At 57.8% G+C, this 57,671-nt stretch carries 53 protein-coding genes, 1 tRNA gene and 1 pseudogene (1 of these 55 running past the window's edge); 27 read left to right on the forward strand and 28 right to left on the reverse strand.

Going from position 1 to position 57,671, the window contains the following annotated elements; translation table 11 throughout:
- The 7 genes from C8029_RS18380 to C8029_RS18410 form a co-directional block, all read left to right on the forward strand.
- The coding region (locus C8029_RS18380) for a PDR/VanB family oxidoreductase (protein WP_152003463.1) at positions 1-617 on the forward strand (617 nt) is incomplete at its 5' end.
- 12 nt (positions 618-629) lie between these two features.
- Positions 630-1,673, forward strand: coding sequence for a heme-dependent oxidative N-demethylase family protein (locus C8029_RS18385; protein WP_009570450.1), 1,044 nt, complete (start codon positions 630-632; stop codon positions 1,671-1,673).
- A gap of 156 nt (positions 1,674-1,829) precedes the next feature.
- Complete coding sequence (locus C8029_RS18390; protein ID WP_009570451.1) at positions 1,830-2,681, forward strand: flagellar motor protein MotB; 852 nt, start codon at positions 1,830-1,832, stop codon at positions 2,679-2,681.
- 90 nt (positions 2,682-2,771) lie between these two features.
- Positions 2,772-4,067, forward strand: coding sequence for a flagellar hook protein FlgE (locus C8029_RS18395; RefSeq protein WP_009570452.1), 1,296 nt, complete (start codon positions 2,772-2,774; stop codon positions 4,065-4,067).
- Between the two features lie 34 nt (positions 4,068-4,101).
- Entirely contained in the window at positions 4,102-5,559 is a 1,458-nt protein-coding gene (flgK, locus tag C8029_RS18400; protein ID WP_040401739.1) for a flagellar hook-associated protein FlgK, read from the forward strand.
- 1 nt (position 5,560) lies between these two features.
- A complete protein-coding gene (locus C8029_RS18405; protein WP_009570454.1) occupies positions 5,561-6,568 on the forward strand; it encodes a flagellin in 1,008 nt (335 codons plus the stop codon).
- On the forward strand, positions 6,568-7,671 hold the full coding sequence (locus tag C8029_RS18410; protein WP_009570455.1) for a flagellar basal body P-ring protein FlgI: 1,104 nt from the start codon (positions 6,568-6,570) through the stop codon (positions 7,669-7,671). Before C8029_RS18405 ends, C8029_RS18410 begins: the two co-directional genes overlap by 1 nt.
- A gap of 99 nt (positions 7,672-7,770) precedes the next feature.
- On the opposite strand, the gene rpsT is transcribed toward C8029_RS18410, so the two are convergent.
- The 3 genes from rpsT to mutM all read right to left on the reverse strand — a co-directional run bounded on the left by rpsT (position 7,771) and on the right by mutM (position 9,879).
- On the reverse strand, positions 7,771-8,034 hold the full coding sequence (rpsT, locus tag C8029_RS18415) for a 30S ribosomal protein S20 (RefSeq protein ID WP_009570456.1): 264 nt from the start codon (positions 8,032-8,034) through the stop codon (positions 7,771-7,773).
- Between the two features lie 154 nt (positions 8,035-8,188).
- Positions 8,189-8,965 carry an enoyl-CoA hydratase gene (locus C8029_RS18420; protein WP_152003464.1) on the reverse strand — a complete coding sequence of 259 codons (777 nt, stop codon included), beginning with the start codon at positions 8,963-8,965 and terminating at the stop codon, positions 8,189-8,191.
- Positions 8,966-9,027: 62 nt separating this feature from the next.
- Positions 9,028-9,879 carry a bifunctional DNA-formamidopyrimidine glycosylase/DNA-(apurinic or apyrimidinic site) lyase gene (gene mutM, locus C8029_RS18425; protein WP_152003465.1) on the reverse strand — a complete coding sequence of 284 codons (852 nt, stop codon included), beginning with the start codon at positions 9,877-9,879 and terminating at the stop codon, positions 9,028-9,030.
- Positions 9,880-9,965: 86 nt separating this feature from the next.
- Between mutM and ubiE the strand changes: the two genes are divergently transcribed.
- Both ubiE and ubiB read left to right on the forward strand, forming a co-directional pair.
- Entirely contained in the window at positions 9,966-10,718 is a 753-nt protein-coding gene (ubiE, locus tag C8029_RS18430) for a bifunctional demethylmenaquinone methyltransferase/2-methoxy-6-polyprenyl-1,4-benzoquinol methylase UbiE (RefSeq protein WP_152003466.1), read from the forward strand.
- On the forward strand, positions 10,718-12,253 hold the full coding sequence (gene ubiB / locus C8029_RS18435; protein ID WP_009570460.1) for a 2-polyprenylphenol 6-hydroxylase: 1,536 nt from the start codon (positions 10,718-10,720) through the stop codon (positions 12,251-12,253). The genes ubiE and ubiB overlap by 1 nt, the downstream gene beginning before the upstream one ends.
- On the opposite strand, the gene C8029_RS18440 is transcribed toward ubiB, so the two are convergent.
- The 3 genes from C8029_RS18440 to C8029_RS18450 all read right to left on the reverse strand — a co-directional run bounded on the left by C8029_RS18440 (position 12,231) and on the right by C8029_RS18450 (position 15,948).
- The gene (locus C8029_RS18440; protein WP_009570461.1) at positions 12,231-13,106 is read right to left on the reverse strand and encodes a phosphotransferase; all 876 of its coding nucleotides are present in this window, start codon (positions 13,104-13,106) and stop codon (positions 12,231-12,233) included. The genes ubiB and C8029_RS18440 overlap by 23 nt on opposite strands.
- A gap of 71 nt (positions 13,107-13,177) precedes the next feature.
- A complete protein-coding gene (locus C8029_RS18445) occupies positions 13,178-13,855 on the reverse strand; it encodes a flagellar hook capping FlgD N-terminal domain-containing protein (RefSeq protein ID WP_009570462.1) in 678 nt (225 codons plus the stop codon).
- 11 nt (positions 13,856-13,866) lie between these two features.
- Positions 13,867-15,948 carry a flagellar hook-length control protein FliK gene (locus tag C8029_RS18450; RefSeq protein ID WP_009570463.1) on the reverse strand — a complete coding sequence of 694 codons (2,082 nt, stop codon included), beginning with the start codon at positions 15,946-15,948 and terminating at the stop codon, positions 13,867-13,869.
- A gap of 108 nt (positions 15,949-16,056) precedes the next feature.
- Here C8029_RS18450 and C8029_RS18455 point away from each other — a divergent pair, with 108 nt between their 5' ends.
- The 6 genes from C8029_RS18455 (at position 16,057) to C8029_RS18480 (ending at position 20,093) form a co-directional block, all read left to right on the forward strand.
- Positions 16,057-16,347: a rod-binding protein gene (locus C8029_RS18455; protein ID WP_009570464.1), complete on the forward strand. Its 291-nt coding sequence runs from the start codon at positions 16,057-16,059 to the stop codon at positions 16,345-16,347.
- A complete protein-coding gene (locus C8029_RS18460; RefSeq protein WP_009570465.1) occupies positions 16,334-16,687 on the forward strand; it encodes a flagellar protein FlgN in 354 nt (117 codons plus the stop codon). The genes C8029_RS18455 and C8029_RS18460 overlap by 14 nt, the downstream gene beginning before the upstream one ends.
- A gap of 228 nt (positions 16,688-16,915) precedes the next feature.
- Complete coding sequence (locus C8029_RS18465) at positions 16,916-18,430, forward strand: flagellin (protein ID WP_009570466.1); 1,515 nt, start codon at positions 16,916-16,918, stop codon at positions 18,428-18,430.
- Between the two features lie 89 nt (positions 18,431-18,519).
- The gene (gene flaF / locus C8029_RS18470) at positions 18,520-18,891 is read left to right on the forward strand and encodes a flagellar biosynthesis regulator FlaF (RefSeq protein WP_100220028.1); all 372 of its coding nucleotides are present in this window, start codon (positions 18,520-18,522) and stop codon (positions 18,889-18,891) included.
- A complete protein-coding gene (gene flbT, locus C8029_RS18475) occupies positions 18,892-19,299 on the forward strand; it encodes a flagellar biosynthesis repressor FlbT (protein WP_009570469.1) in 408 nt (135 codons plus the stop codon). It abuts the gene before it with no gap.
- Positions 19,296-20,093 (forward strand): DUF1217 domain-containing protein, encoded by a 798-nt coding sequence (locus C8029_RS18480; RefSeq protein WP_009570471.1) that lies wholly within the window; start codon positions 19,296-19,298, stop codon positions 20,091-20,093. The genes flbT and C8029_RS18480 overlap by 4 nt, the downstream gene beginning before the upstream one ends.
- 406 nt (positions 20,094-20,499) lie before the next feature.
- Here the strand turns inward: C8029_RS18480 and C8029_RS18485 are convergent, their stop codons facing one another.
- The gene (locus C8029_RS18485; protein WP_152003467.1) at positions 20,500-20,829 is read right to left on the reverse strand and encodes a hypothetical protein; all 330 of its coding nucleotides are present in this window, start codon (positions 20,827-20,829) and stop codon (positions 20,500-20,502) included.
- Between the two features lie 279 nt (positions 20,830-21,108).
- On the opposite strand from C8029_RS18485, the gene tnpB reads away from it, so the two are divergent.
- Together tnpB and C8029_RS18495 are read left to right on the forward strand one after the other, a co-directional pair.
- Complete coding sequence (tnpB, locus tag C8029_RS18490) at positions 21,109-21,282, forward strand: IS66 family insertion sequence element accessory protein TnpB (protein ID WP_009570474.1); 174 nt, start codon at positions 21,109-21,111, stop codon at positions 21,280-21,282.
- 54 nt (positions 21,283-21,336) lie between these two features.
- Positions 21,337-21,525, forward strand: a pseudogene (locus C8029_RS18495) (IS66 family transposase); the annotation flags it as partial.
- 66 nt (positions 21,526-21,591) lie between these two features.
- Here the strand turns inward: C8029_RS18495 and C8029_RS18500 are convergent.
- The 8 genes from C8029_RS18500 to C8029_RS18540 all read right to left on the reverse strand — a co-directional run bounded on the left by C8029_RS18500 (position 21,592) and on the right by C8029_RS18540 (position 32,759).
- Positions 21,592-22,362: an SDR family oxidoreductase gene (locus C8029_RS18500; RefSeq protein WP_009570475.1), complete on the reverse strand. Its 771-nt coding sequence runs from the start codon at positions 22,360-22,362 to the stop codon at positions 21,592-21,594.
- Between the two features lie 193 nt (positions 22,363-22,555).
- Positions 22,556-24,952 (reverse strand): phosphoenolpyruvate synthase, encoded by a 2,397-nt coding sequence (gene ppsA, locus C8029_RS18505; RefSeq protein WP_009570476.1) that lies wholly within the window; start codon positions 24,950-24,952, stop codon positions 22,556-22,558.
- Positions 24,953-25,799: 847 nt separating this feature from the next.
- Complete coding sequence (locus C8029_RS18515; protein ID WP_152003469.1) at positions 25,800-26,783, reverse strand: zinc-dependent alcohol dehydrogenase family protein; 984 nt, start codon at positions 26,781-26,783, stop codon at positions 25,800-25,802.
- A gap of 223 nt (positions 26,784-27,006) precedes the next feature.
- On the reverse strand, positions 27,007-27,252 hold the full coding sequence (locus tag C8029_RS18520; protein ID WP_009570479.1) for an acyl carrier protein: 246 nt from the start codon (positions 27,250-27,252) through the stop codon (positions 27,007-27,009).
- Complete coding sequence (locus C8029_RS18525; RefSeq protein WP_152003470.1) at positions 27,249-28,436, reverse strand: dihydrolipoamide acetyltransferase family protein; 1,188 nt, start codon at positions 28,434-28,436, stop codon at positions 27,249-27,251. The genes C8029_RS18520 and C8029_RS18525 overlap by 4 nt, the downstream gene beginning before the upstream one ends.
- Entirely contained in the window at positions 28,436-30,433 is a 1,998-nt protein-coding gene (gene pdhA / locus C8029_RS18530) for a pyruvate dehydrogenase (acetyl-transferring) E1 component subunit alpha (RefSeq protein WP_152003471.1), read from the reverse strand. The genes C8029_RS18525 and pdhA overlap by 1 nt, the downstream gene beginning before the upstream one ends.
- The gene (gene acsA / locus C8029_RS18535; RefSeq protein WP_152003472.1) at positions 30,430-32,130 is read right to left on the reverse strand and encodes an acetate--CoA ligase; all 1,701 of its coding nucleotides are present in this window, start codon (positions 32,128-32,130) and stop codon (positions 30,430-30,432) included. Before acsA ends, pdhA begins: the two co-directional genes overlap by 4 nt.
- 80 nt (positions 32,131-32,210) lie before the next feature.
- Positions 32,211-32,759 (reverse strand): flavodoxin domain-containing protein, encoded by a 549-nt coding sequence (locus tag C8029_RS18540; protein WP_009570483.1) that lies wholly within the window; start codon positions 32,757-32,759, stop codon positions 32,211-32,213.
- Between the two features lie 346 nt (positions 32,760-33,105).
- On the opposite strand from C8029_RS18540, the gene C8029_RS18545 reads away from it, so the two are divergent.
- From C8029_RS18545 to C8029_RS18560, 4 genes are all read left to right on the forward strand, one after another.
- A complete protein-coding gene (locus tag C8029_RS18545) occupies positions 33,106-35,763 on the forward strand; it encodes a cation-translocating P-type ATPase (protein WP_152003473.1) in 2,658 nt (885 codons plus the stop codon).
- A gap of 803 nt (positions 35,764-36,566) precedes the next feature.
- On the forward strand, positions 36,567-37,811 hold the full coding sequence (locus C8029_RS18550) for an efflux RND transporter periplasmic adaptor subunit (RefSeq protein WP_009570486.1): 1,245 nt from the start codon (positions 36,567-36,569) through the stop codon (positions 37,809-37,811).
- Positions 37,804-38,508 (forward strand): ABC transporter ATP-binding protein, encoded by a 705-nt coding sequence (locus C8029_RS18555; RefSeq protein ID WP_009570487.1) that lies wholly within the window; start codon positions 37,804-37,806, stop codon positions 38,506-38,508. Before C8029_RS18550 ends, C8029_RS18555 begins: the two co-directional genes overlap by 8 nt.
- On the forward strand, positions 38,465-39,721 hold the full coding sequence (locus C8029_RS18560; protein WP_226946392.1) for an ABC transporter permease: 1,257 nt from the start codon (positions 38,465-38,467) through the stop codon (positions 39,719-39,721). The genes C8029_RS18555 and C8029_RS18560 overlap by 44 nt, the downstream gene beginning before the upstream one ends.
- A gap of 868 nt (positions 39,722-40,589) precedes the next feature.
- Here the strand turns inward: C8029_RS18560 and C8029_RS18570 are convergent.
- The 3 genes from C8029_RS18570 to C8029_RS18580 all read right to left on the reverse strand — a co-directional run bounded on the left by C8029_RS18570 (position 40,590) and on the right by C8029_RS18580 (position 45,881).
- Positions 40,590-42,638, reverse strand: coding sequence for a DEAD/DEAH box helicase (locus C8029_RS18570; protein WP_193217689.1), 2,049 nt, complete (start codon positions 42,636-42,638; stop codon positions 40,590-40,592).
- 234 nt (positions 42,639-42,872) lie between these two features.
- Positions 42,873-44,708, reverse strand: a complete 1,836-nt coding sequence (gene ilvD / locus C8029_RS18575) for a dihydroxy-acid dehydratase (RefSeq protein ID WP_152003475.1) — start codon at positions 44,706-44,708, stop codon at positions 42,873-42,875.
- A 114-nt stretch (positions 44,709-44,822) separates the two neighbouring features.
- A complete protein-coding gene (locus C8029_RS18580) occupies positions 44,823-45,881 on the reverse strand; it encodes a LacI family DNA-binding transcriptional regulator (RefSeq protein ID WP_009570491.1) in 1,059 nt (352 codons plus the stop codon).
- Positions 45,882-46,244: 363 nt separating this feature from the next.
- Here C8029_RS18580 and C8029_RS18585 point away from each other — a divergent pair.
- The 4 genes from C8029_RS18585 to C8029_RS18600 all read left to right on the forward strand — a co-directional run bounded on the left by C8029_RS18585 (position 46,245) and on the right by C8029_RS18600 (position 49,994).
- Positions 46,245-46,321, forward strand: a tRNA-Arg gene (locus C8029_RS18585).
- A 278-nt stretch (positions 46,322-46,599) separates the two neighbouring features.
- Positions 46,600-47,700: a helix-turn-helix domain-containing protein gene (locus tag C8029_RS18590; protein WP_152003476.1), complete on the forward strand. Its 1,101-nt coding sequence runs from the start codon at positions 46,600-46,602 to the stop codon at positions 47,698-47,700.
- Between the two features lie 237 nt (positions 47,701-47,937).
- Positions 47,938-49,344, forward strand: a complete 1,407-nt coding sequence (locus C8029_RS18595; protein ID WP_152003477.1) for a hypothetical protein — start codon at positions 47,938-47,940, stop codon at positions 49,342-49,344.
- Positions 49,341-49,994 (forward strand): hypothetical protein, encoded by a 654-nt coding sequence (locus C8029_RS18600; RefSeq protein WP_152003478.1) that lies wholly within the window; start codon positions 49,341-49,343, stop codon positions 49,992-49,994. The genes C8029_RS18595 and C8029_RS18600 overlap by 4 nt, the downstream gene beginning before the upstream one ends.
- A 122-nt stretch (positions 49,995-50,116) precedes the next feature.
- Here C8029_RS18600 and C8029_RS18605 read toward each other — a convergent pair whose 3' ends face one another.
- The gene (locus C8029_RS18605; RefSeq protein ID WP_152003479.1) at positions 50,117-50,899 is read right to left on the reverse strand and encodes a hypothetical protein; all 783 of its coding nucleotides are present in this window, start codon (positions 50,897-50,899) and stop codon (positions 50,117-50,119) included.
- Positions 50,900-50,929: 30 nt separating this feature from the next.
- Here C8029_RS18605 and C8029_RS18610 point away from each other — a divergent pair.
- A protein-coding gene (locus tag C8029_RS18610; RefSeq protein ID WP_152003480.1) for an IS5 family transposase occupies positions 50,930-51,687 on the forward strand; the annotation gives its coding sequence in 2 pieces (ribosomal slippage) (positions 50,930-51,254 and positions 51,254-51,687; 759 coding nt in all).
- Here the strand turns inward: C8029_RS18610 and C8029_RS23045 are convergent.
- The 9 genes from C8029_RS23045 to C8029_RS18645 all read right to left on the reverse strand — a co-directional run bounded on the left by C8029_RS23045 (position 51,671) and on the right by C8029_RS18645 (position 57,588).
- Positions 51,671-52,270, reverse strand: a complete 600-nt coding sequence (locus tag C8029_RS23045; protein WP_226946399.1) for a S8 family serine peptidase — start codon at positions 52,268-52,270, stop codon at positions 51,671-51,673. The two genes, C8029_RS18610 and C8029_RS23045, sit on opposite strands and share 17 nt — an antisense overlap.
- A complete protein-coding gene (locus tag C8029_RS22555) occupies positions 52,165-53,391 on the reverse strand; it encodes a S8/S53 family peptidase (RefSeq protein ID WP_226946393.1) in 1,227 nt (408 codons plus the stop codon). Before C8029_RS22555 ends, C8029_RS23045 begins: the two co-directional genes overlap by 106 nt.
- A 142-nt stretch (positions 53,392-53,533) precedes the next feature.
- A complete protein-coding gene (locus C8029_RS18620) occupies positions 53,534-54,544 on the reverse strand; it encodes an AAA family ATPase (protein ID WP_152003481.1) in 1,011 nt (336 codons plus the stop codon).
- A gap of 649 nt (positions 54,545-55,193) precedes the next feature.
- Positions 55,194-55,433, reverse strand: a complete 240-nt coding sequence (locus tag C8029_RS18625; RefSeq protein WP_152003482.1) for a hypothetical protein — start codon at positions 55,431-55,433, stop codon at positions 55,194-55,196.
- The gene (locus tag C8029_RS18630) at positions 55,430-55,657 is read right to left on the reverse strand and encodes a hypothetical protein (protein ID WP_152003483.1); all 228 of its coding nucleotides are present in this window, start codon (positions 55,655-55,657) and stop codon (positions 55,430-55,432) included. The genes C8029_RS18625 and C8029_RS18630 overlap by 4 nt, the downstream gene beginning before the upstream one ends.
- 5 nt (positions 55,658-55,662) lie before the next feature.
- Entirely contained in the window at positions 55,663-56,229 is a 567-nt protein-coding gene (locus C8029_RS18635; RefSeq protein WP_152003484.1) for a metallophosphoesterase, read from the reverse strand.
- 28 nt (positions 56,230-56,257) lie between these two features.
- Positions 56,258-56,431 (reverse strand): hypothetical protein, encoded by a 174-nt coding sequence (locus tag C8029_RS22125; protein WP_193217690.1) that lies wholly within the window; start codon positions 56,429-56,431, stop codon positions 56,258-56,260.
- 10 nt (positions 56,432-56,441) lie between these two features.
- The gene (locus C8029_RS18640; protein ID WP_152003485.1) at positions 56,442-56,738 is read right to left on the reverse strand and encodes a hypothetical protein; all 297 of its coding nucleotides are present in this window, start codon (positions 56,736-56,738) and stop codon (positions 56,442-56,444) included.
- A gap of 4 nt (positions 56,739-56,742) precedes the next feature.
- A complete protein-coding gene (locus C8029_RS18645; RefSeq protein ID WP_152003486.1) occupies positions 56,743-57,588 on the reverse strand; it encodes a hypothetical protein in 846 nt (281 codons plus the stop codon).
- 60 nt (positions 57,589-57,648) lie between these two features.
- On the opposite strand from C8029_RS18645, the gene C8029_RS18650 reads away from it, so the two are divergent.
- Positions 57,649-57,671, forward strand: the start of a protein-coding gene (locus C8029_RS18650; RefSeq protein WP_226946394.1) for a helix-turn-helix domain-containing protein. Its footprint extends 211 nt past the window's final position; 23 of the gene's 234 nt are visible here — the first part of the coding sequence; its start codon is at positions 57,649-57,651; its stop codon lies off the right edge, out of view.

The raw sequence follows: 57,671 nt of genomic DNA on the forward strand, positions 1-57,671 counted from the left end.
AACATGTGTTGATCGCGGGCGGTATCGGCATCACGCCGTTCCTGCCGCATCTGCGTCAACTCGATTTGCTGCAACAGCCCTTTGAGCTGCACTATGCCGCGCGGTCGCGTGACGAGGCCGCTGGGCTGAAACTTCTGCCAAAATCCGCGCGCATTCATGTGCAGATTTCGGACGAGGGCAATCGCATGGATTTGGGTGAAATCCTGACGGGTCAACCGATTGGCACCCATGTTTATGTCTGTGGCCCCGAGGGGCTGATTTCTGCGGTGTTGGACGCTGCAGCGCGCCATGGGTGGCCCAAAGGCGCGCTGCATTCAGAAGCCTTTGCCTCGCCGCCGCCAGGTAAGCCTTTTACCGTTACCCTCGCGAAATCTGGCCGCACGATTGAGGTCAGCGCCAGCCAAAGCCTGCTCGAAGCCCTTGAGGCCGCCAAGGTCGAGATTGATTGGAGTTGCCGGGGTGGGGCCTGTGGCCGTTGTGAGACCAAGGTGGCCGCCTGTGATGGCCAGATTGAACATAATGACCATTGGCTGTCGCGCGATGAGCGCGCCGAACAGAAAAAAATTATGCCCTGCATGTCGCGCTTTACCGGCGCTGCGCTGGTCCTCGACCTGTAACGGAGAGAGAGTATGACCCTTCAATTCAATGACGAAACCTTCCGTGGTGATTACAGCTATTTCAACACGGAACACGCGATCAAACGTTTGCCCTTTCCGTTTGATCGCGATGAATACGTGTACTCGGTCAACATCGAGGCTCATCCGGGCGGCCCCAAAGGTTCGCCGTTTGAGTTCCGCTTTGATGTCGACGAGCACTATGTCTCTGAGATGAAAGACCGGGCGATCACCCTGGATGACGATCCTTTGCGCTGTCAGTCCTTGCCGCATATGGAGCTGGCCGGATGGGACCTTTTGGAGATCATCATGGTGTCCAAGGCCGAAGATTATACCGACCTCTTTACGCTGCACCGCGATGGCAACCGCTGGCATTGGATCAACCGTCCTTTGGGGATCGAACAACGGTTTACATTTCTTGACCCAACGACTTTGCCTTGCGGTCCGATGGAATATATCACCCGCCAGACCCAGGGCGACTTCGCGCTCTTGCACGAGCGCGATGGCAACCTGTGGATGGACGCCGGAATGGTCACGTCTCAGGCGGATTGGTCTCTTGATTTCGACATTGGCATGAATTTTTTCGAATGGCACGCGCCTGTGCCAAAAGCCAAGCAAATGGGCGTGTTTGATAAGGCGCTGAAATTCCTTTTGGCGATGCAACAGGGGCAAAGTTATCGTCGTCTGAATTGGACGATGACGGTCAATCCCCGCCTCGACACCAGCCCCGAGAATTACCACAAATGGGGCCCGGAAAAGCGCACCATCACGCCGGAGAATGTGGGTCGAAAGCAGCATCTTCGGATCGAATTGCAGAGCTTTTGGCGCTTGCCACGCTCTAATGCGATCGCCTTTCCGATCCGTTGTTACCTCGCCTGTCTCGAAGATATTTGTACGCAACCGAAATGGGGGCGGCGTCTGCACCGGGTTTTGCGCGATATTGATCCGACCTTGGCCGAGTACAAAGGTTTTGCAGTCAATCAGGATATGATCGTCAATTACCTCTCGCAATTTGATGATGGCGCACCAACCTCTCCGGGGATTTTCCCGGACGCGTGAAGATATGACCCTTTCTGCCAATGATGTAAGAGTCGCGCCGATGAGAGGTACGGCTCTTACGGTTCTGCTCTTCAAAATTCATACAATTTTAGGAGTTAAGCTGCTTTTCATTCCTCTTTGCTAGACCTGTTCTCGGGTGAAGAATGAGGTGGTGTGATGAGCGCTAAAGGCAATGCGCCAATTATCATCAAGAGAAAAAAGGTTATCGCCGGTGGCGGTCATCATGGCGGTGCCTGGAAGGTGGCCTATGCTGACTTCGTGACCGCGATGATGGCATTTTTTCTTTTGATGTGGCTGTTGAATGCGACAACGGAAAAGCAACGCAAAGGGCTTGCGGATTATTTCAATCCGACCATTCCCGTAAACCGGATTTCCGGCGGTGGGGACGGGGCTTTTGGTGGAGACTCGGTGTTTACCGAAGAAACCCTGTCGCAAAACGGGACGGGTGCTTCAAGCTCGCATACCGCAAGTAAAGATGGCTCCTCCAAATCGTCCACCTCAACCGAGGATGCAAATGCCGAAGCCATAGAGGCCAAAGCTTTTGCCGAAGTGCAGGAACTGCTCACGGCATTCAGTGGCGAAAGCATGGCCGCCGATGAGGCGATGCGCCATATCGTGACGCGCGTGACGGATGAGGGTTTGATCATTGAGCTGCATGATCTGGATGACGAACCACTGTTCAAAACGCGCTCGGCTGAGCCGGAGGAGATCATGACGCTTCTGGTCGACATGCTGACCGATGTGTTCAAGATTGTCCGCAATGACATCGCGGTCACAGGATATGTTCAATCGCAGCCACTGGTTGTCGCTGACAATCCGGTCTGGGATCTTTCGACCAAACGTGCAGATCAGGTGCGCCTGCTGCTTGAGGGTAATGGCACGCCGACCAATCGCATTCAGCGCGTGACGGGCTATGCGGACCGCAAACCTGCCGTGGGAAACCCCATGTCGGCGCGCAACAACCGTGTGGAGATCATCCTTTTGCGCAACAATGCGAAAAAGAAATAGATTGGATTTTACGCGTTAGGGGGCCGTTAAGCTAGGTGTGCATTCTGTGACTCGATCTTCGGATCTTAGCAGCAGAAAGGCGCTACCTATATGTCTATTTCCTCCTCGCTCAACGCTGGCGTGGCGGGCCTTGCGGCCAATGCCACCCGCCTTGCGACCATTTCAGATAACATCGCGAACTCTGGCACCTATGGCTACAAGCGAGCCGAGGCTGATTTTCAGTCTTTCGTGATCACCAATAGCAACAATTCCGGCACCTATTCTGCCGGGGGTGTGCGAGCCTCCACAAACCGTCTGATCGGCGAACAAGGCTCGCTTGTCTCAACCTCAAATGCCACCGATATCGCGATTTCTGGAAATGGGTTTATCCCCGTGACCACCGAAGTTTCGATTGATGGGTCGATGGGGGATCAGCCCCTGATGATGACAACCACCGGGTCATTTTATACCGATGCCGACGGGATTTTGAAAACCGACTCCGGCCTTGTTTTGCTGGGTTGGCCCGCCGACGCTGACGGAACAATCGCCACATATGCTCGGGATACAATGACCGGGCTCGAACCTGTTGTGATCAATTCAAACCAAACCGCCGGTGACCCGACAACGAAAATCAATTTGGGTGTGAACCTCCCGGCCGAGGATGCCACGGAGGTTCTTCCGCTTTCTGTTGAGTATTTTGGCAACCTTGGGACGTCTGAGTCACTCAACGTGACCTTCACGCCGGATGCAGTCGCCCCCAACACGTGGGTGATGTCGATCACAGATTCGGCCTCCGCCGGAGCGATCATTGGCGAATACACCATCGTTTTTGATGACTCTCGCGGTTCTGGCGGCACGCTTTCGACGGTCACGCCAACCGTCAATAACCCGGCAACAGCGACCTATAACGCAACGGATGGAACCTTGGCGCTGACCGTTGATGGTGGCCCGCTTGAAATGACGATCGGCAAGCCTGGCGATACAAATGGGTTAACCCAACTGTCTGACACGTTCGCTCCAACGTCGATCACCAAAGACGGTTCACCCGTTGGTAACCTCACCTCGGTAGAAATTGCGGACAACGGATATGTCACCGCCACCTATGACACCGGCTTCACGCGGACGATCTACCAAATTCCCTTGGTGGATGTGCCAAATGCCAACGGTCTGACATCGCTGGGCAATCAGACCTATCAGGTCTCACCAGACTCGGGCTCCTTCTTCCTTTGGGATGCGGGAGATGGTCCGACGGGTACGATCGAAGGCTTTGCGCGTGAAGGCTCCACCACGGATGTCGCGGCGGAATTGACCGATCTGATTCAGACGCAAAGGGCCTATTCGTCGAATGCGAAGGTCATCCAAACGGTCGATGAAATGCTTCAGGAGACCACGAACATCAAACGGTAACAGTGAACAGGCCCGGGGCAAAGGAGGATAAGAGATGAGTATCTCTAACGCTATGGCGAATGCCTTGACGGGTCTGAACGCTGTCTCACGCGCGGCCGATGTTGTGTCGTCCAACGTCGCAAATGCCATGACCGAAGGCTATGGCCGACGCGATATTGAACTGTCATCGCACCAAGTTGGCAGAACCGGCTCCGGCGTCGCCGTGGACGGCGTGTCGCGATATTATGACCCTGTCACCACAGGCGAGCGGCGCATCGCAGATGGCGATGTCGCCCTCGAAGATGTGCGTGCAGAGTTCTATGACACATTCACCAAGGCCATGGGACAGCCGGACGAAGCAGACTCGGTGGCTGGCCGCATCACCGGATTGGAGACCGCGCTAATTGAGGCGGCGAGCCGTCCCGATTCAGAGGCGCGATTGACCACGGTCTTGGATGCGGCGACGGAATTGACGAGCCAAATCAAGACTGCGGCCGATAGCCTCAAAGACATCCGTATGGATGCGGATAAGCAAATCGGCAAAGCCGTCGATTTTCTGCAATCTTCTCTTCAGCAAGTGGTTGATCTGAATGTTGCGATCCAAAAACAGGTTTCCCAAGGCTATGATCCCAACGCATTGATGGATCAAAGACAAACCCTTGTAGATCAAATTTCTGAGATCATTCCGGTCAAGGAAATCCAAAAAAACAATGGCATGATCTCGCTTTATACCTCGGGCGGCGCTGTTTTGGTCGACTCCAAAGCTGCAACGATCGAGTTCACAGCCACCCCGACCATTTCGCCCGACATGACCGTCGAAAACGGTGCCTTGTCGGGCCTGACCATCAACGGTCAATTGGTTTCGACCGACACGGAAAAAGGGGCGATTGCTGGCGGAAAGTTGGCGGGCCTCTTTGAGGTGCGCGACAAACTCGTGCCTGACGCGCAGGTCCAATTGGATGCCCTTGCCCGTGATCTGATTGAGCGTTTTGAAACCACAGATGCGGACCCGACGCTTGGCATAGGGGCCGCCGGCCTTTTCACCGATGGCGGAAGTGCCCTTGACCCTCTTGTCGAAGAGGGGCTGTCCAGTCGGATTTCGGTCAATGCCCTCGTAAATCCCGATCAAGGCGGCGATCTATGGAAAATCAGAGATGGTCTTGGGGCCATTTCTGAAGGGGATCAAGGCGATGCGACCATCCTGAATTCTTTGGCCGATGCTCTTCAAAAGACCCGCATTGCATCTTCGGGTAGCCTGACCTCAATCGAACGCTCTGCTCTGGGCTTTGCATCTGACATTTACTCACTCGGGAAAACCAATCAACTCAAAGCCGAGGCGGACCTGACGTTCGCAACCGCACGGCAAGAGTCCCTTCATTCGATCGAATTGGAGAATGGTGTGGATACAGACAATGAGATGCAAAAACTGCTCGTGATTGAACAAGCTTACGGGGCAAACGCAAAAGTTATTCAAACGATCCAAGCCCTTATGGATCAGTTGATGGGGATTTAAGATGACAGCAATTTCCTACGGCGATATGGGCGCATCCTTGCGCAACATGCGCTTGATCACCCAAGTGAAACAGGATCTCGACAAATATAGCTACGAGGTCTCGAGCGGCCAGAAACAGGACCTTGGCGCGGCGGTGTCGGGGGATTTTACGCCGCTTGCCTCGATCGAACGGTCTTTGCGCACACTCGAATCCTATGATGTCGCAATCCAGGAGGCGAACCTCTTTGCCACGAGTATGCAAACGACGTTTGGCGCGATTTCATCCCATGTTGCGGACTTGTCCTCCACGCTTTTGACCTCTTCAACCAACGGCGACGCGACCAGCATTTCGGTTGCAGCGCAGGATGCCCGGACGCGGTTTGACGCGGTGGTCTCGGGGCTCAACACGCGCATTGGGGATAGGTCTTTGTTCTCGGGCACAGCCACCAGCAAGACGGCGTTGATCCCAGCCGAGGACATGTTGACGGACCTCCAAACCGCGGTGGCTGGCGCGACAACGGCGGCGGATGTTGAGGCCATCGTGGATGACTGGTTCATGTCGGCGGGCGGCGGCTATGAAACCCTTGCCTATCAAGGGTCCGACAACGCTCTGTCTCCATTCTCACTTGGGGAGAATGAATCCGTTCGACTGGGGATCACCGCGAAAGATGATGCAATTCGCCAAACCCTTAAGGGGCTTGCTTTGGCGTCTTTGGTGGAAGAGGGCGTGTTCGCCTCAGATTTGAGCGAACAGGCCAGTTTGATGCGCTCTGCTGGCGAAACCCTCATGGGATCTCAGGCCGGTATGGCCGACCTTCAGGCCCGCGTGGGGACTGTCGAGGCCCGTATAGAGGACGCAAACCTGTCCAATTCCAGCATGACCTATGCGTTTGAGACTGCAAAATCCGAGATCATTTCATCGGACCCTTACAAAGCCGCATCGCTTTTGACGCAAACCGAGACACAACTCGAATTGGTCTACACCCTCACTGCGCATATGTCGCGCCTCAGCCTGTCGGACTATATCTAATGCTCAAAGCTATACTCGCGGCCGTTTTTTCCGTCCTTCTTGTCGCAACGGCGCAAGCGAATCCGATCCGAATAAAAGATCTCGTCGAATTCGATGGCGTGCGTGGCAACGATCTTGTCGGCTACGGTCTTGTTGTTGGTCTCAATGGCACAGGTGACGGTATTCGAAATGCGCCATTCACCGAAGAGATCATGTCGAACATTCTGGAGCGCTTGGGTGTCAACGTTACAGGCGAACAGTTCAGACCGAAAAACGTCGCAGCCGTCTTTGTGACCGCGACACTTCCGCCCTTTTCGCGGGCGGGTGGACAGATTGATGTGACCGTGTCAGCGATTGGCGATGCCAAAAGCCTTTTGGGCGGCACGTTGATCATGACGCCACTCAATGCTCCCGATGGACAGATTTACGCAGTCGCACAGGGCACAGTGATCGCGGGCGGTGCATCGGCGCAGGGCGACGGCGCCTCTGTAACTCAGGGCGTTCCGACATCTGGGAGCATCCCCGCCGGCGCGCGGGTTGAGCGCGAAATTGATTTTGATTTTACCCAAATGAAGTCCGTCCGGCTGGCCCTGCGTGATCCCGATTTCACCACCGCAGAACGCATCGAAAATGCGATCAACAAAGATTTTGGTCGTGTGGTGTCGCGTATGCTGGATGCGGGCACTGTCCTTTTGGACATCAAAGCGACCCGTGAACTTTCGCCGGCACATGCGTTGGGGCGGGTGGAAAACATCTCGGTTCAGCCCGAGCGCAAGGCGCGTGTGGTTGTGGATCAGCGCTCTGGGACCATTGTGATGGGCGAGGATGTGCGCATCTCCCGCGTGGCTGTGAGTCAGGGAAATCTGACGCTTCGGATCGAAGAGGAACCTCTTGTCATCCAGCCCAATCCCTTTTCCGAGGGGGGCACTGTCATCGTGCCGCGCACACGCGCAACCCTTGAAGAGGAGCCAGGCATCGGCCTTGCGGAGATCGACGAAGGTACGTCTTTGTCAGAAGTTATCGCGGGCCTCAATGCGCTGGGGGTCTCTCCGAGGGATATGATCGACATTCTTAAAAGCATCAAAGCGGCAGGGGCGCTTCATGCCGAATTCCTCGTGCGGTGATCTTTAAACGAATGCTTAAAAGGGGGCCTATGCGCGCTTAAACAGGCAAAGAAAAACGCGCCCAAAAGCGCGTTTTTTTTTTAATCAATGTCGAACGACTTAGCTGATGGCTTTGACGCGTGCCGCAAGGCGGGACATTTTGCGGGCTGCAGTGTTTTTGTGAATAACGCCTTTGGAGACGCCACGCATCATTTCCGGCTGCGCGGCGCGCAGAGCAGCCAAAGCGACGGCTTGATCACCGGTCAGGATGGCTTCTTCGACTTTACGGATAAAGGTACGGATGCGCGAACGACGTGCTTTGTTGACGTCTGTACGGGCGACGGCCTGACGGGCGCGTTTTTTGGACTGGGGCGAATTTGCCATGATCGTTTCCCTCTTTCGGGGTTGGTTGCATATATGTTGCACACGGCCCCCAACACCCGGTTAAGGGCAGGACAATCATAGCCTAAGCGGGCTCCACGCGCATGTGAGGCCTCCCATAGAGCAGAATCGCCCATAAGGGAAGCCAGAAATAGCTTTATTTGTCGCGGAACTGTGGCGCGCGTTTTTCCAAAAAGGCGGCCATACCTTCCTTTTGGTCCTCTGTCGCAAAGAGCGCATAGAAAGCCCGGCGCTCAAACAACACACCCTCAGTCAAGGTGGTTTCATATGACCGATTGACCGCCTCTTTCGCCGAGGCGACAGAAATCGCGCTTTTCTCCGCAATTTTGGCGGCAGTTGCCATCACATCCTCAAGCAGGTTTTTGGCCGGAACCACGCGCGACACAAGACCCGAGCGCTCCGCCTCGGTGGCATCCATGAAACGGCCCGTCAGATGCATTTCCATCGCTTTGGATTTTCCCACAAAGCGCGTCAATCGCTGTGTGCCGCCAAGGCCTGCGATGATGCCAAGATTGATTTCAGGCTGGCCAAATTTCGCTGTGTCAGAGGCAATGATGAAATCGCACATCATTGCCAATTCACACCCGCCGCCCAGTGCATAGCCAGACACCGCGGCGATGATCGGCTTGCGCGCGGCCAAAATGGCATTGGAATCGTTGGTAAAAAAATTCTCCGTCACCATATCGGCGTAGGTTTTTTCCGACATTTCCTTAATGTCAGCGCCCGCTGCAAAGGCCTTTTCGGATCCGGTGATGACAATCACCCGGACCTTCGGATCGCGGTCGGCTTTGGTGACGGCATCGGCCAATTCGCACAAAAGCTGTGAATTCAAAGCATTTAGAGCATCAGGGCGGTTCAGCCGGATCAGTTCCACGTCATCTTTGATTTCTGTAATAAGCGTTTTGTAGGCCATATCACCCTCCATGAGTGGATCGCAGTTTGGGGAGTCCTAACACTTGGCCCAGAGGGATCAAGTCATCTCTGACAGATTGGACAAAAGAAGGTCGAGCGCCCGGACTGAACGATCCTTTTAATCTCGGATGTGCACTCGGGTGAGACACAAGGCGCGCCTTCGCGACCATAGACGCGAAAGTTGTGTTGGAAATAGCCAAGCTCACCATCCGCCTGACGGAAATCTTTCAAGGACGATCCACCCGCTTCGATCGCCTCCGACAACACGTCGCGTATGATTGGCACAAGTGAAGCGACACGCGCTTTGGCAATCTGACCCGCCTTGCGCGTCGGATGGATGCCCGCGCGAAACAACACCTCGCACACATAGATATTGCCAAGCCCAGCGACAATATGCTGATCCAAAAGCGCGGTTTTAATCGGGCTGTTTTTGCCTGTAAACGCAGCGATCAAATGCGCCTCATCAAACTGATTGCCCAAAGGTTCGGGCCCGAGCCTGGCCAAAAGCGGATGCGCCGCCTCCGTGCCCGTTGCCATCAAATCCATAGCCCCAAACCGACGCGGGTCGTTAAACGTCACGCGCGCGCCATTTTCCATGTGAAAGACCACATGATCGTGCTTTTCCAACTGCGGATGCTCATGGGTGAATTGGCCTAGGGGGTCGCCTGACACGGTCATGCGTCCCGACATCCCCAGATGGATCAAAAGCGTCTCAGCGGTATCGAGATCGGCCAAGATGTATTTCGACCGCCGTCTGAGTCGCTCGACACGCGCGCCAGTCAGCCGCGCGGCCATGTTTTCGGGAAAGGGCCAGCGCAGATCGGGACGATTGACCTCGGCCCGCGCGATCACCGCCCCCGCCATAGAGGGTTCCAGCCCGCGACGAACCGTCTCGACCTCTGGTAATTCCGGCATTTTGATCTCTCCGTTTTCCACATGCGATTGTCACGCCCGGTATGAGGCCTATAAGAAGGGTAAGTTTCGAGAAAGGTGCAAGCACGATGACCAATACCGGCGAGAAGACGACACATTTTGGTTTTAAAGATGTGGCCGAAGATCAAAAGGCCGGGATGGTCCATGGTGTCTTTACCTCCGTGGCCTCGAAATACGACATTATGAACGATGTGATGTCGATGGGCATTCACCGGATTTGGAAAGACGCGCTGATGGACTGGCTCGCTCCGCGCCCCGGTCAGCGGCTTTTAGATGTGGCGGGTGGCACGGGTGACGTGTCGTTTCGGTTCCTCAAACGCGCGCCGGGGGCAAGCGCCGTTGTGCTCGACATGACAGAGTCGATGTTGGTTGCGGGCCGCAAACGCGCTGAGGCCGAACAGATGGCCGAGAGCCTGAATTGGGTCACGGGCGATGCAATGGCCTTGCCGTTTGAGGATAACCAATTCGACGTTTACACAATCTCTTTTGGCATTCGAAATGTGACCCGGATCGAAGATGCCCTGTCTGAGGCTTACCGGGTGTTGAAGCCTGGCGGACGTTTGATGGTGTTGGAGTTCTCGCAACTGCCCAACCCTGCGATGCAAAAGGCCTATGATCTTTACTCGTTCAACGTCATCCCGCGCATGGGTCAGATGATTGCCGGCGACCGCGACAGCTATCAGTATTTGGTGGAGAGCATCCGCAAGTTTCCCGACCAAGAAACATTTGCGAATATGATAAAGGCCGCAGGATTTCATAATGTGAAGTATCGTAATTTGAGCCTTGGCATTGCGGCGCTTCATTCGGGATGGAAAATCTAATGCGCGGTCCCCACAATATTTGGCGGCTGATCCGTACCGGGGCTACGATGGAGCGCACCGGCGCGATGAAACAGGCCATGGATGCGATGGAGGCCCCGCGTGCCTTTCGCATCTTTGCCAGAACCGTGGTTTGGCCGTTTCGTTGGCTCGGCTATCGCGGTGACGAGACCTTGCCGCCACTGACTCGTGCGATCACGGCGCTCGGACCTGCCTATATAAAATTTGGCCAAATTCTATCGACCCGACCTGATGTGGTGGGGGTCGATCTGGCCAAGCAATTGCAAGTTCTCCAAGACGACCTGCCGCCCTTCCCGCGCGATGTGGCGATCAAAATGGTCGAGGCTGAACTCCAGCAGCCCATCTCAGAACTGTTTTCGGAGTTTTCCGAACCTGTGGCGGCGGCCTCTATCGCCCAAGTCCACAAGGCCGTACGCGCCGATACCGGACAGTCGGTTGCGGTGAAGGTGCTACGTCCCGGTATTGAAAAAGCGTTTCGCAAAGACGTGGATGCGTTTTATTTCGCCGCATCCCTGATCGAAAAGTTTTCCCCCGCCTCTCGCCGCCTGCGCCCCACCGAAGTGATTGCGCATTTTGAAGGCGTGGTGAAAGGTGAGTTGGATCTGCGCCTTGAAAGCTCTTCGGCGTCTGAGTTTGCCGCCAATACCGCACATGATGAGGGCTTCTCTGTGCCTGCCGTGGATTGGGCCCTGTCGGCGCGCCGGGTGATGACGCTTGAATGGGTCGATGGGATCACGGCCTCCGACATCGACCAAATCATTGCCGCCGGGCATGATCGCGCCGCTCTTGGCAGCAAGGTGTTGCAGATGTTCCTGAGTCATGCACTACGCGATGGTTTTTTTCACGCGGACATGCACCAGGGCAATCTCAAGATCGCCGCAAATGGCGATGTCATTGCGCTCGATTTTGGCATCATGGGCGTGCTGGATGAGTATACCCGACGCGTTTACGCCGAGATTATCTACGGATTTATCAAAAAAGACTATAAACGCGTGGCGGAAGTTCATTTCGAAGCGGGCTATGTTCCCGCTGACCGGGATGTTGATGAATTTGCCCGTGCGCTTCGTGCCGTGGGCGACCCGATTTTTGGTATGGATGCGAGCCGGATTTCGATGGCGCGACTCTTGTCCTATCTGTTTGAGGTGACGGAACGGTTCGGCATGGAAACGCGTACCGAGCTGATTTTGTTGCAACGCACGATGGTGGTTGTCGAAGGCGTATCGCGTTCGCTTGATCCGCATATCAACATTTGGGAAGTCTCCCGTCCCGTGGTCGAGAGCTATATCAAATCCAACATCGGCCCACGCGCGCTGACACGGGATTTGTGGCGCACGGCAACTGTTTTGGCGCGATTTGGCCCGAAATTACCGCAGTTGGCCGAGGCATTGTTGATCGCACAAACGCAAAAGGCCCCAGCCGTAGAGCCGCGTTCGAACAGAAAGCAGGCGCTTTGGCTGGTGGCGGGCGGTGCGGTTGCGGCCGGGATCGGTGCGGTTATAGCGCTTGCTCTAAGCTGAGCTCTGCCTCGGCGGCTTGCGCGTAAATCTCTTCGCCCATGGTCGCTTTCCAAGCGCAATAGGCCGCCATACGCCACCTGAAAAAGGGGCGCAGCTGTCGGTAGCGATCCACAATCTCCGGGTTGGGATAGCTCTCAAGGGCGGACATTTCATCCGCGAGGCTCAGTTCGGCCTGACCGTAAACGTGATGCATGGCTGGCGAAAGCGCGATGGCCAAATCCGCTGTCGGGTCTCCGAGTGCCGGGCATTGCCAGTCGACAAACCGGATCATGCCGCCCCGTGACAGCGCATTCGCGGGCGTTGGATCGCCGTGAAGAAACGCGGGCGGCATGGGCGGCACATCGCGCAGAGCGGGTCTGTGGCTGCGCAGTCGCTTGGCGAAGACCGTCGTTTGCCCATTCAGAAACCGATTTCCGTCTGCCAATAGCGTTGATGGGCTGACATCAACCTGCCGAATCCCAAGGGGGGCGGGCAGGGCATGTAATTGCCCTAGCGCCCTGAGAACCGAGCCATCGGTTTTGGCCACCGATGCGCCGGGTAGGTAGGTGTAGATCAGACAAGGCCCCTTTGATGTTGCAAACTGGGCGACGAACTCAGGCGCAAGGTCATTCCCTTTAAGGCCACAAAGCGCGGCAATTTCGGCCTTGGGGTCGTTCGGGAACAGAGGGTTCGCGCGCGATTCGTCAAAGAGCTTAAACACCCAATCACCGCTTGGGCTGACGCCGCGCCAAATGGCGTTGGTCCGGCCACCAGACAAACGCGACCAGTCCATCTGCCCTATCATCATGCGGTCCGCCTGACCCAAAATCTCTTTTGGCGGCATCACATCTGCGTCATGGGCTGGGGATGTCATCAATGCGGTCTCCGAACGCGGGATCGTCGGAGTTTAGGGAGGTCGGGCAGACGTCGCAACCCGCGAATACATCAACTTGGATCGCGTAGCGCCGTGACGGAATCGGAATCAATTTCATTGCCGCCTTCCAGCACCAAAATGGTCGATCCTCCGTCAAATCGTGCTTCAACAATGCGGGAATAGGTTTCGACAGATGTGGTGGAGAGATAGGTTTCGCCGCTGTAATTTTCGAGTTCGAAACGATAAAGCCCGGTCTTGAATGGGTCGCCATCGTCACCGACGCCCGCCCATTCCACAACATCCGAGGTTGGGTCCATGGTGACCTGTTGGACAACATTTCCTTTCGAATCGCGCACGACCAAAACAGTTTTGTCTGCGGCAGTGGCAGGATCGGATTTGATCGAGATCGGTGAACCATCGAAATACGCGGCCTCTTCGCTGCGCGCCTCCATACCGACCCAGCCTGACAATTGCGAAAACCCCATAAGCCCAAGCTGAGCCGAGAGGTTTTCTAGAAGATCATTGGTTAAAACCGCTTGTTCGACCGATGAGAATGTCGCGAGCTGCGTTGCGTAATCGGTCGAATCAATCGGGTTAAGCGGATCTTGGTTTTGCATTTGCACGGTCAGCATTTTGAGAAACGTATCAAAATCGGACCCAACGGCGCTTGACGTGTCGTTGGCGTTCGAGAATTTCGAGCTTGTCGAACTGGAGGACGTGGTCGTCGCGGGTGTAATTGTGTTGGTCATCTGACACTCCTTTAGAGTCTAAGATCCATGCCGGACGTCGCATCAAGCGCAAGGCGCACGGGCTGAATGTGTGGGTTGGAGGCGGGAGGCGTGGCGCTCAAACTCTCCGCAGATGTTCCTTCAGAACTGTCGAATTTTTGTTGATCACCCCCTTGAGATCCTTGATCAAAGCTCTGAAAGGAGAACCCGCTGTTCTCATATCCAAGATCTTGGAATTCGGTCATCAGGCTGTCGATGTTGCGCCGCAAAAGATCAAGCGTTTCACCCCGTTCAGCCGCAATCACCACATGTATCGCTCCGTTTTCTGACAGCTGAAAAGAGAGTCGGACTTTGCCCAATTCTTCTGGGGAGAGAGTGATTTCAACAGGGCGATCAGGAAGTTGCCGTGCCGCATCGGCAAGCTGCATCGCGACCCGAGTTGGCAGGTCCGCTTTTGTTGCCATACTGACCGGGGAATTGGGTTCATTCGCACGATCGGCGGATGACAGAACATGCGCCTGTTCGCCAAGCCTCTCGGAGATGCCCTCTACGCCCGCCTTGAGCTCTTCTGCTTCCGCATGCGTCAACGGCGTGATTTGAGACACGACGAGAGCCGAAGGGGCCACGGTCGATGTGCTGAGTATCGCCGTTGCGCGGGTTGCAATGTCGGTCCCGTCGCCGTCCTGCCGCGCTTTCTCAGCCGCGGCCCCATCCGAATGACGCCCGATGTGCGCATCGCCGTCATTTTGCTGAGTGGCGACGTGAGCGGTAGCGGATTGTTCTGTGCCACCCTTCGCTTGCAGCGTGTTTTGTTGGGTGAACGTCTGCGTTTCCGTCGCGGCCTTTGGCGCCTCAATGCTGCTCGCAGTCTCTGACACCCCCTCTGACATGAGTGGCGTGAGCGTCGTTTTTTCTAGACCGGAGGGGTTTGGAAGTGTTCCGATTTGACCCGCTGTGGCTTTGAGAGGCTCGGTGCCAACTTTCGGTCCGATCAGATCAGAATCCAATCGGACCTTGTCATCTTTCACCGTAAGGATGTCGTCCGACTGAGATTCTGATGTCTGCTCTGTTGTGGTGTCTGCCTGCAAAAGAACGGAGGAGATCGCAGGTTTGGCATTTGCATGTCCTGCCGCCTCAGAGCGCGCGCTTGGCTTTTCAACCGCTTTTGAAATCGTGGATTGATCCACATCCGGCACCGCATCATCTGACGCAAAATTCATGCCCAAAAGCACTGTTTCATTACGGCTTATTTTGAGTTCACCGTCTTTGGAAGGCTCCAAGTGTATGGTTTTTGAACGCGCGACTGTGGATTTGAGGGACTCATTTTTGTACGCAGCAGCATCAAAAGAGCGTCCCTGTCCAGTCATCTCTCCTGTGGAGACTTCGCTGGTGTGGCTTGGTGTCGCCGTGGCTTGAGGCGTGTTACCCTGGTTTTCAGGGTGATTGAGGAAATCTAAACTCCCTGACCCATTTTGGCCGTTCTGGGCCGAATGCACCTCATTCCCGGTTTGTTCTACGGGGAAATCAGCCTCTGCCTTACCCAAAAAGAGATCGGCGATTTCGTCAGCCGGATTTTGCGTGGCGTCTTCTTTGGATTCCAACTCAATGTTTTTGGTGAAAGACGGGGTGTTGTCGACCTCGGATGACGTCACGGAAAGCGGAGTATTGGGCCGATCATCTCCTTGCGGTGCAAAGCGTACCTCAACAGAGGTTGTTGTAAAAGGTTGAACTAACAGAGCTTTGTCGACCTGTCGTCCATCAAATGGAATGGTCTCAGGCGCAAAACCGTCGTCTGGCGTGTCACTCAGTTCATAGCTTTCGTCGTTCGTCGTGGTGCGCTCACCCGCAACAACCGTCAGCCCATCAAAGACATCCTTGGCGGAGGTTTGCATCATTTGACCATGCCCCGCAACCATAGCCACGCCGGGCATAGCCGCGTCACCGCCACCCTGCTTCACCTCCGGTTTTGCTGTGTCGCCTTGTCCCCCGAAAACGGAGGCAAAGGGATGTTCGGGCAAAATATCCCCTGGCACAGGTGTGTTTTGGGAACGGTTTTGACCGTCAGTGCGCGCAATCGCTGCGAAGTCTAAAGTCTGTAATTGCATTTCTTGCATCCGGGATTTCTTTCGCCGTGATGTCACTATCCTCCGCGAGTGGTTACCGCTTCTTTACCGAATGGGGGGTATGAGTCGAAAAATACTTCGAATTGGAGCGACCCGCCCATGACCCCGAACGCAATCAATGCGATCCAACACAGTCAGACTTTAAAGAGGTCCCAAGAGGAAAAATTGCAGGATGCTGCGAATAAGCTCGAGGCAACATTTCTTGCCGAAATGTTGAAAACTGCTGGATTCGGTGAAACGCCAGATACATTCGGAGGCGGAACGGGCGAAGATCAATTTTCCTCCTTTTTGGTTCAGGCTCAGGCAGAAAAGATTGTTGAAGCTGGCGGAATCGGTCTCGCGGAACACATATTTGACGCTTTAAAGGAGAGTATAAATGGCACTTCTTGATGCCTTTCGGCCGGCTGCAGCGCTGTTAGATCTTTTGGATAAAGAAAAGGCCGCGATTCTCAAAAGCGACTTTTCGACTCTCGAAAAACTCTCGAAGACCAAAGAATCGCTTCTTGTCATGGTGGCCAAAGCGCAGATCTCTCCATCTGATTTAAAGGCGTTGAAGCAGCGCTCAGAGCACAACAGTCGTCTTCTTATGGCGTCTGCAAAGGGGATCAGATCTGCGCGGGAAAAATTGCTTTCGTTGCGCAATACATCACGCAGCTTCACGGCCTATGGGCCCGCAGGGAAAACCATCCCGATTGGCAATAAGTCGTTAACCATGAAGAGAAAAGCATAAGTGTTTGCCCGATTTTTGCCTCAAATTAGAAGCATCAATTCGGAACAGCTTAGGGAACTCTTAGCCTTTAAGCTTCATAGATCAGAGTGCATCCCGAGGGGGTGGCACGGTAGACCGGAAGCGGTCATCCGTAATCAGTCAGAATGACGATCCTGAACCTGCCCGTGGGGGTGGATCTCGAAACTCATGCGGCGCAAAACGCGTCCCTAGATCAAAGGAAATTATGCTATGTCCAGCATTCTGACCAACAATGGCGCAATGGTTGCGCTGCAAACCTTGAACTCCATCAACTCTAATCTTTCCAAGACTCAGAGCATGATCTCGACCGGTAAAGATGTTGCATCCGCCAAGGACAACTCTTCGGTCTGGGCCATTTCGAAAGTCATGGAATCGGATGTTGCCGGTTTCAACGCAATCTCTGACAGTCTTGCCCTCGGTGAATCAACGCTTTCTGTTGCCGCTCAAGCCTCCGAGACGGTCACCGACCTTTTGACCAACATCAAAGAAAAAGTTGTGGCGTCTCAGGAAGAAAACGTCGATCGCGCAAAAATCCAAACCGATATTGACGCTTTGGTCGGTCAGGTGAAATCGGTCATCGGCGCAGCCCAGTTCAATGGTCTGAGCCTTGTTGAAGGCACCGACGACGTTAAAATCTTGTCCTCTTTGGACCGTGCTTCTGACGGGACTGTGACGGCCTCGGACATCACAGTAAATCGCATGGATCTTTCCACCAGTGCAGGGACCTATGGTTCGGGTACATCTCTCGCATCCAACGCAACCGCGTCTGCCGCAGCTGTGTCCAATACCGCAAATACTGCAATTGTGACGGTCGGCAACACCTGGGCTGCGAATGACGTGGCAACCTTGAGCGTCGCCGGCATTGAGGTCAGCTTTACTGCCACCGGCACAGCCGTTGCTGACGTTGGAGATGGTCTTGCTGGTCTCATCAATGGTCTCGGCATCGAAGGCGTGACAGCGACTGGCAATGGTGACGGTACGCTGACAGTCAGTTCCACCAAGGCCTTCGAAGGTGTTTCTGTGAGCGTGGGCGAGACGACAGCAGGTGACGGTGATGTCTTGATCACAACCCTAAATGGCACCGGCTCTCTGACGGCAACATCTGGTGACATCGACGAACGTGCAGAAAACATTGCTCTTTCGACTTCAGCCGCTGTGAAGGACGGTGATGGCTACAAAGTCACTGTCGGCGGAAGTTCCTACAACTATGTCGCCGGTAAAGGCGAATCAATGGAGGACGTCGCCAAGGGGTTGAAAACGGCAATTGACTCGGCTGGCCTTGCAGACATCAGCACAACCGTAGCCAAGGACGCAACCACTGGACAGTGGTCTTTGAAAGTCGATAATGCCGGGTCTTCTCTTGCTTTCTCCGTTACTGGTAACGAAGGCGGTAAAGCCTCTGGTGGTCTTTTCGGGCTCGACAGCATTGATGTAACCAGCAATTCAGGCGCTGATGCGGCTCTTGGGAACATCGAGACTCTTATCAACAACTCGATCGACGCAGCCGCGTCGTTTGGTTCGGCCCAAGGTCGCATTGAAACCCAATCGACCTTTATCTCCAACCTGACCGATGCATTGACGTCCGGCATTGGCTCTATGGTTGACGCGGATATGGAAGAGGCTTCTGCCAAACTTCAGGCGCTTCAGGTTCAGCAACAGCTGGGCGTGCAGTCTCTTTCGATCGCAAACCAGGCACCGCAGTCGATCCTGTCGCTCTTCGGCTAAGAGCAACCTTCCGGGCGCCAGATCGGCGCCCGGTTTTCACCGCGGTAAAACCCGCGCTGTAGAATTCATTGTCACCGGAAGGATACGACGTGAACGCTCTCCAAATGGCCCGAACGGCCTATTCCAATACCACCGCCCCAATTCGTACACCTCGCGGCACCGAGTACGAGGCTTTCGCGCGCATTACGCACCGTCTGCGCCAAGCCTCAGAAGATAAGAAAACGTCTTACCCTGATTATGTAAAAGCTCTTTACGACAATCGTCGCCTCTGGACGCTCCTCGCCTCCAGTGTTGCTGATAAAGACAATCAACTCCCAAAAGAGCTCAGAGCAAAAATCTTTTATCTTGCTCAATTCACAGCTCAACACACATCAGCGATTCTTTCTAAAAAAGCCAATGAGACAGCTCTCATTGACATTAACACAGCCATTATGCGCGGCTTGCATCGGGAGGGTCAGTAAATGAGTGGCCTCGTACTAAAACTCGGCCCAAAAGAACGGGTTCTGATCAACGGTGCCGTGATTGAAAATGGAGATCGACGGTCCCGGCTTTCAATCGTGACGCCAAATGCAAACATCCTCAGGCTACGCGATGCGATACACCCTGAAGAAGTAAACACTCCAGTTCGCAGAGTGTGCTATATAGCGCAACTCGTCCTCTCGGGCGACGCTGAGCCAAAAGATGCGCGCATTCAGCTTATGCGTGGCATTGAGCAGCTTAGTCAGGTTCTAACAGACCCCGACAGCCGCAAAATTTTGAACACTGCGACGGCTGAAATCCAAAACGATCAGTATTACCAAGCACTCAAGTTGCTTCGCGCGCTCATTCCAAGAGAAGAACGGCTCTTGTCGGCCGCTAAATATCAATGAGCTATCAGCCTGTTGTTCCATTTGGTGGCTACGCTGGATGGGTTGTCCTTCAACGCACAAAGGACAACCAGCAAGAGGCGTTCAACGCCTCCTCTGAAATCAAGCGCGACATCGATTACTTCCGCGAGAATATCGCGGAGGTAAAGTCAGCCGAGGAACTGGTGTCCAATTTCCGCCTTCTCAAAGTTGCTCTGGGAGCATTCGGGTTGGATGATGACATCAACAACAAGTACTTCATCGAACGTGTTTTAGACGAGGGAACACTAGATTCAGATTCACTTTCCAATAAGCTGTCCGACAAACGCTACTTTAAATTTTCAGAAGCATTCGGGTTTGGAAATTTCGACATCCCGAACACTGTACTGAGTGATTTTCCGGACGAGATCATTTCTTCTTACCAAAATAAGCAATTTGAAATTGCCGTTGGAGAGCAAAATGATGACATGCGGCTTGCTCTAAATATTGAGACAGAGCTGACAGAAATTGCAAATAAAGATACGACGGAAAACGGTCGTTGGTACTCAGTTATGGGAAATGAAGCTGTGAGGTCTGTACTGCAAACTGCGCTTGGACTTCCGAGTTCTGTCAGCACATTGGATTTGGACCAACAGCTGACGATTTTTAAAGACAAAGCCAAACAATATTTTGGAAACGCTGAGGTCGCGCAATTTTCAGACCCTGAAAAAAGAGAGGACCTCGTGAAGCTTTTTCTCATACGGTCCGAACTCAATGCAGGGTCTACAGGTACGTCCGCAGCCTCTAATGCGCTTGCGCTCTTGACTGGATCTTTTTGAGTCAAAAAGTCTTATTGAGCTGACGAGAATGGAGAAATTCACTGTAAGTGGCGTATTCCCACTGAAGCGCCCCTAGATTTACAGACGCTTTGCTTGGCAATGGTAAACGTCTTCGACAATGTGGCGGCAAAGTCGACCGCGCGGTGTCCCGTATCCGAGCCGCCCGTGGCTACAACGATGTTTCTGCCATTGCTCCTTGCTCCCTCTTTGAAGCGAAATTTCGTTCAAACATCGCATGTTGGCGGGGTTATGGCATTGCGTGGCGTCAATGTGGTACCGACCGGTCGTGGGTGACACTGGCACTGCCAACGGGGGGCGATGGAACAGGCCGAAACGATCCAATCCCTTTCCTCGGACCATGCGTTCGCCACTGATGATCCCGTCGAGGTCATCGAGACGCAGGGCGCTATGTGTTTCTTTGAGGCGACACTGGCGAAAGCTGAAACGTGCCGTCAAATACGACGACATGGGCCTGAGCACGGTTGCGCTCCGCAGGGGCCTGACGGCCCGCGAACTGGAACTGAACCAACCAGCGGCACCTGAAATTTACCGCGACATGTTGCCGGTAACCCAAAGCGACGCGAGCCTTGCCCTGAACGGTGATGGTCCGGTCGTCGATTGGGTTCTGCGGATGTGGCGTTTCCCGGCGGAATACGAACTGGAGCGCGTTGCGGAACGTGGCGCCCTCGATGATCGCCTCGCCACCGCATTCGGGGAGGCGAGTGCGGACTATCACGCAGCGGCACCCGTGTGTAGCGCTCAGGCCACAGTCTCATTGCGGATATTCTGGCGGAGTTGGGCCGTGTCTTTGCGAAGTTCCTCGGTGCAGCGGGAACCGCCCGGGTCGCGGAATGGACCTGTGCCACCGATTTTCGCAGGCAGGGATGCGGGGTGCCTGACCCACAAGCGTTAGCGCTTCGCCGATCACCTCCTGCCGAGATGAGACAGGATTGGACGGCTCTTTGGATGGCGTCGTCTTCCGCCCGCGGTCAGGGAACGACGAGGACAAGCCGACATGGATGGTCCGTGCGATCCGGGTGGCGGCGCGATGATCTCACTGGCGGGTGGACTGCGCGTATATGCGGCCACACGCCCGACGGATTTCCGGAAGGATATCGACAGGCTGGCGCTGCTGGTGCAGGAGACGATGGGCGTCGATCCGTTCAGCGGCGCGGCTTTCGTGTTCTGAGCCAAGCGGGCAGACAGGGTCAAGGTTCTGGTCTGGGACCAGACCGGCATCCCGCTGGCGCTGGACACCAACCCGGTCGAGAACCAGATTAGAAAAATCGCTCTTACGCGAAAGAATGCCCGCTTTGCCGGGCACGACGCCGGAGCCGAGAACTGGGCGCTGTTCGACGGACATCCAAAAAGCCGCATCGACGACCTCATGCCCAGCCTCTGCGCACCCGTGGTGTCAAACCTCGCCACCTAGGGCACCGGCTGAGCGTATACTCACAAGCAGGGCAGGGTGCTTTGTATGTCGCCGGGATGCGATATGCTATTGAGCTACAAATCCACCATCGACGGGTACATTGGCACCGCTCATGAAACCGGCACGGTCCGAACACAGCCAGACGATCAGTTCCGCAACTTCCTCGGGCGTGCCGATCCGCCCGATCGGATGCAGGGGGTCCATCATCTCCCGCGTGGACTGTGCGCCGCCTGTGCTCTGCTCAGCAAGCGAGTCGAGCATGCGGGTGTCAATTCCTCCGGGGCAAACCGAGTTCACCCGTATCCCCAGTTTCCCATATTCAAGTGCTGCGTTCTTTGTCAGGCCGTTCACCGCATGTTTCGATGCGGTATAGGGTGAAAGCCCGGGGAAACCGACGAGACCGGCGACCGAGGCCAAGTTGACGATGGCGCCGCCTCTGTTCCTTAGCATCTGCCGGATCTCGGCTCGAAGACAGAGAAACGTGCCGCGCAGGTTGACACCCAATATCGCGTCGAAGTTCTCAGTTGTCTGATCCGCCAGCGGAGCGATCTTCCCTTCGATACCGGCATTGTTGCATGCGCAGTCGAGGCGTCCGTAGGACCTGACCGTTTCATCAATCAGTCTTTCGACGTCTTCGGGTCTGGAAACGTCCGCCCTGACGAACACGGCATCGCGGCCATGATTCTTGATCAGCGATACGGTTTCTTCGCCTCCCGGCTGATCTATGTCGGACACCACGACCTTGGCACCCTCCTCGGCAAATTTCTGTGCCGTTGCACGACCGATCCCAGCTGCCGCGCCGGTGACTAATGCAACTTTTCCTAAAACCATGGCCATCGGACCCTCCACTCTTGCTTTGGTGACATATTGCGCCGAGGTCGTCGCCTCGCATTGACTTCCGTCAACGACCTATTGACCGAAAGGCATGCCGTCTCCGAATTGGAATGGAGTATGACAGCCGGGGCCGCTGCGCGACTTGGAGCGGGTTTTCCATCCAGTCCCTGAAATGGAGGCGGCCTTCAGAGTACTATCAAGCCTGACCCTCGCTGAGGTCATCCTTCTCGGCCTGTGCCACATTGCGTTTGACGTTCAAAAAGCTGTCCGGCGTCACGGAGATCGTGTCGATCCCGGCGCTTACCAGCAGGCGTGCGAAATCCGGATCATTGCTGGGCGCCTGACCACAGAGCCCGATCTTCCGTCCGGCCTCGTGTGCGCGCAGAATGGCGGTCTCGATCATCCAGAGCACCGCCGGGTCGCGCTCGCGGAACACATCGGCCAGCGCTTCGCTATCGCGATCGACGCCCAGCGTGAGTTGGGTCAGATCATTTGATCCGATGGAAAAGCCGTCAAACCGCTCGGAGAATTCCTTGGCCCGGATCACGTTCGATGGAATCTCGGTCATCACATAGACTTCGAGACCATTCTCTCCGCGTCGGAGGCCATTCGCGTCCATTACCTCCAGCACCTTGTCCGCCTCTTCGGGGGAGCGACAGAAGGGCACCATAGCGATGACATTGGTAAAGCCCATCTCGTCCCTCAGCCGCTTCAGCGCGGCGCATTCCAGCGCGAAGGCATCGCGGTAGAAAGCCGAATAGTAGCGCGCTGCGCCTCTGAGGCCGATCATCGGGTTTTCTTCCGATGGTTCAAAGTGACGGCCGCCGAGAAGGTCGGCGTACTCATTCGACTTGAAATCACTCAGTCGGACAATCACCGGTTTCGGATACCAGACGGAGGCAATCCGCGCCAGACCCATAGCCAGCCGCTGTGTGAAATAGGTGGGTCCGTCCTGGTATCCCTTTATCAGTTCGGTAATGGCGCGAAGCTCCGTCGCGTCCTTCACCTGGTCAGGGTTTAGCAGGGCCAGCGGATGTACCTTGATTTCGTTGCTGATCAGGAATTCCATCCGTGCCAATCCGACGCCGTCCACCGGGAGCCGCCACCAACGGACTGCGGCCGAAGGGTTGGCGATATTCAGCATCACGCCGGTTCGTGTCTGAGGCACGTCGTCAAGTGAGATGTCGCTGACCTCGATGTGTCCCAGCCCATCATAGACCGCTCCGGTTTCACCTTCGGCGCAGGAGACGGTAACGTCCTGACCTTCGTGTAAGATATGGGTTGCGCTACCAGTGCCGATGACTGCCGGAAGTCCCAGTTCTCGGCTGACGATGGCAGCGTGCGATGTTCGTCCGCCGTGGTCGGTGACGACGGCGGCGGCACGTTTCATGATCGGCACCCAGTCGGGGTCGGTGGTCGAGGTGACGAGCACCGAGCCATCAACGAAGCGGTCGATCTCATGCGCTGAGCGGATCAGGCAAACCCGGCCCGCAGCCGCTGCATTCCCGACACTCAGGCCCTGTACCATCAGCTTGCCTGACGGTGTGACGTTGAATGACTGGAACACTGCCCCAGACTTGCGTGACTGTACAGTTTCAGGGCGCGCCTGAACGATGAACAACTCACCGGTCTTGCCGTCTTTTGCCCATTCCATGTCCATGGCGACGCCGTAATGCGCCTCGATGGTCTTCGCATATCGGGCCAGTTCCACGGCCTCTTCATCGCTCAATGTGAAGCGCTCGCGTTCAGCCACCGAGGTCGGCACGTTGCGCGTCGCCGCTTCACCAGCCTGGCCATAGATCATCTTGATCTCTTTCGTGCCCAGTGTCTTGGAAACGATTGGCAGTCGGCCGGTATCGTCCAGGAAGGGCTTGAAGACCTGAAATTCGTCTGGGTTCACCGCGCCTTGCACAACGTTCTCCCCCAACCCCCACGCACCGTTTATCAGCACGAAACGGTCACACCCGCTCTCTGTGTCTATCGAAAACATGACGCCTGAGCTGCCGATGTCAGAGCGGACCATGAGCTGAATGCCAACCGATAAGGCGACGTCCGTCCGACCGAATCCCAGAATTTGACGGTAGCTAATTGCCCGGTCGGTATAGAGCGACGCATAGCATCGGCGGCATGCATCGAGCAGCGCCGCCTCTCCGGTGATGTTGAGAAAGGTCTCTTGCTGTCCAGCGAAACTTGCATCTGGCAAGTCCTCGGCCGTGGCGGAAGACCGGACGGCAATCGATGGCTCTTTTTGGCCACTGCGTTTCGCGAGGTCTCGATAGGCGGCGCATATCGCTTCCGCCGTTTCCCTAGGCCATTCGCCGGCGGTTATTGCGGTCCGAATGGCCGCACCGGCCTCGTGCAGCGTCGTGCGTCCGGCATCAAGCGCATCAATCCGCTCGGTGATGAGTTGTTTCAGACCGTTGGCCGCGATGAAGCCGCGATAAGCTTCGGCTGTCGTGGCAAAGCCGTCTGGCACGCGAATGTTTTTGGCGGTGAGGGTTGAAATCATCTCGCCCAACGAGGCATTCTTGCCGCCCACGACTGCGACATCGCCACGCCGCAGGTCTTCGTACCAGATCAGATATTTGTCCAAATCCCGTTCTCCTCAGTCAGTCTTGCAACAAACTGTGACACGCGGGCCGCGCCGTCATTGATGGCGGTCAATGCGCACAGGATCAGGAGCATGGCATCTTCTCGCACGGCGATGCGAAACTGTGGAAAGGGCCCCCTGCAAACAGAAAATTGCGGGCTGTGGCGGTGTGGATTGAGGCGATGAAGGATGCAGAGGTATGCCCGGTCGAGAAACGGCTACACTTCGTAGACTGCATGGTGCCGGGCGGGAGCATGTGTCGCGGGACAGCGACGACTGTATCGGGGTAGGCAAGGTGGCTTGCCTTTCATCCGCTCTTCTGGTGGCGACCCAGCGCGTTGTCGATTATCAGGCGCACCAATGACACAGTCTATTCTCACTGGCCAGTTTATCATGAGATTTAGCGGATCAGGATGCTCAAATGAGCCGCATCGGATATTGGGTTCCGATCCGATAGCTTGAGCAATCAAGAGATTTGTTGATCGTCACACAACACCAGTGATCCTAACAATTCTCCAATCGGCATTGGGGCAACAAGGCTTTGGTTTCGCAGGGGCCGCAAAACGTGGCCGCTTCGGGGCCAACTGTAGCGGCAGCACCTGCAATGCCCCATTTGAGGTCCTGTTCAGCCCATCGCCACGAGAAAGCGAGAGACAGGGTAAAGGCACCTGCTAAAGCATCGCCTGCACCGATTTTGCGGTGCAGGGGGACTTTTGGGGCGTGGCAGAAAAATCCCTGATGTCCGGCAACCATCAGTGACTCCTCTGCGCCGTGACCTGTCACAAAAATCCTCGCAGCCCCGGCCGCGCGAGCTGTTCGGTATACGCCAGATTGTCGGAAATCGGCCGCATCAGGGAACCAGAACGGCGGCCCCGGTGAAGCGCCCGGAGCGAAGGTCATCCAGCGCAAGATTGGCCTGTTCAAGGCGATAGATCGTGGTTTCGGTCTCTATGCCGGCCTCAATGGCCAGCGGCAGGAACTCCTCGCCATCGCTGCGCGTCAGGTTTGCAACCGAACGGATGACCCGTTCATGCCAAAGATCGGCGTAGGGAAAGGTAGGAATGTCGCTCATGTGGATGCCGCCCGACACGACACAGCCGCCCTTGCGCACCGCCTTCAGCGCCTTCGGAACAAGCGCGCCGACTGGCGCAAAAATCAATGCGGCGTCCAGTGGTTCGGGCGGGCTGTCGTCGGACGACCCTGCCCAGACCGCGCCCAGACGACGGGCGAAGGCCTGCGCCGACTGGTCGCCGGGCCGGGTGAAGGCATAAACCATTTTGCCCTGCCAGACGCAGAGCTGGCACAGGATATGCGCCGCCGCCCCGAACCCATAAAACCCGATACGCTCGGCGGAACCGGCGAGTTTCAACGTGCGGTACCCGATCAGCCCCGCGCAAAGCAGCGGTGCCAGTCGCACCGGGTCCGCATCGTCGGGCAGAGGAAAGACATATCCGGCGTCGGCCACGCAGAGTTCGGCATATCCACCGTTTCGGTCGTAGCCAGTGAATTCAGGTGCGTCGCAGAGGTTCTCGCGATGTGCGCGGCAATGCGGACATGTCCCGCATGTGCGGCCAAGCCAAGGCACCCCGGCCCGCTGGCCCAGTGTCAGACCGTCGACACCCGCGCCAAGCGCGTCGACGCGCCCGACGATCTCGTGTCCCAGTATCAGTGGGAGGTTGGGATGGGAGAGCTCGCCATCGAGAATATGCAAATCGGTGCGGCAGACGCCGCAGGCTTCCACCTTGAGCCGCACTTCGCCCGGTCCCGGGGCGGGGTCCGGCAGATCGCGGAAGACCAGCGGGGCGTTCTGTTTTTCCAAGACCATCGCGCGCATGGGTGTCTTTCCCTAGGTTGGCGGCTCACATGGCCGCATCAGTCATGGGTCCCTCTCAAGAGGGCTGAGGTGATGAGAGATCACGCGGAGAATGTGTTAGCGTAGGTGGTCGGGTCGTTCCTTTGGGGTCCTGAAACCGCCATTCGATTGTCCCGGTGAAAGATCCGCCCCGCATTGACGACGGTCAAATTGCGACACAATCCGGGTAAGCCTTTGGCGTCGATCACGTCACACGGGCGGTCAGATAAGACACCGCAAGCGCCAATGTGGCGATTTGCGGATAATCCGTTTCCGGGATGTCGACATTCAGCCTCCGATGCAGCGCGGTCACCAGGTTCAGGACATCCATAGAGTCGAGTTCAAGATCGTCCTGCAGGTGATCGTCCTCGCCCAAGGTGTCCGGGTCGATATCGGGGGCGATGTCGAGCAGCTCTTCGATGAAAGCGGTGCGAATGTCTTCCTTGGTCATAGTGTCTCCGGCGAAGCGATATGAGATTGGAACTCCGCGATGAAACGCGCGGCCTGTCGGCCGTCGCTCACGCGGTGATCGACGGACAGGGTCAGGGTGACAACTGTTCGTGGCACGACCGCGCCTTCCACGATCCAGGGGCGCAGCTTGGACGCCCCCAGACCGACCAGCGCGACCTGCGGCGGAAAGATCACGCCGGCCATCGCCTCTGCTCCGACTGCGCCGAGGCTGGAGATCGTGATCGTACCTTCGGTCACTTCCGAGGATCGGAGCCTCCCGGCCCGCGCGCGGAAGACCAGGTCACGCATGCCTGACATCGTCTCGTCGACGGACATCGCGCCCGCATCGATCAGCGCCGGCGCGACCAGGCCGCCCCCCCGCAAGGCCACAGCGACCCCGATATTCACCCGGTCGGTCGGGCGCAGGGCGCCATCGACAAACTGGCCGTTCACCGATGGCACCTTGGCGGCAGCCAGCGCCGTGGCCCGCACGAACAGCGCGCCCAGAAGCAGCCGGTCCGAGGGCGGCCGATCGGCGTTTCGGGCTTCCACCCACTCGAGCGCGGGTTGTACGTCGATGGTCTCTGACAGGTAGAAATGCGGGATCGTCTGCTTGGATCGCGCCATCGCAGCGGCGATGGCCTTGCGCATTTCCAGCATCGGAGAGGCGGTCTGTACTATCGCCGCGGACGACTTTCGTACCTCCAGATCCTTCAGCAGGACAGCACCCGCCGGTCCGCTTCCTGTGATCGTCGCCAGGTCGATGCCAAGTTCACTGGCCCGGGCACGCGCGGCGGGCGAGGCAGCGGTGGCACCGTGGGGCAGTGGGATCGCAACCGCTGGATCGGGTGCGACTTCGGGGGTGTCGGCAAGGGCTTGGGCGGGCACAGCTTCGGGCTTGGTGTCAGCAGCCGGCGCTTCGGGTTCCTTTGGTTCTGGCGCAGCCTCGCCGGGACCAAGGATCAGCGCCAGAGGCGCGCCCACGGGCAGGGCCGCACCCAGATCGGCCTGCAATTCCAGCACTCTGCCGTCTTCGAAACACTCGATTTCGATGGCGCCCTTCTGGGTCTCGACCACTGCGAGCACATCGCCTCGATGCACCTCGTCACCCGGTTTCACCAGCCACTCGACAAGTGTGCCCGCCTCCATGTCGGCCCCGAGCGATGGCATGGTGAAGATACCCATCAGGCCCGCCCCATCATGGTCTTTGCGGCCGCGACGATACCGGGCACTTGCGGGATCGCGGCGTCTTCCAGGTGTTTGGGATAGGGGATCGGGACTTCTGCCGAACAGACCCGTTCCACCGGCCCATCGAGCGACCAGAAGGCTTGTTCCATGATCCGGGCCGAGACCTCGGCGGCCAATGATCCGCTGCGCCAACCCTCGTCCACGATCAGCGCGCGGTGCGTCCTGGCAACGGAGGCCATAATCGTCGCGTCATCCAGCGGGCGAAGGCTGCGCAGGTCGATCACATCGGCCTCGATGCCGTCACCCGCCAGATCCTCCGCCGCCTGCAACGTCTTGAACAGCGACCCGCCATAGGTGATGAGGGTCAGATCGCGCCCCTTACGCCGCAACTCGGCTTTCGAGATGTCGACCGCACCGGCGTTGCTGTCGATCTTGCCCGTCATGTTGTAGAGCATGACGTTCTCGAAGATCAGCACAGGGTCAGGGTCCTGAAGTGCTGTCCAGAGCATGCCGCGCGCGTCCTCCAGCGTGGCGGGGGCCAGAACCTTCAGCCCCGGAATATGGGCATACCATCCCTCCAGGCTGTGCGAATGCTGCGCCGCGAGCTGTTTGCCCGCCCCGGTTGCCATACGGATCACCAGCGGGACGCCGAATTGCCCGCCCGACATGTGCCGGATCGTCGCCGCAGTGTTCATGATCTGGTCGAGGGCCAACAGCGAGAAATTGACGGTCATCAGTTCGACGATCGGCCTCATCCCGGCTGCCGCCGCGCCGATGCCCGCGCCCGTGAACCCGCTTTCCGATAGCGGCGTGTCGCGGATGCGCTCCTCTCCGAATTCCGCCATCAAGCCTTTCGAGACCGCATAGCAGCCGCCATAGGCCCCCACATCCTCGCCCATCAGGAAGACCCTGTCGTCACGGATCATCGCGTCGCGAATCGCCTGCTTCACCGCCTCGCGGTAGGTGATTTCCACAAGCTCGCCCGAGGGCTTCGTTGGCTCCGGGGGGGCGGGCGCGGGGCCAAGCACATGCTGCGACAGCCGTTCGACCGGCTCCCATGTTCCGTCCTCGGCAAAAGCCACGGCGCTGGCGATCTCGGCATCGACGTCCGTTTCGATCTGGGTCACGTCTTTCTCGTGGATCAGGTGGTTCTCCAGCAGCCAGCCCTGAAAGCGGACGATCGGGCCGTGCTTGCGCCACTCCTCGATCTCGGCTTTATCACGGTAGAGCTGCGCGTCGAACATGGAATGCGCACGGAACCGGTAGGTCTTGCACTCGAGGAAAATCGGTTTGCCGGTCTCGCGGATCTTGCCGATCGCCTTGCGCGCGGCCGCCTCCACCGCGACGACATCCATGCCATCGATCTGGCGCGCCTCCAGCCCGTAGGAGGCTGCCTTCTCATGGATATCGGTTTCTGCCTCGGTCCGGGCCAGCGCCGAACCCATCGCATAGCCGTTGTTCTCGCAGACGAAAAGAACCGGCAGGGACCAGAGTGCAGCCAGGTTCATCGCCTCGTGAAATTCGCCTTCCGCAACGGCGCCCTCGCCAAAGAAACAGGTCGTCACCTTGTCCGCACCCTGCATCCTGTCCGCCAGCGCGAGGCCCGTCGCCAGCGGCAGGCCGCCGCCCACAATCGCGTTGCCGCCGTAGAAATTGGTGTCGGTATCGAAAACATGCATCGAACCACCGCGCCCGCCCGAGCAGCCTTCGGCCTTGCCATACATCTCGGCCATGATTTTTGTCATGGGCACACCGCGTACCAGCGCGTGCCCGTGCTCGCGATAGGTGGCGACAACCCGGTCCCGCGGTCCGAGAACCGGGATGACCCCGGCGGAAATTGCCTCTTCCCCGTCATAGAGATGCAGGAAGCCGCGGATTTTCTCTTGGGTGTAGAGTTCGGCACACTTGTCCTCGAAACGGCGGACACGGATCATGTCGCGGAGCAGCGCAAGAACATGGTTTCGGTCAAGTTTGGGTTTGTCGGGCGCTCTCATTTCTCATCGGTCTCCAGAGTGGAAATGTCACCTTCCGGCAGGCCCAGTTCCCGCGCCTTGAGCAGCCGCCGCATGATCTTGCCAGAACGGGTCTTGGGCAGGTTTTCGCGGAACACCACCACGCGCGGAGAAACGGCCGGGCCAAGCCTTTTGCGAGCATGGCCGCGCAATGCGCGCTCCAGCGCCACGTCGGCCGTGAATCCTGGGTTCAGCGTGACATAGGCCTTCACGATCTCGCCTGCGGTTTCGTCCGGCAGGCCGATAACACCTGCTTCGGCCACCGCCGGGTGCTCGATCAACACGCTTTCCACCTCGAAGGGCCCAACCAGGTGACCGGAGGTCTTGATCAGGTCGTCGGCCCGTCCGACGAACCAGAAATACCCGTCCTCGTCCCGCGTGGCAAGGTCGCCCGACAGATACCAGCCGTCCACGAAGCACTTGTCGTAGCGCGCCTGTTCGTTCAGGTAGGCCCGCATCATCGACGGCCAGCCGGGCCGGAGCGCCAGTTCGCCGATTTCGCCGGTGCCGAGTTCCTTTAGCGTATTACCCTCGCGTTCGACGATGCCGGCCTCGATCCCCGGCATCGGCTTGCCCATCGAGCCGGGCTTGACCGTCATACCGGGCAGGTTGGCGATCATGATCCCGCCGGTCTCGGTCTGCCACCAATTGTCGTGAAACGGCTGGCCGAACACGTTCTCCGACCAGACGACCGCCTCGGGGTTCAACGGCTCTCCCACGCTGGCGAGGAACCTCAGCGAGGAAAAGTCATACGGCTTTGCCACATCAGCGCCAGAGCGCATCATCATCCGGATCGCAGTTGGCGCGGAATACCAGACTTCGATCTTTTCCCGCTCGATCGTGCTATACCAGCGCTCCAGGTCGAATTCCGCCTCGTCCACGATCATCTTCACCCTCTGAACCAGCGGCGCGATGATCCCGTAGGACGTGCCGGTGACCCAGCCGGGATCGGCGGTGCACCAATAGGTCGTCTCAGGCGTCAGATCCAGTGCACACTGCCCTGAGAAGGCGTGGTAGAGTACCGCCTCGTGGACATGGACCGCGCCTTTCGGCCGCCCCGTCGTGCCGGACGTGAAATGGATCAGCGCCGGATCCTCGGGCCGGGTCGGGGCGGTATCGAAATCGGGCGATGCAGTGGCCATCACAGGACCGAGAGCGACGCAGCCCTCATCGGCATCCTCATCAATGACACCGATGACAAGGACCAGCTTTAGCGTCCCGATCTCGTCGCGCCAGGCCGCGATCTTGCGCTTGTAGAGGTCCGGCGTTGTGACCAGCACCTTCGCGGCGCCGATCTCCATCCGGGTGCGGATGGGGTCCGGCCCGAAGGCGGAGAAGAGCGGTGTGAAAACCATGCCCGCCTTCAGCGTACCGAGCGCGGCTATGTAGAGCTCGGGAACACGACCCAGCAGCGCGAAGACGCTGTCGCCAGGCGCAAGCCCATGGGCGGCAAGGACGTTGGCGAAACGCGAGGATTGTCGGGCCATGTCGGCATAGCTCAGTTCTTGCCGATCTCCGCCTTTGCCGAGCCAGAGCATTGCAGTCTCATCCCCGTGCCCGTGCATCACATGCCGGTCCACCGCCTCATAGGCGATGTTCAGCATCCCGCCGGGCATGTCGAGCATCGCACGGGCTTCGGCCCAAGGGTCCGCATCATAGTCGATTGCGCGGTTGGTCATCAACGAAAGCTCCTCCTCATTGACCAGACTTGGGTGGGGGCGGGCGAGGCCGCATTGACGGCGATCAATGCTTCGCGGTGTCAATCCCCGTCGTCGGTCGCGAAGGACGCAGGCCAATCGGCCAGAACCGCTTTGAGCGCTGCCCAGTCGGTATATTCGATATCAGCGGAAAGATCCGCCGACGGATCCTTGATCGCAAGGATGCGGCGCATCACGAAACGGCGGAAAACATCGTATTCAGAGGGCTTGTAGGCCCCCGCCAACTGTTCGACCCGATCGGGGGTCCAGCCTGTGGCCGAGGTGAAATCGGCAAGAATCTTCTCCAGGCCCTGCCAGTCTTCGGCTTCGTGGCCTGCGGCGGCAAGCGAGACAGAGAGGAACAGGCTGGGCAAGGCAGACAGAGCGGCGGCACGATTGGCGCAGAACTCCGTCAGTGCTTTCTGATAGCGACCACCATGAACCGATGCAGCCAGTAACACCGCATCGAAGCGTGTCAGGTCGATGTCATCGGCATCGGCGAGCGGCAGGAGTTCGGCCATATGGCCTGCATCGACGAGCCAATCTGCTGCGACGCGGCAGATTTTGCGGGTTTGACCATCGGTCGAGGCATAGGCGACAAGAAGTTTCATAGTCCGACGCTAGACCGTTCCCGTTGCGTCGGCATTGACGGCTGTCAATCGGGTCGGAGACCGGTGTTGCGAGCGATCAATGCGTTATGTGGCCGCCACATTAGCATCCAAAGAGCAAATCCTTGCACGCCACCTGATACGTCTCGATCTGCCGGTTTCCGTCAATCGGTACTTGCGGTTTGTCGAAGTCACGGCACCATTCATTGATGGCTGTCAACGCCGGGCTGGTCGTAATTCAGAAAATGATCAGTAGGAGAAGCTGCTGGGAAATGCGGGAGAACCCACTTTGTCGAGAAAGGACCAGAGATTTGGGCTGCGAACGATCAAGACTCCGGGGTTGGACCAGATGGGACAGCCGGTGAACCCGACGCTCTCCGATCCGCCGCATGCGCTCTCGTCACGCAAGGTTGCTCAATTGCTGGCTGTGTCGCCAGAAACAGGGCTGTCTCATGGCGAGGCTATGCAACGGCTCAGGTCTCACGGTCCGAATCGCCTGCACCGCCAGAAGCCAAGAAGTGCGATGGTGATCCTTTTTCACCAGTTTCGGAGCGTGATCGTCTGGTTGCTTGCAGCGGCCGCAGTTATCTCGCTGATCATTGGTGACATTGCAGAGGGCGGTGCCATAGTCATTGTGCTCTTGCTCAACGGCGCGATCGGTTTTGTCACCGAGCTGCGGGCTGCCCGTTCGATGGAAGCATTGTTCCGCATCGCCGAGGTCCGTACCCGTGTTCGCCGGGGCGGTCGCGTCCAGATGATCGACGCACGCGAGATGGTCCCCGGCGATGTTGTGGTTCTCGAAGGCGGCGACGTGGTGACAGCGGACCTGCGTCTGAACGAGGCGTCTTCCCTTCAGGCCGACGAATCCATTCTGACCGGCGAGGCGGCTCCGGTGGCCAAATCCCCGGAACCTGTTGCCGAGGATGCGATCCTGGCCGAACGAACATCTATGGTTTTCAAGGGCACCGCGATAACGAGAGGGGCCGGTGAGGCTATCGTCACCGCAACGGGCATGGCCACCGAACTGGGGCGAATCAGCCAACTGGCCGAAGCGGCGAAAGCAGACTCCTCGCCGTTGGAGGTTCGGCTGGAACGGCTGGGTCGTACCCTGATCTGGTTGACCTTGATCCTTGCTTCGGGCACTGCCCTGACGGGTATCCTGCGCGGACAGGAATTGGCCATCATGATACAGACCGCGGTCGCCTTGGCCGTGGCGGCGATCCCGGAAGGATTGCCGGTGGTTGCGACCATGTCACTGGCGCGCGGCATGTGGCGAATGGCCCGTCGCAATGCACTCATTCGCCGCCTGTCGGCTGTCGAAACGCTGGGGGCGACGACCTTAATTCTGACGGACAAGACCGGCACACTCACGGAAAATCGAATGTCCGTCGTCCGTTTTGTGCTGGAGCATGGCGAATTTGAACCCGATTCAAGCGATCCGTCTGTGGAACTCGCGTTGCGAGCCGGCGCGGCCTGCACAACTGCGGAGTTGGGGCAGGGGAACCAGAAGGGGACGGGTGATCCAATGGAACTCGCGCTGCTTGAAGCCGCTGACCGTGTTGGTGTGGCGCTTCCGGAAAGGCGGCTCGAACAGCACGCTTTTGATCCGGAGCAGCGCATGATGGCGACCGTCCATGCCGACTTCGATGGGGCCTTCTATGCGGTCAAGGGTGCCCCCGAGGCGGTTATCAACGCCTGTAGTCAAGTCCTCGACCGCGACGGGCCGCATGCACTTTCCGACGCGGCGAAGTTGGATTGGATTCGCCGCAACGCACGGGTGGCAGGCGAAGGATTGCGCACGCTTGGACTGGCGATGAAGAGCGAGGGCACCGCAGGAGCAGAGCCTTATGAGGGGCTGACACTGATCGGGCTGGTCTGTTTGGCTGATCCGCTTCGCGACGATATTCCGCCAGCCATCGCCGCGTGCCGCGCGGCCGGGGTCCGGGTCGTCATGATCACCGGCGACCATGCCGCCACAGCAGCGCGGATCGCATCCGATGCCGGGATTGGAAATGACGGTACGACAGTGATCGAGGGGCGCGAACTGGCGGGCCTCGATCTGGACCACACGGGGGAGGAGACACAAGGGAGATTGCGCGCGGCAGACGTTTTCGCCCGCGTCGCGCCCGAAACGAAACTGACGCTCGTCTCTTTCCATCAGCAGGACGGGCAGATCGTCGCGATGACAGGCGATGGCGTCAACGACGCCCCGGCGCTGAAACAGGCGGACATCGGGGTGGCAATGGGGCTGCGCGGCACGCAGGTGGCCCGCGAGGCCGCAGACATGGTGTTGAAAGACGACGATTTTGCCACGATTGTCGAGGCAGTTCGCCAAGGCAGGGTTATTTTCGGGAATATTCGCAAGTTCATCGTCTACTTGATGTCGTGCAACCTTTGCGAGGTGCTGGTCGTGACGCTGGCGGTGGGCGCCGACCTGCCCGCGCCGCTCCTGCCGCTGCAGATTCTCTATCTTAACCTTATCACGGATGTTTTCCCCGCCTTCGCATTGGGGTTGGGGCAAGGCGATGGGCGCGAGATGCACCGCCCGCCGAGGCACCCGTCCGAACCCATCATTGGCCGAACCGAGTGGCTGCGGATATCAGGTCTGGGCGCGGCGCAAACCGTCGCGACGCTGGCGGCTTTCGTGCTGGCGCTGTTTCAGATGAATCTTTCGGTAGACCAGGCGGTGACTGTAGCTTTCCTTACACTGGCACTCGGGCAACTCTGGAACGTCTTTAACACCCGTGCCTCCGACACACAGTTGATTGCCAACGACGTGACACGGAACCCATTCGTCTGGGGTGCGCTGGCGCTCTGTCTGGTCCTGATCGGCGCCGCGCTTTGGGTGCCGGGACTATCGGCAGTGCTGAACCTGGTCGCGCCCGGCAAGGACGGCTTGGTATTGGCGGCGAGCGCAAGCCTGATCCCGCTCTTTCTGGGACAGGCAGCATTGGCGATTACCGTTGTCTTCCGTCAATGGTTTGCTGATCAGGCAGTGGCACGATAGCTTTACATCCGGCGCAACCAAATCGGAGGCAAACCCTAGTTTGGGTAAGATTCTGACTGATTGCGCCCTGCTGGCGCAATGGAAACGGTGCGTGCTTTGGGGTCATTGCTGGTCCGGCAGAAGAAGACCCCAAGAGGCTGCAATATACATCTCCATCACAGCGGATGCGGCCAACTCTCAACCGTCTTTCAGCAACGGCCAACTCAAAACCACAAGCGCTTGCAGCCGCCGAAATCCTTGGTGGATTACCCCGGCAGGTTAATCCAACGCTTCGTAGTTCTGGCACTTTGAGGAACTGTTTCAACGCGCAACCGTATTTCAGCAACGAGGAATACCGCGTGAGGAGAGGAATGTCATTTTGCTCGGCACCCTTGGCAGTCTTGCTGCCGGCCCTGATGACTGTTGGCAGGATCATTCTTGGTGCCATGGCCATCTGGCTTCTGGACGAGCGGGTCCCTCACAGCACTTCATCAAGCGCCTTGAGGGCCCAGCATGGGACACGCTTCGGAAGATCTGGTTGTTTGAAATTGCGATCACCTTGCACAACATTCCTGAGGGACTGGCGGTCGCGCCGGCGCTTCGTTCTGAATGCCCTGCTTTCGCGGTCGGTGCGATGATCTATGTGAACAGCGATGAAATCATACCGGGACCGCGCCGTCACGGACATCAAGATCGCCGGTTGGCGGGTATGTGCCTGTTGGAATCATTGCGCGGCACATGGTCATTGGCCGCCGTCAATGACCGATCGTCTTCATGTTTGGTATGTTGCTTTCATCAGCAGAAGACGGGGCACACGGGGCACCATGACAGACACACCGGATCAGATTGCCCGGACACTCGCGCAGACAACAGGGACGTGGCGCCCTTTGCTTCGGGTAGCCCTCGTCGTTGCCGGGATAGCTTTTGCAGTTCTGGGCTGGATGGTATTTCAGGGCATTGGAACGGGGCGGGGCGACAGCTACGTCACGACACCCGTCGTGCGTGCCGACTTTAAAGTGACCGTCACGGCAACGGGAACCGTCGAACCGACCAACCTCGTGGACGTCTCCAGTGAGCTTTCCGGTACGATTGAATCAGTTTACGTCGATTTCAACGACACCGTCGAGGTCGGCACCGTGCTTGCGGCATTGGACACGCGCAAGCTGAAGGCACAACTGGCGATTGCCCAGGCGGCATCGGATGCTGCCAGCGCCAGGGTTGTCGTCGCTCAGGCGGCATTGGACAAGGCGCGAGGCGACTACGATATCGCAAGGACACTGGAAAATCGCGGAGTGACCTCGCATCAGGCGTTCTCCGCCCAGAATGCCATGTTGCGTCAGGCAGAGGCAGAGTTGCAATCGGCTGAGGCCGATCAGGCACTTGCACTGGCGACGCTGGATCTTCACCGCGCGGATCTCGAAAATGCATGCATCTGTTCGCCGATCCAGGGCGTCGTTCTGCAACGTGCCATCGATCCAGGTCAGATCGTTGCCGCTTCGCTTACGGCTCCCGTTCTGTTTTCCATCGCCGAAGATCTGCGAGAGATGGAACTGCAGGTCGACATCGACGAGGCAGATATAGGTCGTGTTGCCGTGGGGAATGCGGCGACGTTCACCGTGGATGCCTATGAGGACAAGACGTTTCCGGCCACGATCTCGCAAATCCGCTTTGCGGCGGAAGTCGTCAGCAGCGTTGTCACCTACAAGGCCGTGCTCGACGTCGCCAATTCGGACATGCTGCTACGGCCCGGCATGACGGCGACTGCAGAAATCATAGTGGCAGAAGTTGCGAATGCGCTTGTCGTGCCGAACGGTGCGCTGCGCTATGCTCCCAGACAGACCGCAAATGCCCCGAGAGATGACGGTGGCAGCGGCCTGCTTGGCATGCTGATCCCCAGAACGCCCGAAACGCCGGCGGCAAGCTCCGGCAGGGCTGTCTGGATGCTTCGGGACAACCAACCGGTGCAGGTTGCGGTCCGGCCGGGGGATACGGACGGAGAGATAACCGAAATCCTTGAAGGGGTCCTGATCGAGGGCGACCTTGTTATCACGGGTGATACGAATGGATGACATCCCAGTCATAGAACTCAAGAAGATTTCGCGGATTTACGGCAAGGGCGATATCGCCGTCCGTGCACTCGACGGGGTAGACCTGCGGGTCGATGCTGGAGAGTTCATCGCGATCATGGGGCCAAGCGGGTCAGGCAAGTCGACGGCCATGAACGTGATAGGGTGCCTCGATTCCCCAACGTCGGGGCGTTACCGCTTTATGGGATACGAAGTTGCGGGTCTCTCCCGGGATCAGCGTGCCCTGCTCCGGCGTCACTATCTGGGTTTCATCTTTCAGGGGTACAACCTCCTCCCGCGGGCGTCGGCCCTGCACAACGTTGAATTGCCGCTGATCTATATGGGTCAGGCGCGCGCCGTCCGTCGGAAGGCAGCTCTGGACGCCCTACGAAAAGTCGGGCTGGAAGCGCGGGCGCATCACCAGCCGAATGAGCTGTCAGGCGGGCAACAGCAACGTGTTGCCATCGCAAGGGCCCTTGTGGGGAACCCGAAAGTCATTTTGGCAGACGAGCCGACGGGGAACCTCGACACAAAAAGCTCGGTCGAGATCATGGACATGTTGCGCGGGCTCAATCGCGACTCTGGCTTGACAATCGTCATGGTCACGCACGAACAAGACATGGCCAACTACGCGGACCGCTTGATCTGGATGGTGGATGGCCGCATCGACCGTGACGAACGCAAAGTGCGGGCGGCTTGAGATGCTTGGGGAAACCATCCGGCTTGCCATACAGGCGATCTTCAGAAACGCGCTGCGCTCCTTCCTGACAGTGCTCGGCATCGTCATCGGCGTCGGAAGCGTGATTGCCATGGTAACGGTCGGCCAGGGGTCGACGCAGCAGGTCGCCGCCGATGTTCAGAAACTGGGCACGAATATTGTGATCGTCGTTCCCGGTCAGGACGCGTTGCGCAGCGGTCCTAACAGCACGACCGCGTCGATGTTCACGCTTCGGATCAATGACATTCTGCAACAGCGAATTCCGGATGTCGTGCTCTCTGCGCCGATCAGCCAGACCCGAGAGCGGGTCATCTTCGGTACGGAAAACCGATTGACGGACATTGTCGGAACGGACAACCGCTACTTCCAGGCCGCGCGTTGGGATCTGGCAGCAGGGCGGCTCTTCGAACCCGGAGAGATCGCCTCGGGGCGCGCGGTCTGCGTGATCGGCAAAACCGTACACGAAAAGCTTTTCGGCAGCGGTGACCCTGTCGGCGCAAAAATACGGATCGGCGCACTGTCCTGCCGGATCATCGGACTTTTGCAATCCAAGGGCGCGTCCACATTCGGAAGCGACCAGGATGATTTCGTGATCATGCCGCTTGCCACATTTCAGCGCCGGATCGCGGGAAACACAGATGTACAAAGCTTGTATGTGTCGATCCGCGACGGTGCTTCGGTCGAGGGTGCGATGGTTGAAATCACCGACGTAATGCGCGAGTTGCGCCGTATCCGAACCGGCGAGGATGACGATTTCGAAGTGCTCGACATGAAACAATTCGCAACGATGTTGACTGGGATTACGGATATCCTGACCGGGTTACTTTCGGCTGTCGCGGCCGTCAGCCTTCTTGTCGGCGGAATAGGGATAATGAACATCATGCTGGTTTCCGTGACCGAACGCACCCGAGAGATCGGCATACGTCTCGCCATAGGAGCGCGCTCCCATGATGTGCTGATGCAGTTTCTTGTCGAGGCCATCCTGTTGTCACTCATGGGTGGCGTGATTGGAATCGTCGGCGGCCTGCTTCTTGCAGCCGCAGGCACGACCTGGTTGTCAGTGCCGTTTTCGCCAAGCTTAGGAATTGTTCTTGCGTCCTTTGCGTTCGCCGCCTTGATCGGGATCGTGTTCGGCTATTTCCCGGCGCGCCGTGCCGCACGCATGGACCCGATAGAAGCACTACGGCATGAGTGAAGCTCTGGCGGATACAGAGGCAAATCTGCAATTCTCTTCAACCCTTCGCGCCGCCTCCGAAGAGTTGCAACGCGTGCATTAATGTCGAGCGTCCCAACCTTGCCATGCCGGATCATTTCTCGCATCAAGCCGCCCGGGTTGCGGACAGGATATGTGGGATGATCTCGCCCAGCATCGACCAGAAGAAAGCAGAGCGCCGATCCGTGATCGCCAAGGGTGCCCTGTCCCTCAAACCAGACTGACGAATGGATATCGAGCATCGGCAATAACCGTCAGGCGGCCTCGACGATGTCGCGGTCTCTGAGGGGCCGGTTATGTTGTCGGCAGGTGTCAAGCATCATGCGCAGTCCGTCACCTGCAATGTCGTAAAGGTTCTCAGACATCAAAGTGGGTGACGCGAGGCCGGGAGGTAACGGCAGCGGCTCACTCTCTGCAAACGATATGCCGCGTGCTGAATTCACGTCAGCGGCATTTACGCATGGCTTAGAGAACCGTTAGGCCAGCGTGCGCTGAACGATGCGCGGCAGACAGAGTTGATCCGGCAGGCCTGAACCGACAGTGGTACAGTCTATGGCTATCGCAAGCTGACCGATATTATCTAAGTCAAGACCCACGAGGGCTGGCCGTATCTATCGGTCGCGATCGATCTGTTCTACAAACCGAAACGCAAGCACACCAACACGGTAGGCTCTCACCCGTTGACGATGAAATCAAACAACAGAGAATGGACGAGGCAGGCGTCTGGGATACTAGGGGCACCACATACCACCCTTATTTGATGAATTTGCTCCATAATGCCGTTTCGCCCGCCAAGCATGGCCTCTGTGATGTTCTCATCCCCGCTATGAGAGCTCCAAAATTTGCCTAGTTAACTTTTCTGCCGTTTCGGCGTGGCAAACCCGCCACCCTGCACAGCTTTCCCCTTGCCCGGTTTCGCGCCAGCCGTTTTGGGTTTACCTCCCGGCTTGCCAGTCTTAGCGGCATATTTGGCTGCGGGTTTGCCACCATAGGTTTTTCCAGATGTATCCCCCGCGCCCTTAGCCCGCTTGGGGGCTGCGCTCGGTTTTCCGGTCGGTTTCGGAGCGCGCTCCGTGCGGGGTTTGGCCGCCTGATGCGCTTCGTCCAATTCGCGGCGTGTCTTCGGAATGCCCGCATTCTTATGACGCGGCTTTTTGAACTCCCGAGGCGCATCGGAACCATAGGCGCCCTCTTTGCGTGGAGCGTCAAAATCCTTGCGGGGGGGGGTGTCGTAGTCACGACGCGGAGCAGTGTCCACATCCCGACGAGGCGGCTTCGCATCCGAACGCGGGCCGGAGTTGCTGCGCGGCGCGGTGGCGGAAAATGTCGGCGGACCCGCGAGTTGACGGGCAACGACGCCTTCTTCAAGTTCACCACTGCCACCAAGAGTTGATAAAAATCCTGCGAGGCTGCTCTCTTTGATCTCGACAAAGCTTTCAGATTGCTGAATGCGGATCGCGCCAATGTCGTCTTTCGTCAGGTTGCCAGAGCGACACAACAGCGGCAAAAGCCAGCGCGGCTCGGCGCGATCATCGCGGCCAACCGAAACGGAAAACCAGACACTCGGACCAAACGGTTTGCGCTCGCGCGGATCAGGGCGCGCATCTGGCGGTGTCAGGTCCTCAGGCGCGGATTGACGCGCGCGGAACAGGCGCAAATAAGCGGCTGCAATCTGCTCTGGCGAATGCAACTCCAAGAGCTTGGCGGCAAAGGCGCTATGCTCCTCGGTCATCTCCTCAGACCAAACCGGATCCGCCAAAAGCCGCTCTTCGTCGCGCTGGTTGATGTCATCGGCGGACGGCGGGGTGGTCCACTCGGCCTGAATTTTCGCAAATTTCAAAAGCTGTTCGGCTTTGCGGATCGAGCGTGGCGGAATGATCAGCGCAGAAATGCCCTTGCGACCGGCGCGACCTGTCCGGCCAGAACGGTGCAATAGCCCCTCGGCGTTGGTCGGCAAATCGGCATGAATCACCAAATCAAGCCCCGGCAAGTCAATGCCGCGGGCCGCAACATCTGTGGCAACACAGACTTTCGCCCGCCCGTCCCGCATCGCCTGCAACGCATGGGTGCGCTCATTCTGGCTCAATTCGCCAGACAAGGTCACAACCGAAAAGCCACGGTTGGCAAGACGTGCGGTCAGATGATTGACGGCAACGCGGGTGTTGGCGAACACAATCGCGTTTTGCGCATCGTGAAAACGCAGAAGGTTAAAAATCGCGTTTTCCGAGTCGCTTTGCGCCACACGCAAGGCTTGGTAGCTGATGTCGGCGTGTTGGGTCGTGTTCGATTGGGTGCTGACACGCACAGCATCGCGCTGAAATTGCTTCGCCAATTTGGCGATCATCGGCGGAACGGTGGCCGAGAACAACAGAGTGCGGCGGTCTGCGGGCGCTTCGCCCAACATGAACTCAAGGTCTTCGCGGAAGCCAAGATCAAGCATTTCATCGGCTTCGTCCAAAACGATGGCGCGCAGTCCGGTCATGTCCAAAGAACCGCGCTGAATGTGATCGCGCAAACGGCCCGGCGTGCCGACGACGATATGGGCGCCACGTTCCAATTTGCGACGCTCATCGCGCATGTCCATACCGCCCACACAAGACGCCATCCGCGCCCCGGCTTTGGCATAGAGCCATTCAAGTTCGCGCATGACCTGAAAGGCCAATTCGCGGGTCGGAGCCACAACCAATGCAAGCGGGGATGAGGCGGGTTCAAGGCGGTCACTGTCGCCCATCAGAGTGTGCGCAATCGCTAGGCCAAAGCCAACGGTTTTGCCCGAACCGGTCTGTGCAGACACCAAAAGGTCGGCGTCTTGAAGTTCGGGGGCGTTCACAGCCTCCTGGACCGCAGTCAGCGTGTCATAGCCGCGTTCCGCGAGTGCATCGGAAAGTGTTTTAATCATGTAATAAGGTCTATCCGTGAGGGGGTCATCGCGGCACATGCCGCTATCCTGCGTCTTTGACTACAGAAGTCGGCACCATTACCGACAGTTTGCCCGGATGTATACAGCCATTCCGGCGAAAAATCTCTAAAATAAGGGGAGCGGATGTGTTCAAGGCCTGTGCGGACCTCACATCTCGGCGTAAAGACGCCGCCCCAAAGGACGGCGTTTTCACATCTGATCGTTCCGCTTGGCTTACTCGGGCAAAATCCGAACGCCACCCTTGTCAGCCGCAGAGGCAAACAGGGCATAGGCTTTGAGCGCGGTGGAGACAGCACGCGGGCGCACCTCGGCAGGGCCCCAAGGCAGCGGGCCTTTGGCAACGCGGCGCTTTTCGATCTCATCAGAGTCGACTTTCAACTCAATCGTGCGGTTCGGGATGTCGATCTCGATCACATCACCGGTTTCGACCAGACCGATCAAGCCGCCCTCTTCGGCTTCCGGGCTGACGTGGCCAATGGACAGGCCGGAGGTGCCGCCCGAGAAACGACCATCGGTCAACAAAGCGCATTTTTTGCCCAGGCCTTTGGATTTCAAATAGGACGTCGGGTAGAGCATTTCCTGCATCCCCGGACCACCGCGCGGGCCTTCGTAGCGGATCACAACGATGTCACCAGCCTCAACCTGGCGGGTCAGAATGGCGTTGACCGAGTCGTCCTGGGAATCAAACACGCGGGCTTTGCCGGTGAATTTGAGGATGGAGTCATCGACCCCTGCCGTTTTCACGATACAGCCCCGTTCGGCGATATTGCCGAACAAAACGGCCAAGCCACCGTCTTTGGAAAACGCATGTTCGACGGAGCGGATCACGCCGTTTTCGCGGTCGGTGTCGAGTTCTTTGTAGCGGTTCTCAGTAGAAAACGCCTGTGTCGTGCGCACACCACCCGGCGCCGCCTTGAACAGGCTTTCGGCTTCGGGATTGTTGGCAACAGAAATGTCCCATTTGGCAATGGCCGCGGCCATCGTGTCGGAATGCACGGTGCGCGCATCGCCATGCAGCAAGCCGCCACGGTACATCTGACCGAGGATGGAGAAGATGCCGCCAGCGCGATGGACGTCTTCCATATGCACGTTCGGCACGGAGGGCGCGACTTTGCACAGCACCGGCACCTTGCGGGACAAGCGGTCAATGTCGTCCATCGTGAAGTTCACGCCGCCCTCATAGGCGATGGCCAACAGGTGTAGAACGGTGTTGGTCGATCCGCCCATGGCGATGTCGAGGGACATGGCGTTTTCAAAGGCTTCAAAGGTCGCGATGTCACGCGGTAGCAGGCCCGGAACCTCGTCCTCGTAATGCTTTTTGGTGATCTCAACGATCTTGCGACCGGCTTCCAAAAAGAGGTGTTTGCGATCCGCATGTGTCGCCAAAGTCGACCCGTTGCCCGGCAGTGCCAAACCCAGAGCCTCGGCCAGACAGTTCATCGAGTTGGCGGTGAACATGCCAGAACACGACCCGCAGGTCGGACAGGCGGCGCGTTCAATCGCATCAACCTGTTCGTCGGTGTATTTGTCATCGGCCGCCGACACCATCGCATCCACGAGGTCGAGCTTTTGCACGATGTCACCATCTTGCACTTTGCCCGCTTCCATCGGGCCACCGGAAACGAAAATCACCGGGATGTTAAGGCGCATTGCGGCCATCATCATACCGGGGGTGATTTTATCGCAGTTGGAGATACAGACCATCGCATCGGCACAATGGGCGTTGACCATATATTCGACCGAATCCGCGATCAGTTCACGCGAAGGCAGGGAATAAAGCATCCCGTCATGGCCCATGGCGATGCCGTCGTCGACCGCAATGGTGTTGAATTCTTTCGCCACGCCGCCCGCATTTTCAATCTCGCGCGCCACCATTTGACCAAGGTCTTTGAGGTGAACGTGACCCGGTACGAACTGGGTAAACGAGTTCACCACGGCGATGATCGGCTTGCCGAAATCGCTATCGGTCATGCCAGTTGCGCGCCAGAGGCCGCGGGCGCCGGCCATGTTCCGGCCATGTGTGGAGCGGCGGGATTTATAATGGGGCATAGTGTTGGTTCTCAATCTGTGACGTCGGTTTAGTCCGCAAAAAGCGGCGGGTCTGATGCTCCATACGGCTTTCGGAGCCTCATTTCCAGTCTGGATGATGTGGCGCTTACGGGTTTAAAGCGGCTTTTTCTTGCGTTTCAACGTGTCGCCAAACTCAAGAGAGGGCTCAAGCGTGATGATTTCGCCGCCCGGTGCATCGGGATTTTCGACACGTTTGGCGATAATTTCCGCCGCCGCACGCCCGACCTCAACACGGCACGCATCCATCGTCGCCAGTTTGCGCGGCAAACCATCGAGGAACTCAATGCCATTAAAGCCCGCCAGCCCAATCTCGCCCGGCACATCAATGCCGTTGTCGAGGCAATACAAAAGCCCGCCTGCGCCAATCATGTCATTGGAATAATAGAGGAAATCCAAAGGCTCTTCTTGGTTGCGCTGCAACATCGCCTCGGTCATTTCGCGGCCTTTGGCCAAGGCCGAGCCGCCAGAATAAAACTCGCTATCGGCAATTTCCAACCCGGCTTTCGCCAAGATTTCGGTGAACCCTTCAAACCGTTTGCGCGCCCGGTGATCGAGCGGCATTTTGGTCCCCAGAAAGCCGATCCGTTTGTACCCGGCATCAATGATCGCCTGCGCCATTTTGCGGCCCGCGCGGCGGTGCGAAATGCCCACGGCGGAATCAATCGGTTCGCCATCCGTGTCCATGATCTCGACAATCGGGATGCCAGCGGCCCCCATCATTGCTTTCGCCGCTTCGGTGTGTTCAAGCCCTGCGATGATCACGCCCGAAGGCCGCCAAGACAGCATCTGATACAGCACCGTCTCTTCGCGTTCGGGTTTGTAATTCGTCACGCCCACAACCGGCTGCAATTCGGTGTCATCCAAGATCTGTGAAATGCCGGTCATCACCTCGGGAAACACCATGTTTGACATCGACGGGATGATCACAGCCACGAGGTTCACGCGGGAAGACGCCAAAGCGCCGGCGATTTTATTGGGCACATAGCCAAGCGCGCGTGCAGCCTCCAATACTTTGCTGCGTGTGGCTTCCGACACATCGCCGCGGTTGCGCAAAACCCGGCTGACGGTCATCTCGGAAACCCCGGAAGCTTCTGACACGTCGCGCAACGTCAGCGGTCTCTTGGAAGGTGTTTTCCCTGAACCCTGCGACATAATCTTAGCCTCCTGTAAAATTTTAAATTTCCACCACTCTACAATATAAATCGCCCTTGTCCACGCGTTGCAACATGTATATGTTAACGCTAACAGATTTGCCCAACACAGTGATACTTCTGCTGAAGTGTCACGAAAATTTGGCAAAACACATCCGAATTGCCCTGCATGCTCTCTAACTGTCAGTGCTGTTTCGGATTTCAAAGGGGGGAGTGGTGGGCCAAATTCGCTTCCCCCTTTTTTCATGTTCCCAGCAAGACATTCGCACCACTACAGGCCATAACTCCAGCCGATCATCCTCGACAAAACCCGAGCTTCGCTCTTGTGCCACAGACCCCTCACCCGCTACACACCTAGTCGTGTGGTCCCGTGGCTCAACTGGATAGAGCAGCCCCCTCCTAAGGGGCAGGTTGCAGGTTCGAATCCTGCCGGGGTCACCAAATTATTATTTAAAATCAAATGATTGCCAGATTTACCTTGAAGCTTCATGCAGCAGTTTGCATGATTTTTCGGTCCGTTTCGCACGGAATCCCGCCTTCGCCTGTACAAAACCGGTACAGCTTGCGGCTCATCTAGCATTCGCCATCTGGTGCGCGCCAAATGAAAACCCCGGTTCGGCGGCAACCGAAACCGGGGTCAAAGTTCATGTGAAAGCATCCGACTTTCCCGACTCTTATAGCATCACCAGAGAGATGGCGTCCAGAAAAGAGGTGCGGCCATGACGCAGCACCTCACACATGGCGGTCTGCCGAGTGGTATGACGCGCTGGCAGTTCTTCGGGTTGATCAAAAAGGCACGGCGTCAGCTGGGTCTCAGCAACGGGGCCGTCTCCTATCTCGAAGTCGCGATCTCCAACACAATGGATGAAGATTACTTTGCTGGCCGGATTTGCAGCTTCTGGACCTCGGTCACGAAGATTTCGGCTCAGGCGGGAGTGGACAGGCGACAGGTGGCGCGCATCGAGGCTGATCTGATCCGGCGGGGGCTATTGGCAAAAACCGCCTCGGACCACAGTCGGCGCGATGGTTCCCGAAGGAACGGCAAGATCAGCAGTGAATTCGGGATCAACCTCGCTCCGCTGATCGCCCGCGCCACAGAGATTCAGGTTGCGGCTCGAAAAGCTGCGTTTGAAGAGGAGGAGGCAAATCGACTGTGCCGCCGGATCAAAAAGCTGTTCGGCGACATTCGCAGGCTGTGCCTCAAAGATGCGGTGGAGGCCGCCGAAGGAATCCTGCCGAACCGCCGTCCTTCAACCATTCAAAACTTCGAACGCCTGAAGCAGGTGGCCGAAGCGCTGGAAGCGGTCTGGGAAGATTTTTCTGCGGAAGACGGTAGGGGTGAAAAGTCCCACCAGTGCGACATTTCACCCGCACCCAATACAAGTAAAGAAAATATCAATAAAACCTGTAGGGTTGAGAAACGGCATGACGCTCAGCCGATCCGCACAACGCCCGCCCAGGTAACGCTGCTGGCGAGCGAGCCGCTGCGAGAGATCATCGAGTTTTATTGGAGCGCGCTAGACAACCGTGGCGCACTCAGTCCGCGAACGATCCAGACGGCAGCGAAGGAGCGGGCCGATCAGCTTGGGGTAAACTCCAGCGTCTGGGAACGACATTGCAGAGTGTTGGGAGAGGAACGGACGGCACTCTGCCTCATGATCGCGGATCGCAACTCAGAACGTCTGGATGGTTATCGGGTTCGGGATGCCGCCGCCGCGTTCATCGGCATGGCACGATCAGAAGCGCGTCAGGGCGCTGTCATCAACAGCCTGCTCGGGGAGCTGATCGGCACTGTGGGAGGGCTGAGAAATGACGCTTAATGCACCGCTTCCACAGGTTCCCCTTACACACGAAGCCCCCTTCGCAACATCAGACCGCGCGCCCACCACACGGCTGGCGCGGGCTGGGGTTGCAGCCGCCGCTGGCGGCTTCGGTCCCGGTGGGACCGGCGGCGCAGCCGCTTGGCGGGGTTCAGGGGGGCAGCGCCCTGGCCGACATGTTGCTTGCAACATAATAGTCGGTCCATATTGTGTTTCTTATCAAACTAGGGGGCTGTGATGTCCGGTCCCCAATTCATGCACCTTCAGTCCTATTCACGCAAAGCCAATGAGGGTGGGCAGTCTGTTGAACAGGTGCTCGCCGAGGCCTCCCGTGCTCCGGAGTACAGCAAGCATGTGTCCGATCCACGCCCACCCTCTCTCGTCTATGGCGTGAGCGTTGACGAGGTCCGCAAGCTGCACGACGAAATGGTCGCCGCCGGTGGCGTCGAAGTTACCCTGAAGGACGGTCGAACGGCGCGGCGCGGTATCCGTAAAGACCGGCACACGCTGATGACGGCTGTTGCATCGCACCCCTTACCGACCGATCTTGTGAACAGGAAACCCGACGCCCGCGCCGATTACGAACTCTGGCGCGACCACAACCTTGCCTGGCTCAAGGCGCAGTTTGGCGACAAGCTGGTGTCCGTGATCGAACATTCGGACGAAAAGCACCCCCACATTCACGCCTATATTCTGCCGCTTGAGGATCCGACCTGTTCGGCGCGCCAGCTCAACCCGGCATGGCAGGCCAAAGAGGAGGCGATGGAGGTTGCCCGTGCCGCCGGTCATGATGACAAGGCCGCGCTGAAATTGGGCAATGCTGCCTACCGCGCGAGGGCGCGGGAATTGCAGGACCACTACTATGAGCATGTCAGTCTGGCCTCTGGCTTGACCCGAACTGGCCCGAAACGCGAACGTCTCAGCCGCCAGCAATGGAAGGCGCGGAAGGACGCAGCAAAGCTGACAGCCCGGATTTGCCAGGAAATCGACGGGCGGCTGGAAGATGTCGTTGACGCGGAAGATGGCCTAGAGCGATCGCTGGCCGCCAAGGCGGAGGAGATCGCGGAAAAGCTTGATTTGGCGGATCAGGCGTTGGAAGAGGCGGAAGCGGATCGTGCTGAGATGCAGCGTCTGCGCGAGCAGGCCGCACTGGATGCCCAGAATGCCGATGCTCGTATCCAGCAAGAGCTTGACCAAAAGCGGGAGGAGCTGGAGGCCCTGCATCGGCAACAGCGCGAAGCGGATCGCGCCGATCTCCATCGCGCGCGGCAGGAGGCCGAACGGGAAGCCCGCCGCCTGCGTGATGCACAGGCACAGATCAACCAGGATCAGGTCGAAACGCTGCGCGAAGCTGCGCAAGAGGCCGCGCGCGTTGTTTTGGAGCTGTTTCTTGGGGTGCTTGATGGTTCGGTGCGTCCAGACCCAGCCGACCCAAGAATTTGGATCATTCGGGATGATGATCTTCGCGAGCGGGCGAAGAAGCTCGACCTGATAGAGTTGATCAAAGACACGATGAAAGTTCTGCACGACGCCTGGACGCAATTCACCGAGGGGCTGTCGTCGCCGGAACAAGAAGTGGTGTCCGAACAGATTGCGGAGCCTGTGAAGGCAGCGTTACCCCAAGAGCCGGGCAATCAACCATGAATGAACTCGATGAACGTCTTGCGAGGATACGGCGACAAAAAACAGAAGCCCGCACCACGGCTGCGGATGATTTTACGCAGTTGAAGGAGGGGTTGGCCGAGGCCCAGAACAAGCTCGCGGAGGTGGACGCCGCCCGGCAAACCCTGTCTGAGGCCGTCGAAACCGATAGCCACCGGATCGCGGGCCTTCGCCGCCGGGTGACTTTTGGTGTCGTTCTGGTCGCCCTCGTCGCGGCTTTGGTACTGGCGCTGACCGGAGCAGTCGCCAGCCGCATGGTCGATGCAGCGCGAACCGAGGCTTTTCGCATCCGCACCGAGAACGCCCAGGAGATTGCAGAGGCGCGCGCCGAAGGCGAAGCCGCTTTGCAGGCTCTCTCAGATCAGCTGGCAAGCCGTGAGGCCGCGCTTTCCGCCGAGTTCGAGGCGATGGGTGCCGATTTGGCGCAGCTCGGTGCCGACCGAGATTCCGCCCGCGCAGATCTTGAACGTTTTGCAGAACTGCGACGGCAAATCGGCTTCGATCTGGTGCCCTATCGTGATCGTGTGGTGATCGTGGTGCCGCAAGGCGAAACCATCACCCGCTGGAGCGCCCCAGGCCTGTCGGACATGGCCCGCTACAACGGGCGGATGTTTCGGGTTGTGCGCAACTGAGTCCGCCCTTGGATAGAGGAACTCTACTCCTTTTCCCACAGTGATGTGATCAATCCAGACGATCTCCAGCGTGAAGATCGCATTCTACCGGCTGTATTAATGGCATTACGAGTTGGCAATTGCTAACCGCCGGGATTTCGGATGCCGACGCGCAGTCTCTCTTGGACCTCCGCATGGACATCCAGATCTGCTTCACTCTCAACCTCAAGTGTGACGGCCAAAGCAAACCGAATGTCGTCATCCGGGCTAAGTCCGCCGCCTGATCCATCGCGACATTGAACCCTGATCGGTAGTACCTTGTCGCCACCAAAGTTGGGTACTGTTGCTCCGTTATGGATCATCCTGTGAGACCACACAGTGCCGCGCTTGATGATGTTCTTGTTCAGTTGGCCAACTTTCAAATCCAGCGCCCATCCGTCATCGTCGACCAGTCCACCAAATAGATCGTGGCTATGTGCAACTGCTTCAAGAAGAGCCAGGCGATAGCGGGCACGCGTCGCAAGAACCGGCGAAAACCATGCAATCGTTACCAGCATCGACCGCCCGACACGTTCTCCCGCAAGCGATGGCGGCATAGGTACATCGAAGATGGCAGCTTGGTCTTTTCGTAGTGTTCCTGTTCCGACAAGCGTTGCACCGTAGTCAGGTGCTTCCCGCATCAAGGCATCGTTGAGCATGCCATGCCCATAGTATCTACAGACTTCCTCTCGTGCTTGGCTATGGTTTCCGTTGAGGCGGACCATCTCTCTTTGATACCTCGTGATCGCCGCCTCTGGCCATCTTGAGGCGTTGACACTTAAGGCTTTCGCGATGAGAGCCTGATCTCGCGTGGTCAGATCGATCCCGTCATATGGACCATCGGTTTCACTTAGGGTCAGGATGCATTGATTTCGCGCGAACAGCATGATTCACGGCTTCGAAAACGGAGCGGTGACATGAGCGATCTCTTCTGGCTGACCGATGCGCAGATGGCACGGCTGGCCCCTTTCTTCCCCAAGCCTCATGGTAAGCCTCGGGTCGATGATAGGCGGGTTTTGAGCGGGATTATCTTCATCAATCGCAATGGCTTGCGTTGGCGGGATGCGCCGAAGGAGTATGGTCCGCATAAGACGCTCTACAGCCGGTGGAAGCGGTGGAGCGAGAAAGGCATCTTCGCGCGGATGATGGCCGGGCTGGCGGCGGAACACGGCGAGAAGACGACCGTGATGATCGACGCAACATACCTGAAAGCCCACCGAACGGCGACCAGCATGGCCGCCAAAAAGGGGGGCGTGGTCGTCTGATCGGTCGAACCAAAGGCGGCATGAACACCAAGCTGCACGCCATCTGCGACAGTCAGGGACGACCGATCGACCTGTTCGTCACCGCCGGACAGGTCAGCGATTACATCGGCGCACGCGCATTGCTCAGCGGCCTACCAAACGTCAAATGGCTGCTCGGGGATCGTGGCTATGACGCTGACTGGTTCAGAGAAGCGTTGCAGGACAAGGGGATACGCGCCTGTATCCCAGGCCGAAAGAAACGCAAGAAGCCGGTCAAATACGACAAGCGCCGCTACAAACGGCGCAATCGCATCGAGATCATGTTCGGAAGGCTCAAGGACTGGAGGCGTGTGGCCACCCGATATGACCGGTGCCCGAAGGTCTTCCTTTCGGCCATCGCACTCGCCGCCCTCGTCATCTACTGGTTATGAATCCTGACCCTAGAGCGGATACCGCAAAAAGAGACGCGCGTGATGCCATTGCGTTTGCGCAACTTGTCCCGCGAGTCCTATAAACCGACGGATTGCCACGTTGAACGGTTGCGACATTCAAACCGGTTCTTTGTGTTTGCCCCAACACGCTCAATCGAACATGATTCGCTCCAGGCATCGCCCTGACTTCATGCTCCCCTGACAACGCAAGAAAATCGGGCTTGATGGATCGGAACGCACCAAGGCCAACAGCAGAAGAAAGGGCGGGGGTGACTTCACCATCCGCGTGAACCGGAATTACCCCAGCTTGGATTGGTGATGTCGGGGTGGTCTCGTCAAGTGAGGCAGCACCCACTGTGATGACGTTCATTGCCTCAGCCGGTGCCATCAACGTCCGCTGGTGTCTCGCATTGCGTTGCGCCGTTTCGATGTGGCCGCAGCGCTCTTCAGGCGTCGCGTCCTCAAACGCAGTTGTGGTTATGTTCGTGACGGCCAGATCCTCGGCAACATTGCCTGCAGAGACATGAAAAAGAATGCCCTGCTGATCAGCCCACCAATCCAGCAGTCTGGCAAGAGAACTGATCCGGCCCGCAAAGTGCGCACCCTTGATACCAATCGAGAAATTGACCAGATATGCATCTGGCGCAAGCGCGTTTTCCCCAAGAAATGCCCTTGCAAGGCAACATGAACAACGTCGACAAACAGCCGGTCGTTGGGAGAGACCGCGCCGCGCTCTTGATCGACCAGAACCGGTATGGCCAGAACACGCCCGTTCGGGATAGGGGCACCGTCTGCATGAAGATCGCCGCGTAGCATCAGTGACGCCATCGAGGTTGCATGTCGTCGATGCGCAACTTGCGAAAGTCTCACGATGTCATGCACGTCTTCTATAACCACGCCGCCGTCGAGCGCTGGATGACCAGCAATGGGTGTTCCGTCCAGCAGAACAGCTTTGATGGGCGCTTCCACATCAAAGGGGCGTAGATCCCCAAATGAAAGTTTAGGCTCATCGTCAGTTAAATCTGGCTGCGACTGGCCGATAGTCTGCGGAAGAACAAATTGCAGGCCTTCAATCGATGCGAGCCCATTTGGAGCGAAGGGGTTTGCCAGCATCTCGCGCACGGCTAGGCTGGGCATTTCAACCAAGACGGCCTCGTAGATAAAGCCAGCCTCGCTGATCGATCTGGCGTCGACGATTCTCCCACCGAAGGATTCCACGCGAGCTCTGGTATCAGCCAGCCATCTTGCTCTTTGGCCTGCGTTTGCAGTCGGCCATATCTCCAGCTCAAGGTGAATAGAAGCGTTGTCGTCCTCAGACAGTCGATAGCTCAACTCAGAGCGCGCTTCCGGCGTAAGGCGATCCTGCGGTCCCCATACTCGAATGTCGGCCAGCATGCCAAAAAGATTCCACCAAGGCGCGAGGCCACGTTTGGCTTTTTCGCCGCGTTGGTAGGCTTTCCACATCTGCAGGAGTTTGCGCAAATCCGCATCCGAGGGCATGGTTGCGTAGAGCGTAGGCTGTGCATTCTCAATGTTTTCGTCAACCAGCTCTTCAGGGATTTCGTAGTCGTCATCAATCCTGTCTTCTATGAGCAGCTCAAAGCCAATCTTTGCAGCGGCCTTTTGAAAGTTTTGGATTGGAAGAATGGCTTCAAAGACCAAGGCCCGCTCCGGCGCGATGCCAGCTGGGTCCTGGCGCAGCAAGAAGTCCGGGTTCTCGCCTCGAAACGCCTCTTCGAGTCGCGTGAATTGCCCACCCAGTCGTGCACCTTGCCCTTGGCGACCCACGCCTTTTGGTCGTCTGCGTTTATCCTGCCTAGCCTTTAGCCGATTAGAAATGCTCGGGTTAGGCAGCCGCAGGATCGGTCGATCTGTCATCTCCAGTCACACTTCCATGCTGAGGGGCCCAGGCCCCAATACGGTCCTTGACCAATGTACGGAATGTGACGCTGCCTTGTGCAAGTGCGCGGCGACGGTGAATATCCATAAAGAAGTCGTCTGCTTCAGAAATGTTTTTGGGGCTTATCGCAGCCCTTAGGCGCTTTGCCGTATATCCGAAATTGTCATCGAACTCCTTCATGCGGAGTGCAAAATAGTCGGTCATCTGATCGTCACTCGGCTTAGCAAGCTCCAGCTTGATCTCAAATCGACGCCAGGCTGCGCGATCGAGCAATTCAGGGTGATTGGTCGCACCAACAAGCACACAGTAAGATGGTAAATCATCCAGTTGCATCAGTAGCGTCGTCACAACGCGCTTGATTTCTCCGGTTTCATGGAGGTCACCGCGTTCCTTGCCCAAGGCGTCAAATTCATCGAAAAACAGAACACACGGCTCAGTTTTCACAAAATCGAACATACGTCTCAGACGAGTTGCCGTGTCTCCAAGGTAGCTTGTAATGATCGCATCATAGCGCACGACAAAAAGCGGAAGTGCCAGTTCGTAGGCAAGGCTTTCGGCAAGCGAGGTTTTCCCGTTGCCCGGTGGACCAACAAGCAAGACCCGATGCCTTGGCTCAAGACCATGAGCGCGAAGTACATCAGCTCTAAGTTGCTCTTCAATCAACTCACCACAGGCCGACCGGACCTTCTTCTCCAAGAACAGCTCTGTAATCGGCCTGTCTGGTTCACGTCGTTGAATGCCGCCTCCATCCCGCAGGCGGGTGGCTGGCTGTGGCATGCGCCCGTTTGCACCGGGTTTAGGAATGACTGTCAGCGCCTTGGCAATGCGGTCGGCAACGCCGGTGTGTTTCTTCAAGCGCTCATCAGCCGCGATTGCCTCGGCCGTAACGCGCACTGAATCTGCGTCACCTGCAACGCCAGCTTTCACAAGATCGATGATGAGGTCACTTCGTGCCATGGCTATCCCAGTTTTCGCGCCGGTACGGTGCTTCGCCTGAATCATAGCCGGATTGGGCGAAATGTCACCCGATTTATGTGATATCGGACGGATCTGTCGAAAAACGCACGGAAGAGCGCGATCACGAGATGAGTGCGTCGGAGTTCCTGCGTAGCATTGTGCCACCTTTACAGCGATCTCGCGTCGCGCGAACGATCTTTGCACACACCAGCAAAGACATAAGGATGGATGTCGCCTTGAAGGATACGGCACCGCAGCATTGTCGATCATTTCGAACCGCTGAAACGGGCCGGGCGTAGGGCCAAGCGAAGCGTGGTCGGTCGACTAGCCCGCGCCGGTGATCCCGATCCTTTGGCGATCTATCGAGTTTTGAACCAGAGATACCCAATCCCGAGAGGGGCGATAAAAAGTGCCAACTCCCAGAGAAAGCGGTTCACAATGTACTTCACCATAAACAGGTACCACAAGGCTCATGGCCACCCCGCCTTCCCCTGCCTTGTGGAGGGCGATGTCACGCGGGGCCAGGGTGACAACGGGAGCCGGAAAATCCACATGAGCGAGACGCCAAGGATCGAGCGATTGTGGGGTTTCCGGCGGGGTGCGGAGATTGCCGGGCCTATTCTCCGCATCTGATGCGGAGATTAGCGGATCACTCCACGCCTTCTGCCGTGCCTGGTTGCTTCTCGAAAACCCGCCCGAGGTTCTTGTAGCCCAGGCTGTCGACCGTGATGTTGCCACACGCGCAAGACGCCATGCCCTTGGTCGCCCCTTTCGGCGCTTTGGCTGCGTAGTGCCAGCTTTCCGCAATGGTGCCGCAGAGCGTGCATTTCATGCGGAATGGATTGTTGTTGCCGCGATGCGTCGGGCGGTGCTCAGGGTTGAGGGTCATTTGCGCATCAACTCGGGACACTCTTTCGGGTCGAAAGGGTGCTTACCGTCCTTGTCGGCACGCCAAGGGTCGCCGAACTGCTTTTCGTGAGGCACGTCAGCTACCGTCAGGTCGATCTGCTTCAGGGCGCGGCGTGCACGGCGGTGTTCGGTGGTCTTGAACGCCTTGTCGCTCGGGGCTTTTGTCACGCCGATGATCGGGGTTTTGCGGTGAGAACGGGACATTTGGATTACCTCGCTTTCGCCCGTGGCTCTGCATCCTGCCAGTGCCTGTTTGGCGGCAGGCTGCGGGCGCGGGCGGCGGCTTCGCGGGCGTTGACGGGGGCATAGTCCCAGACTTCGACGCCGACATTCACCGCATTGGACGAGCCGCGCCAGTTACCGTGAACATGGCCGAAGAAATGCAGCGCGCCTTTACGGGCGTGGTTCCAGGTGATCATCGGATAATGGCAGAGCGTGACCGGGCGTTCAGCTTCGGGGTCCGGCACCTCGGCAATGGGCGTGATGCTGTTCCAGGGTAGGGCCAGTGTCGGGGCAAGGTCGTGATTGCCGGTGATCAGGTGTTTGCGCGCGCCGGGAAGCTGCCCGAAGAGGCCGAGCAGCCAGCCTTCATCCTTTGCCTTCGGGCCAAAGGCGAAATCCCCGACGATCCAGAGATCGTCTTCAGGGCCGACACGGCTCCACATCCGCTCGATCATGGTCGCGTCCATATGTGCGATGCTGCGGAAGGGCCGCTCGGCATGAGCCAAAATCGCTTCATGCCCGAAATGCGGGTCCGCCGTGTACCAATGTGCCATCACTCAACCTTGCGCGGCGGCCTGCCGCTCATGGCGCGCCGTTTATGAAATCCTCGGCGGCCTTGTTGTATGCATCGCATTTCTTCACGAGGTCGATCAATTCCTGAAAGCGGGCCTCTTCAGCCTCGGATCGGTCGCGCTTTGCCAATGCGACCAGTTCTTGACGCCGTTCTCTGCACGCCGGTGTATCATACCAAGCCATAGAGGCCTCCTCATTCCTTACGGTGCCAAAGCTGGTTGGAAAGGTCGACTTTCCGCCCCATCACCAGAAAGGCGGCTCCGATCACGGCGAAAGGCACCGCCCACCAATTGATCCCCTTGCCGTCCACGAAGGCGAGGAACAGTCCGACCAGCGCAAGGCCGATACTCAGGCCATAGAACTTCAGGCGGCTCATCCATGCCGGGGTGAGGTCTTTGACAGCCCCGCAGTGCCCGCAGACGGTCGCGCGGGCGTCCAGCTCGGTGTAGCAGAACGGACAGGTTTGGGTTTCTGCTGTGGCGTCTGTCATGGCATCACAGGTCCATATCGGCTGGCGGGACAGGCGCGTCGGAGGTCAAGGCTTCGAGGATCTGACGATCCACCTCGGCCACATGCTGGCGGATCAGATCGAAATCGGTCAGCGAAAAACTGACGGTCGAGAGCTGAGCGCCGCCGCTGAAGCCAACCGTGAAAATCGCCGTGCAACCGGGCATGATGGGTGTTTCACGGTGCTGGCGGAAACGGTACTCAACATCAGCGCTGAAACCGGTTGAGCAGGGGCGATATTGGATCGTCTTGCGCGACCCAAACTGGCTGACGGTGGTGATCTCATGCAGCGGCTGGCCGTCGAGATCGGGGATGAAGCCATCCTGGCCCCAAGCCCAGGTTGCACCTTCGCTTGTGCGTTGCGAGGGCGGGCCGTAAAGCCCTTCGAGCTGCGCAAGGATAGCGGCGGGTTCGGGCAGGTTCTCGTTCGGCTCCCGGAACGTCCGCTGAATCCGCAGCACCCGCCCGCCCATGGCCTCAGTCGCCAGCGTGGCCTTGATCTCGGCATAGGGATCGCGGCCCATGCGGGTGTGCAACCCCACGCCCTGCGTCACCAGCTTCTGATCGAAAGTCAGCGCAAATGCGCGCCCCTCGCCATTCTCGACTCGCAGCGCAACCTGCTCGGGCACGAGGATCAGCATCATCCGCTCCCCGAACATGCTGCTCGCATCCATCGCCTCCGCCCCCGGCTGAATGTCGAGGATAGCGTAGGGATATGGGCGTGGCTCTGGTACGAGCGTTTCCGCAAGGCTGTCCTGGGCGTGGGCGGCAGCTGCTGCACTGGAAATCATCGAAGCCATGAACAACTGGTGGGCAAATCGTACGAAACTCATCGAAATCTCCTCTGTCACTCAAAGTGATACGATTAGTCCGTGGACGATTAAACACCTTTTTTGCGCTACAGCGGTATGGAGCG

The organism is Roseobacter sp. TSBP12, assembly GCF_009129705.1.
In the GTDB taxonomy this organism is placed as follows: Bacteria; Pseudomonadota; Alphaproteobacteria; order Rhodobacterales; family Rhodobacteraceae; genus Celeribacter; species Celeribacter baekdonensis_A.

Coding starts and splice junctions, on each gene's coding strand:
- C8029_RS18440 (WP_009570461.1), bottom strand. CDS start 13,106: ATGACATCCCCAGCCCATGACGCAGATGTGATGCCGCCAAAAGAGATT.
- ubiE (WP_152003466.1), top strand. CDS start 9,966: ATGACCAATACCGGCGAGAAGACGACACATTTTGGTTTTAAAGATGTG.
- C8029_RS18500 (WP_009570475.1), bottom strand. CDS start 22,362: ATGGCCATGGTTTTAGGAAAAGTTGCATTAGTCACCGGCGCGGCAGCT.
- C8029_RS18605 (WP_152003479.1), bottom strand. CDS start 50,899: ATGCTGTTCGCGCGAAATCAATGCATCCTGACCCTAAGTGAAACCGAT.
- C8029_RS18395 (WP_009570452.1), top strand. CDS start 2,772: ATGTCTATTTCCTCCTCGCTCAACGCTGGCGTGGCGGGCCTTGCGGCC.
- C8029_RS18640 (WP_152003485.1), bottom strand. CDS start 56,738: ATGACAGACGCCACAGCAGAAACCCAAACCTGTCCGTTCTGCTACACC.
- C8029_RS18455 (WP_009570464.1), top strand. CDS start 16,057: ATGACCCCGAACGCAATCAATGCGATCCAACACAGTCAGACTTTAAAG.
- C8029_RS18445 (WP_009570462.1), bottom strand. CDS start 13,855: ATGACCAACACAATTACACCCGCGACGACCACGTCCTCCAGTTCGACA.
- C8029_RS18595 (WP_152003477.1), top strand. CDS start 47,938: ATGTCCGGTCCCCAATTCATGCACCTTCAGTCCTATTCACGCAAAGCC.
- C8029_RS18550 (WP_009570486.1), top strand. CDS start 36,567: ATGACAGACACACCGGATCAGATTGCCCGGACACTCGCGCAGACAACA.
- C8029_RS18620 (WP_152003481.1), bottom strand. CDS start 54,544: ATGGCACGAAGTGACCTCATCATCGATCTTGTGAAAGCTGGCGTTGCA.
- C8029_RS18590 (WP_152003476.1), top strand. CDS start 46,600: ATGACGCAGCACCTCACACATGGCGGTCTGCCGAGTGGTATGACGCGC.
- C8029_RS18635 (WP_152003484.1), bottom strand. CDS start 56,229: ATGGCACATTGGTACACGGCGGACCCGCATTTCGGGCATGAAGCGATT.
- acsA (WP_152003472.1), bottom strand. CDS start 32,130: ATGACCAACCGCGCAATCGACTATGATGCGGACCCTTGGGCCGAAGCC.
- C8029_RS18515 (WP_152003469.1), bottom strand. CDS start 26,783: ATGCGCGCGATGGTCTTGGAAAAACAGAACGCCCCGCTGGTCTTCCGC.
- C8029_RS18600 (WP_152003478.1), top strand. CDS start 49,341: ATGAATGAACTCGATGAACGTCTTGCGAGGATACGGCGACAAAAAACA.
- C8029_RS18405 (WP_009570454.1), top strand. CDS start 5,561: ATGACAGCAATTTCCTACGGCGATATGGGCGCATCCTTGCGCAACATG.
- C8029_RS18460 (WP_009570465.1), top strand. CDS start 16,334: ATGGCACTTCTTGATGCCTTTCGGCCGGCTGCAGCGCTGTTAGATCTT.
- C8029_RS18390 (WP_009570451.1), top strand. CDS start 1,830: ATGAGCGCTAAAGGCAATGCGCCAATTATCATCAAGAGAAAAAAGGTT.
- C8029_RS18540 (WP_009570483.1), bottom strand. CDS start 32,759: ATGAAACTTCTTGTCGCCTATGCCTCGACCGATGGTCAAACCCGCAAA.
- C8029_RS18630 (WP_152003483.1), bottom strand. CDS start 55,657: ATGTCCCGTTCTCACCGCAAAACCCCGATCATCGGCGTGACAAAAGCC.
- flbT (WP_009570469.1), top strand. CDS start 18,892: ATGAGTGGCCTCGTACTAAAACTCGGCCCAAAAGAACGGGTTCTGATC.
- C8029_RS18525 (WP_152003470.1), bottom strand. CDS start 28,436: ATGGGTATCTTCACCATGCCATCGCTCGGGGCCGACATGGAGGCGGGC.
- ubiB (WP_009570460.1), top strand. CDS start 10,718: ATGCGCGGTCCCCACAATATTTGGCGGCTGATCCGTACCGGGGCTACG.
- rpsT (WP_009570456.1), bottom strand. CDS start 8,034: ATGGCAAATTCGCCCCAGTCCAAAAAACGCGCCCGTCAGGCCGTCGCC.
- mutM (WP_152003465.1), bottom strand. CDS start 9,879: ATGCCGGAATTACCAGAGGTCGAGACGGTTCGTCGCGGGCTGGAACCC.
- C8029_RS18385 (WP_009570450.1), top strand. CDS start 630: ATGACCCTTCAATTCAATGACGAAACCTTCCGTGGTGATTACAGCTAT.
- pdhA (WP_152003471.1), bottom strand. CDS start 30,433: ATGAGAGCGCCCGACAAACCCAAACTTGACCGAAACCATGTTCTTGCG.
- C8029_RS18480 (WP_009570471.1), top strand. CDS start 19,296: ATGAGCTATCAGCCTGTTGTTCCATTTGGTGGCTACGCTGGATGGGTT.
- C8029_RS18465 (WP_009570466.1), top strand. CDS start 16,916: ATGTCCAGCATTCTGACCAACAATGGCGCAATGGTTGCGCTGCAAACC.
- C8029_RS18420 (WP_152003464.1), bottom strand. CDS start 8,965: ATGGCCTACAAAACGCTTATTACAGAAATCAAAGATGACGTGGAACTG.
- C8029_RS18645 (WP_152003486.1), bottom strand. CDS start 57,588: ATGAGTTTCGTACGATTTGCCCACCAGTTGTTCATGGCTTCGATGATT.
- C8029_RS18570 (WP_193217689.1), bottom strand. CDS start 42,638: ATGATTAAAACACTTTCCGATGCACTCGCGGAACGCGGCTATGACACG.
- C8029_RS18520 (WP_009570479.1), bottom strand. CDS start 27,252: ATGACCAAGGAAGACATTCGCACCGCTTTCATCGAAGAGCTGCTCGAC.
- C8029_RS18545 (WP_152003473.1), top strand. CDS start 33,106: ATGGGACAGCCGGTGAACCCGACGCTCTCCGATCCGCCGCATGCGCTC.
- C8029_RS18450 (WP_009570463.1), bottom strand. CDS start 15,948: ATGCAAGAAATGCAATTACAGACTTTAGACTTCGCAGCGATTGCGCGC.
- flgK (WP_040401739.1), top strand. CDS start 4,102: ATGAGTATCTCTAACGCTATGGCGAATGCCTTGACGGGTCTGAACGCT.
- tnpB (WP_009570474.1), top strand. CDS start 21,109: ATGGATGGTCCGTGCGATCCGGGTGGCGGCGCGATGATCTCACTGGCG.
- C8029_RS18555 (WP_009570487.1), top strand. CDS start 37,804: ATGGATGACATCCCAGTCATAGAACTCAAGAAGATTTCGCGGATTTAC.
- C8029_RS18625 (WP_152003482.1), bottom strand. CDS start 55,433: ATGACCCTCAACCCTGAGCACCGCCCGACGCATCGCGGCAACAACAAT.
- C8029_RS18410 (WP_009570455.1), top strand. CDS start 6,568: ATGCTCAAAGCTATACTCGCGGCCGTTTTTTCCGTCCTTCTTGTCGCA.
- C8029_RS18560 (WP_226946392.1), top strand. CDS start 38,465: ATGGCCGCATCGACCGTGACGAACGCAAAGTGCGGGCGGCTTGAGATG.
- C8029_RS22125 (WP_193217690.1), bottom strand. CDS start 56,431: ATGGCTTGGTATGATACACCGGCGTGCAGAGAACGGCGTCAAGAACTG.
- ilvD (WP_152003475.1), bottom strand. CDS start 44,708: ATGCCCCATTATAAATCCCGCCGCTCCACACATGGCCGGAACATGGCC.
- C8029_RS18580 (WP_009570491.1), bottom strand. CDS start 45,881: ATGTCGCAGGGTTCAGGGAAAACACCTTCCAAGAGACCGCTGACGTTG.